General features: G+C 72.1%; 50 protein-coding genes and 8 pseudogenes (1 of these 58 cut by a window edge). 19 read left to right on the top strand and 39 right to left on the bottom strand.

Features of this window, described 5'->3' with window-relative positions; genetic code table 11:
- Window positions 1-122: 122 nt before the first annotated feature.
- The 9 genes and pseudogenes from ACFWTC_RS20500 to ACFWTC_RS20540 all read right to left on the bottom strand — a co-directional run bounded on the left by ACFWTC_RS20500 (window position 123) and on the right by ACFWTC_RS20540 (window position 8,313).
- Window positions 123-845 (bottom strand): SDR family NAD(P)-dependent oxidoreductase, encoded by a 723-nt coding sequence (locus ACFWTC_RS20500; protein WP_384074286.1) that lies wholly within the window; start codon window positions 843-845, stop codon window positions 123-125.
- A gap of 140 nt (window positions 846-985) precedes the next feature.
- The gene (locus ACFWTC_RS20505) at window positions 986-1,207 is read right to left on the bottom strand and encodes a DUF6479 family protein (RefSeq protein ID WP_383924936.1); all 222 of its coding nucleotides are present in this window, start codon (window positions 1,205-1,207) and stop codon (window positions 986-988) included.
- Between the two features lie 127 nt (window positions 1,208-1,334).
- Complete coding sequence (locus ACFWTC_RS20510) at window positions 1,335-2,843, bottom strand: glutamate synthase subunit beta (protein ID WP_383924933.1); 1,509 nt, start codon at window positions 2,841-2,843, stop codon at window positions 1,335-1,337.
- Window positions 2,844-3,194: 351 nt separating this feature from the next.
- Window positions 3,195-3,791, bottom strand: a complete 597-nt coding sequence (locus ACFWTC_RS20515) for a hypothetical protein (RefSeq protein ID WP_383924930.1) — start codon at window positions 3,789-3,791, stop codon at window positions 3,195-3,197.
- Window positions 3,792-4,010: 219 nt separating this feature from the next.
- Window positions 4,011-5,207 (bottom strand): serine hydrolase domain-containing protein, encoded by a 1,197-nt coding sequence (locus ACFWTC_RS20520; protein WP_384074289.1) that lies wholly within the window; start codon window positions 5,205-5,207, stop codon window positions 4,011-4,013.
- A gap of 148 nt (window positions 5,208-5,355) precedes the next feature.
- Window positions 5,356-6,258 (bottom strand): annotated as a pseudogene (locus ACFWTC_RS20525) (serine hydrolase domain-containing protein); the annotation flags it as partial.
- A 489-nt stretch (window positions 6,259-6,747) separates the two neighbouring features.
- Window positions 6,748-7,005: a hypothetical protein gene (locus ACFWTC_RS20530; protein ID WP_383924923.1), complete on the bottom strand. Its 258-nt coding sequence runs from the start codon at window positions 7,003-7,005 to the stop codon at window positions 6,748-6,750.
- Window positions 6,992-7,276 (bottom strand): DUF6400 family protein, encoded by a 285-nt coding sequence (locus tag ACFWTC_RS20535; RefSeq protein ID WP_383924920.1) that lies wholly within the window; start codon window positions 7,274-7,276, stop codon window positions 6,992-6,994. The genes ACFWTC_RS20530 and ACFWTC_RS20535 overlap by 14 nt, the downstream gene beginning before the upstream one ends.
- 365 nt (window positions 7,277-7,641) lie before the next feature.
- Window positions 7,642-8,313, bottom strand: a complete 672-nt coding sequence (locus ACFWTC_RS20540) for a ScbR family autoregulator-binding transcription factor (protein WP_383924917.1) — start codon at window positions 8,311-8,313, stop codon at window positions 7,642-7,644.
- A gap of 391 nt (window positions 8,314-8,704) precedes the next feature.
- Between ACFWTC_RS20540 and ACFWTC_RS20545 the strand changes: the two genes are divergently transcribed.
- Window positions 8,705-9,211 (top strand): hypothetical protein, encoded by a 507-nt coding sequence (locus tag ACFWTC_RS20545; RefSeq protein WP_384074292.1) that lies wholly within the window; start codon window positions 8,705-8,707, stop codon window positions 9,209-9,211.
- Window positions 9,208-14,322, top strand: a complete 5,115-nt coding sequence (locus ACFWTC_RS20550) for a tetratricopeptide repeat protein (protein ID WP_384074295.1) — start codon at window positions 9,208-9,210, stop codon at window positions 14,320-14,322. Before ACFWTC_RS20545 ends, ACFWTC_RS20550 begins: the two co-directional genes overlap by 4 nt.
- A 46-nt stretch (window positions 14,323-14,368) precedes the next feature.
- Here ACFWTC_RS20550 and ACFWTC_RS20555 read toward each other — a convergent pair whose 3' ends face one another.
- The 8 genes from ACFWTC_RS20555 to ACFWTC_RS20590 form a co-directional block, all read right to left on the bottom strand.
- The gene (locus ACFWTC_RS20555; RefSeq protein ID WP_384074297.1) at window positions 14,369-15,655 is read right to left on the bottom strand and encodes a YhgE/Pip domain-containing protein; all 1,287 of its coding nucleotides are present in this window, start codon (window positions 15,653-15,655) and stop codon (window positions 14,369-14,371) included.
- A gap of 66 nt (window positions 15,656-15,721) precedes the next feature.
- Complete coding sequence (locus ACFWTC_RS20560) at window positions 15,722-16,057, bottom strand: hypothetical protein (RefSeq protein ID WP_384074300.1); 336 nt, start codon at window positions 16,055-16,057, stop codon at window positions 15,722-15,724.
- Between the two features lie 362 nt (window positions 16,058-16,419).
- The gene (locus ACFWTC_RS20565; protein WP_383924901.1) at window positions 16,420-17,319 is read right to left on the bottom strand and encodes an NAD-dependent protein deacetylase; all 900 of its coding nucleotides are present in this window, start codon (window positions 17,317-17,319) and stop codon (window positions 16,420-16,422) included.
- Between the two features lie 60 nt (window positions 17,320-17,379).
- Complete coding sequence (locus tag ACFWTC_RS20570; protein WP_384074301.1) at window positions 17,380-17,841, bottom strand: ATP-binding protein; 462 nt, start codon at window positions 17,839-17,841, stop codon at window positions 17,380-17,382.
- 173 nt (window positions 17,842-18,014) lie between these two features.
- Window positions 18,015-18,494 (bottom strand): ATP-binding protein, encoded by a 480-nt coding sequence (locus tag ACFWTC_RS20575; RefSeq protein ID WP_384074358.1) that lies wholly within the window; start codon window positions 18,492-18,494, stop codon window positions 18,015-18,017.
- Window positions 18,478-19,254, bottom strand: a complete 777-nt coding sequence (locus ACFWTC_RS20580; protein WP_384074303.1) for a PP2C family protein-serine/threonine phosphatase — start codon at window positions 19,252-19,254, stop codon at window positions 18,478-18,480. Before ACFWTC_RS20580 ends, ACFWTC_RS20575 begins: the two co-directional genes overlap by 17 nt.
- A gap of 369 nt (window positions 19,255-19,623) precedes the next feature.
- Window positions 19,624-19,980, bottom strand: a complete 357-nt coding sequence (locus ACFWTC_RS20585; RefSeq protein ID WP_383924946.1) for a VOC family protein — start codon at window positions 19,978-19,980, stop codon at window positions 19,624-19,626.
- Between the two features lie 76 nt (window positions 19,981-20,056).
- Complete coding sequence (locus tag ACFWTC_RS20590; RefSeq protein WP_384074306.1) at window positions 20,057-21,106, bottom strand: glycoside hydrolase family 26 protein; 1,050 nt, start codon at window positions 21,104-21,106, stop codon at window positions 20,057-20,059.
- 423 nt (window positions 21,107-21,529) lie between these two features.
- Between ACFWTC_RS20590 and ACFWTC_RS20595 the strand changes: the two genes are divergently transcribed.
- Window positions 21,530-21,895 carry a hypothetical protein gene (locus ACFWTC_RS20595; RefSeq protein ID WP_383924892.1) on the top strand — a complete coding sequence of 122 codons (366 nt, stop codon included), beginning with the start codon at window positions 21,530-21,532 and terminating at the stop codon, window positions 21,893-21,895.
- Between the two features lie 93 nt (window positions 21,896-21,988).
- Here the strand turns inward: ACFWTC_RS20595 and ACFWTC_RS20600 are convergent, their stop codons facing one another.
- Window positions 21,989-22,732 (bottom strand): class I SAM-dependent methyltransferase, encoded by a 744-nt coding sequence (locus tag ACFWTC_RS20600; RefSeq protein ID WP_383924889.1) that lies wholly within the window; start codon window positions 22,730-22,732, stop codon window positions 21,989-21,991.
- Window positions 22,733-22,899: 167 nt separating this feature from the next.
- Complete coding sequence (locus ACFWTC_RS20605) at window positions 22,900-23,400, bottom strand: GNAT family N-acetyltransferase (RefSeq protein ID WP_383924886.1); 501 nt, start codon at window positions 23,398-23,400, stop codon at window positions 22,900-22,902.
- A 209-nt stretch (window positions 23,401-23,609) separates the two neighbouring features.
- On the opposite strand from ACFWTC_RS20605, the gene ACFWTC_RS20610 reads away from it, so the two are divergent.
- From ACFWTC_RS20610 to ACFWTC_RS20630, 5 genes are all read left to right on the top strand, one after another.
- On the top strand, window positions 23,610-23,888 hold the full coding sequence (locus ACFWTC_RS20610) for a hypothetical protein (RefSeq protein ID WP_383924883.1): 279 nt from the start codon (window positions 23,610-23,612) through the stop codon (window positions 23,886-23,888).
- Window positions 23,889-24,188: 300 nt separating this feature from the next.
- A complete protein-coding gene (locus ACFWTC_RS20615) occupies window positions 24,189-25,544 on the top strand; it encodes an acyl-CoA synthetase (protein ID WP_384074308.1) in 1,356 nt (451 codons plus the stop codon).
- On the top strand, window positions 25,541-26,476 hold the full coding sequence (locus ACFWTC_RS20620) for a thioesterase II family protein (RefSeq protein WP_383924877.1): 936 nt from the start codon (window positions 25,541-25,543) through the stop codon (window positions 26,474-26,476). The genes ACFWTC_RS20615 and ACFWTC_RS20620 overlap by 4 nt, the downstream gene beginning before the upstream one ends.
- A 137-nt stretch (window positions 26,477-26,613) precedes the next feature.
- Complete coding sequence (locus tag ACFWTC_RS20625; RefSeq protein WP_384074311.1) at window positions 26,614-27,552, top strand: DMT family transporter; 939 nt, start codon at window positions 26,614-26,616, stop codon at window positions 27,550-27,552.
- A gap of 156 nt (window positions 27,553-27,708) precedes the next feature.
- Window positions 27,709-27,870, top strand: a complete 162-nt coding sequence (locus ACFWTC_RS20630) for a carbohydrate-binding protein (RefSeq protein WP_383924871.1) — start codon at window positions 27,709-27,711, stop codon at window positions 27,868-27,870.
- Window positions 27,871-28,008: 138 nt separating this feature from the next.
- Here the strand turns inward: ACFWTC_RS20630 and ACFWTC_RS20635 are convergent.
- Window positions 28,009-28,210 (bottom strand): annotated as a pseudogene (locus ACFWTC_RS20635) (hypothetical protein).
- Between the two features lie 486 nt (window positions 28,211-28,696).
- Between ACFWTC_RS20635 and ACFWTC_RS20640 the strand changes: the two are divergent.
- Entirely contained in the window at window positions 28,697-28,951 is a 255-nt protein-coding gene (locus ACFWTC_RS20640) for a hypothetical protein (RefSeq protein WP_383924869.1), read from the top strand.
- A 70-nt stretch (window positions 28,952-29,021) separates the two neighbouring features.
- On the opposite strand, the gene ACFWTC_RS20645 is transcribed toward ACFWTC_RS20640, so the two are convergent.
- Both ACFWTC_RS20645 and ACFWTC_RS20650 read right to left on the bottom strand, forming a co-directional pair.
- Window positions 29,022-29,411, bottom strand: a complete 390-nt coding sequence (locus ACFWTC_RS20645; protein ID WP_384074314.1) for a hypothetical protein — start codon at window positions 29,409-29,411, stop codon at window positions 29,022-29,024.
- Window positions 29,412-29,530: 119 nt separating this feature from the next.
- Window positions 29,531-29,713 carry a hypothetical protein gene (locus ACFWTC_RS20650; protein ID WP_383924863.1) on the bottom strand — a complete coding sequence of 61 codons (183 nt, stop codon included), beginning with the start codon at window positions 29,711-29,713 and terminating at the stop codon, window positions 29,531-29,533.
- A 127-nt stretch (window positions 29,714-29,840) separates the two neighbouring features.
- Between ACFWTC_RS20650 and ACFWTC_RS20655 the strand changes: the two are divergent.
- Both ACFWTC_RS20655 and ACFWTC_RS20660 read left to right on the top strand, forming a co-directional pair.
- Window positions 29,841-30,436 (top strand): annotated as a pseudogene (locus tag ACFWTC_RS20655) (transposase); the annotation flags it as partial.
- Between the two features lie 154 nt (window positions 30,437-30,590).
- Window positions 30,591-31,463, top strand: a complete 873-nt coding sequence (locus tag ACFWTC_RS20660) for an ISL3 family transposase (protein ID WP_384074361.1) — start codon at window positions 30,591-30,593, stop codon at window positions 31,461-31,463.
- Here the strand turns inward: ACFWTC_RS20660 and ACFWTC_RS20665 are convergent.
- The 8 genes and pseudogenes from ACFWTC_RS20665 to ACFWTC_RS20700 form a co-directional block, all read right to left on the bottom strand.
- Window positions 31,356-31,590: pseudogene (locus ACFWTC_RS20665) on the bottom strand (transposase); the annotation flags it as partial. The gene ACFWTC_RS20660 and the pseudogene ACFWTC_RS20665 overlap by 108 nt on opposite strands.
- A gap of 84 nt (window positions 31,591-31,674) precedes the next feature.
- Window positions 31,675-31,920, bottom strand: a complete 246-nt coding sequence (locus ACFWTC_RS20670) for a Trm112 family protein (protein WP_384074317.1) — start codon at window positions 31,918-31,920, stop codon at window positions 31,675-31,677.
- A complete protein-coding gene (locus ACFWTC_RS20675; protein ID WP_384074319.1) occupies window positions 31,904-32,839 on the bottom strand; it encodes a hypothetical protein in 936 nt (311 codons plus the stop codon). Before ACFWTC_RS20675 ends, ACFWTC_RS20670 begins: the two co-directional genes overlap by 17 nt.
- Complete coding sequence (locus tag ACFWTC_RS20680) at window positions 32,836-34,074, bottom strand: condensation protein (RefSeq protein ID WP_384074322.1); 1,239 nt, start codon at window positions 34,072-34,074, stop codon at window positions 32,836-32,838. The genes ACFWTC_RS20675 and ACFWTC_RS20680 overlap by 4 nt, the downstream gene beginning before the upstream one ends.
- Window positions 34,075-34,145: 71 nt before the next feature.
- Entirely contained in the window at window positions 34,146-38,264 is a 4,119-nt protein-coding gene (locus ACFWTC_RS20685; protein ID WP_384074324.1) for an alpha-(1->3)-arabinofuranosyltransferase family protein, read from the bottom strand.
- The gene (locus tag ACFWTC_RS20690) at window positions 38,261-38,992 is read right to left on the bottom strand and encodes a class I SAM-dependent methyltransferase (RefSeq protein ID WP_383924846.1); all 732 of its coding nucleotides are present in this window, start codon (window positions 38,990-38,992) and stop codon (window positions 38,261-38,263) included. Before ACFWTC_RS20690 ends, ACFWTC_RS20685 begins: the two co-directional genes overlap by 4 nt.
- The gene (locus ACFWTC_RS20695; protein WP_383924843.1) at window positions 38,989-40,188 is read right to left on the bottom strand and encodes a glycosyltransferase family 4 protein; all 1,200 of its coding nucleotides are present in this window, start codon (window positions 40,186-40,188) and stop codon (window positions 38,989-38,991) included. The genes ACFWTC_RS20690 and ACFWTC_RS20695 overlap by 4 nt, the downstream gene beginning before the upstream one ends.
- Before the next feature lie 255 nt (window positions 40,189-40,443).
- Window positions 40,444-41,439, bottom strand: coding sequence for a DUF3068 domain-containing protein (locus tag ACFWTC_RS20700; protein ID WP_383924841.1), 996 nt, complete (start codon window positions 41,437-41,439; stop codon window positions 40,444-40,446).
- A 260-nt stretch (window positions 41,440-41,699) separates the two neighbouring features.
- Between ACFWTC_RS20700 and ACFWTC_RS20705 the strand changes: the two genes are divergently transcribed.
- The 4 genes from ACFWTC_RS20705 (at window position 41,700) to ACFWTC_RS20720 (ending at window position 44,733) form a co-directional block, all read left to right on the top strand.
- Window positions 41,700-41,846, top strand: a complete 147-nt coding sequence (locus ACFWTC_RS20705) for a hypothetical protein (protein WP_383924838.1) — start codon at window positions 41,700-41,702, stop codon at window positions 41,844-41,846.
- A 30-nt stretch (window positions 41,847-41,876) separates the two neighbouring features.
- On the top strand, window positions 41,877-43,196 hold the full coding sequence (locus tag ACFWTC_RS20710; RefSeq protein WP_383924835.1) for a helix-turn-helix domain-containing protein: 1,320 nt from the start codon (window positions 41,877-41,879) through the stop codon (window positions 43,194-43,196).
- Window positions 43,197-43,403: 207 nt separating this feature from the next.
- Window positions 43,404-43,799, top strand: a complete 396-nt coding sequence (locus tag ACFWTC_RS20715; RefSeq protein WP_384074364.1) for a TniQ family protein — start codon at window positions 43,404-43,406, stop codon at window positions 43,797-43,799.
- Between the two features lie 742 nt (window positions 43,800-44,541).
- The gene (locus tag ACFWTC_RS20720) at window positions 44,542-44,733 is read left to right on the top strand and encodes a hypothetical protein (RefSeq protein WP_383924830.1); all 192 of its coding nucleotides are present in this window, start codon (window positions 44,542-44,544) and stop codon (window positions 44,731-44,733) included.
- 422 nt (window positions 44,734-45,155) lie between these two features.
- Here ACFWTC_RS20720 and ACFWTC_RS20725 read toward each other — a convergent pair.
- The 3 genes and pseudogenes from ACFWTC_RS20725 to ACFWTC_RS20735 form a co-directional block, all read right to left on the bottom strand.
- Window positions 45,156-45,803, bottom strand: a pseudogene (locus ACFWTC_RS20725) (NUDIX domain-containing protein); the annotation flags it as partial.
- Complete coding sequence (locus ACFWTC_RS20730; RefSeq protein ID WP_384074327.1) at window positions 45,800-46,177, bottom strand: DUF4406 domain-containing protein; 378 nt, start codon at window positions 46,175-46,177, stop codon at window positions 45,800-45,802. The pseudogene ACFWTC_RS20725 and the gene ACFWTC_RS20730, both read right to left, overlap by 4 nt.
- Window positions 46,178-46,242: 65 nt before the next feature.
- Window positions 46,243-47,028, bottom strand: coding sequence for a DeoR/GlpR family DNA-binding transcription regulator (locus tag ACFWTC_RS20735; RefSeq protein WP_383924824.1), 786 nt, complete (start codon window positions 47,026-47,028; stop codon window positions 46,243-46,245).
- A gap of 441 nt (window positions 47,029-47,469) precedes the next feature.
- Between ACFWTC_RS20735 and ACFWTC_RS20740 the strand changes: the two genes are divergently transcribed.
- Window positions 47,470-48,471, top strand: a complete 1,002-nt coding sequence (locus ACFWTC_RS20740; protein WP_384074367.1) for an IS630 family transposase — start codon at window positions 47,470-47,472, stop codon at window positions 48,469-48,471.
- 410 nt (window positions 48,472-48,881) lie between these two features.
- On the opposite strand, the pseudogene ACFWTC_RS20745 reads toward ACFWTC_RS20740, so the two are convergent.
- A pseudogene (locus ACFWTC_RS20745) lies at window positions 48,882-49,136 on the bottom strand (transposase); the annotation flags it as partial.
- 1,097 nt (window positions 49,137-50,233) lie between these two features.
- On the opposite strand from ACFWTC_RS20745, the gene ACFWTC_RS20750 reads away from it, so the two are divergent.
- Window positions 50,234-51,325, top strand: coding sequence for a GNAT family N-acetyltransferase (locus tag ACFWTC_RS20750; protein ID WP_384074329.1), 1,092 nt, complete (start codon window positions 50,234-50,236; stop codon window positions 51,323-51,325).
- A 252-nt stretch (window positions 51,326-51,577) separates the two neighbouring features.
- Here the strand turns inward: ACFWTC_RS20750 and ACFWTC_RS20755 are convergent.
- Window positions 51,578-51,942 (bottom strand): annotated as a pseudogene (locus ACFWTC_RS20755) (cation transporter dimerization domain-containing protein); the annotation flags it as partial.
- On the opposite strand from ACFWTC_RS20755, the gene ACFWTC_RS20760 reads away from it, so the two are divergent.
- Complete coding sequence (locus tag ACFWTC_RS20760) at window positions 51,929-52,123, top strand: hypothetical protein (RefSeq protein ID WP_384074332.1); 195 nt, start codon at window positions 51,929-51,931, stop codon at window positions 52,121-52,123. The pseudogene ACFWTC_RS20755 and the gene ACFWTC_RS20760 sit on opposite strands and share 14 nt — an antisense overlap.
- Before the next feature lie 249 nt (window positions 52,124-52,372).
- Here ACFWTC_RS20760 and ACFWTC_RS20765 read toward each other — a convergent pair whose 3' ends face one another.
- Window positions 52,373-52,771 (bottom strand): hypothetical protein, encoded by a 399-nt coding sequence (locus tag ACFWTC_RS20765; RefSeq protein ID WP_383924806.1) that lies wholly within the window; start codon window positions 52,769-52,771, stop codon window positions 52,373-52,375.
- A gap of 73 nt (window positions 52,772-52,844) precedes the next feature.
- The gene (locus ACFWTC_RS20770; RefSeq protein WP_384074335.1) at window positions 52,845-53,147 is read right to left on the bottom strand and encodes a hypothetical protein; all 303 of its coding nucleotides are present in this window, start codon (window positions 53,145-53,147) and stop codon (window positions 52,845-52,847) included.
- 603 nt (window positions 53,148-53,750) lie between these two features.
- Here ACFWTC_RS20770 and ACFWTC_RS20775 point away from each other — a divergent pair.
- A pseudogene (locus ACFWTC_RS20775) lies at window positions 53,751-54,373 on the top strand (IS5 family transposase); the annotation flags it as partial.
- A gap of 9 nt (window positions 54,374-54,382) precedes the next feature.
- Here the strand turns inward: ACFWTC_RS20775 and ACFWTC_RS20780 are convergent.
- Together ACFWTC_RS20780 and ACFWTC_RS20785 are read right to left on the bottom strand one after the other, a co-directional pair.
- Window positions 54,383-54,778, bottom strand: coding sequence for a hypothetical protein (locus ACFWTC_RS20780; protein WP_384074338.1), 396 nt, complete (start codon window positions 54,776-54,778; stop codon window positions 54,383-54,385).
- Window positions 54,779-54,958: 180 nt separating this feature from the next.
- Window positions 54,959-55,411: the 3' portion of a hypothetical protein gene (locus ACFWTC_RS20785; RefSeq protein ID WP_384074340.1), read on the bottom strand. Its footprint extends 189 nt past the window's final position; the window shows 453 of its 642 coding nt (coding positions 190-642); its start codon lies off the right edge, out of view; its stop codon occupies window positions 54,959-54,961.

The raw sequence follows: 55,411 nt of genomic DNA on the forward strand, positions 1-55,411 counted from the left end.
GGGGCGAGCCACGACCTGTGCGCGGTGGGCTGCTGCCCGGCGCGCGCGCCCCGGCCGGCGGCCGCGGGCGCCGACAGCCCGTACGCGTAGGACCCGTACGGCGTGCATTTCTCGCGGCCGGGCTACTGCGCGCCTTCGAGGCGGTCGACCATGGAGCGGGCCGCCTCGTACGGGTCTCCGCCCGGGGGCAGGGACGGTGCCCGGCCCGCCGCCGGCCGGTCGGCGAAGCCGGTGTCGAGATGGGGAGGCCGGAAGTCGAGGACGCGCAGGTGCCGACCGCGCGTCTCGCGCGCGAGTACCCCCAGCCAGCAGCCCAGCGCGGTCTTGGCCGCCGCGTAGTCGGCCATGCCCTGCATGGGCGTGTCCACGACGGCCCCGGTGACCGCCGCCAGGAAGCCACCCCGGGCCACCTGGGACGTGGCGCCGCGCAGTACGGCGGCCGGGCACAGGAAGTTCACCGCGCACAGGTGCTCCGCGACGGAGTCGGACAGCTCCTCGGCCCGGCCGAACGCCGCCACCCCCACCGTGACGAGGACGCCGTCGAGCCCGCCGAGTTCGGCGCGGGCCCACGGCGCCAGGGCGGCGCACCCGTCGAGGTCGTACGCGTCGATCCGGCGAACCGGCCGGTCGCCCAGCCCGGCCCCGCGCTCGGCGAGCGCCCGCGGTGTGTGACCGGCGAGCGCGAGGACGGCTCCCCGGTCGGCGAGCTCCCGCGCAGCCAGGCCGCCCAGGACCCCGGTCGCCCCGACCACCAGCACCCGGGCCCCAGACAAGGGCGAACCGGCCGTGGCAGGTGCCCGCGCCGGCGGTGTGTCCCGCGCCGGTGGTGTGTTCCGTATGTCCATGGCACTGCTCCTCGCACCGGTCGGCCCGCCCTGGTCCGCATCAGGCTCGCGCCGCCGGGACACCGTGTCACCTCGCGTCGTTCGTGCACGGAAACCGGCCGGTGCGGGTGGAGGCGGCGACGGGGAGCGGGCCTACCGCGTCAGGGGCGCGGGCGGGTCGAGTCCGGGTCCTCGTCGGGGGTCTGCCAGGAGTCCTGGCGGGCCTGCGCCTGGGGGCTCTGATCCGCCGGTCGCGCACCGGGGTCCTTGAGCTTGGCGGCGCGCCGACTGCCGTACCAGAACGCGCCGATCAGGAGGGCGGCCACTACGACACCGGCCGCGATGAGGAAGAGGGACGTCGAACCGTCGGCAGCGAGAGTCATGGAGGTGATCATGGGCTGCGTCTACCCGCTACGGCGCGTTCTGCACGCGGCGGCGTTTCACATGTTTCGCGCGTTCCGAACGGTACCCCGCCCCGCCCGGCCGAGGACACCCCCCGACCCGCCCCCGCTAGTAATCGCCGTAGCGCATGCGGCCCAGTGCCGTCATGGGCCGGTCGTGGGCGGCGACGGGGGCCGGGAGGCAGGTCGAACCCGTCAGGTACCGGTCCACCGCGGCGGCCGCCGCACGGCCCTCGGCGATCGCCCACACGACCAGGGACTGGCCGCGCCCCGCGTCCCCCGCCACGAACACGCCGGGAGCCCGCCCGCCGCCCGCCGCGAAGGCGGCGTCGCGGGCGAAGTTGCCGCGTGCGTCGCGCTCCAGCCCCAGCTGCTCGTCCAGACCGCTGCTGCGCTCCGGACCGGAGAACCCCAGGGCCAGCAGCACGAGCCCGGCCGGGATCACCCGGTCGGTGCCGGCCAGGGGCTTGCGTGCCGTCGGCTCGACGCCGGTCAGGTGCATCGCCCGTACCCGGCCCGAAGCGTCCCCCTCGAAGTGCAGGGTCGCGCAGGAGAAGGCCCGGGGGTCGCACCCCTCGCGCCCGCGCGCCTCCTCGTGGGCGTGGGAGACCCGGTACACCTTCGGGTACACCGGCCAGGGCTCGCCGTCGGCCCGGCCGGGCCCGGGCTCGGGGTTGATGTCGAGCTGGACCACGGACAGCGCACCCTGCCGCAAGGCCGTGCCGAGGCAGTCGGAACCGGTGTCGCCCCCGCCGACGATCACCACGTGCCGGCCCTCGGCGGTCACCGGCGACCGGGCGTGGTCGCCCTCCCGCACCCGGTTGGCGAGGGTCAGGTAGTCCATCGCCTGGTGGATTCCGCGCAACGCCCGTCCCGGAACCGGCAGCTCCCGCCGCTCACCGGCCCCGACCGCCACCACGACGGCGTCGCACCGGCTCCGCAGTTCGGCCGCGCCCGTCGCGCCCCCGACGTCCGCACCCGTCACGAACCCCGTGCCCTCCGCCCGCATCTGCTCGATCCGCCGGTCCAGGTGCGCCTTCTCCATCTTGAACTCGGGGATGCCGTAGCGCAGCAGACCGCCGATCCGGTCGGCTCGCTCGTGCACGACCACGGCGTGCCCGGCCCGCGTCAGCTGCTGCGCCGCGGCCAGTCCGGCCGGTCCGGACCCTATGACGGCGACGGTCTTGCCGCTGTGCCGCTCGGGCGGCCGCGGCGCCGCGTACCCGCGGCGCTCCCCCTCGTCCGCGATCGCCTGCTCGACGTTCTTGATGGTCACCGGATCCCCGTTGATCGCGATCACGCAGGCGTCCTCGCAGGGCGCCGGGCAGAGCCGGCCGGTGAACTCGGGGAAGTTGTTCGTCGCGTGCAGCCGCTCGTACGCGGCCTGCCAGTCGCCCCTGGCCGCGTACGCGTTCCACTCCGGTATGAGGTTTCCCAGCGGGCAGCCGGCGTGGCAGAACGGGATGCCGCAGTCCATGCAGCGGTCGGCCTGCCGGGAGACGAACGGGAGCAGCGCCTGGCCCGCGTACACCTCGTGCCAGTCGCCGAGCCGCTCCTCCGCGGGTCGGGCCGGGACCGGCTTGCGGGGGATCCTGAGGAAGCCGAACGGATCGGTCACGCGCCGCCTCCCTGGATCGTTCGCGGTGGGGGCGCGGTACCTGCGCGTACGGCGCGTTCCGTGTGTTTTCTGTGGCGGTTCGACCAGATTACGCCGCCTTCGGCGCTTGCTCCCAGGCGGAGCGGCAGCCAGTGCGGGCGGATGATGGTGGGACGCCGGAGACCCGGCTCTTCGTACTGACCGGGAACAGCACCTCGGGAAGTCCTCGGTCGCGGCCGGCCTCCGTGAGGGGCAAGCCGCGGGCTGGCCCATGGTCACCCAGGACAACCTCCGCCAGAGCGGCCAGGCGGCTTGAGGGTACGGACCGGCCAGGCGGCGTACGGTACGGAGCCGTGCGGCCGGCCGGCCGTCTCAGTCCTGCCCGGGCCGCCCGGCGGGCGCGGCGCCGGAAAACCGGCGCGGTCGGGTGTCCAGCAGGCTCCACACGCGGCGGCCGTCCTCGCCGGCGTCGCTGCCGCAGCTCGCCGTCCCGCTGACGGCGGCGATCCGGGTCAGGAACGCGTCGTCGTCCGGGGCCGGTCCGGCGCGGTGGCTGAGCACGACGATGAGGATCATGTCGTCCTGGTCGGCCGCGTGCACGCTGACCCGCTTGCCGCCGTCCGCGACGGCGGCGCCGACCAGCAGTTCCACGGACCGCCCGATCGACTCGTGCCCCGGGTGCTCGTAGCCCCAGCCGCGCACCGTCCCGATGACGCGGGTCGCCGCCTTGCCGGCGGCCCAGCGGTCCGCGGGGAGGGTCCAGCTGGCCGCGCGCCGGTTGCGCACGGTCATCCGTACGCGGTCCCGGGCCGCCGTCCGGCCGCTGTCCGGGCGGGCGAGCGCCGACGGGTCCGCCTTCGCATCCGCGCTCGGCTGCGGGGCCTCGACCGGCCGCTTCGGTGGCGGCGGGGTCTTCGGGGGGTGGTTCGGCGGGACCTTGGGGCCCTTCGCGCTCTGGGGTTCCGACACCCTGCCCTCCCTCGCTGCCGCGGAGGGGCGGTCCCCTCCGCCCGCCCATCATGGCAGGCGGCGGGGGCGGGGCAGCTGACTCCGGCATGCCCCGCGACGTGTCAACTCACCCTGCCCGAAAGGCCGGAGCTCCGGCAGGGCCCTGCGGGGTCGCCGGATCGCGGGGTCCGGGCATTCACGCCATCGGGTGAACCCGCGGGACCCGCACGGGTTCCGCGGTCACTTGCGCAGCAGGGCGCACACGAAGTCCTCCTGGACGGCGCGGACGCGCGCCAGCAGTTCGGGGGAGTTGGTGAGCGAGGTCTGCGTGGTGATCGAGAAGGTGAGGGAGCGGCTGCCGTCCGCGGTGGCCGCCGCCAGCTGCGTGTATCCGAGGGTGTTGCCCGTGTGCCCGTACACCACCCCGCAGCGCGTCGTGTAGCGGTAGATGGCCAGTCCCGCGTCGGTGCGGCCGGGGCCGGGGGGCTGGGAGAGGGCGCCGGGAATGAACCTGAACTGCTGCTCACGGGTCCGGTTCGAGACGAGCGCGCCGCCCGCGTAGCCCCGGATGAACTTGGTCAGGTCCTTGGGCGTCGAGACGATGCCGCCGGCGGCCCAGGCCCCGGAGGCGCTCACGGCCTCGCTGACGTCAACGGGTTCGGCCGGCGGGGCGACCTGGTAGCCGTGGAGGAAGGGAACGGGCAGCCGGTACCCCTGGGGCAGGCTCGTCCGCTCCATGCCGAGCGGCTCGTAGACGAGCTCGCGCAGCAGTCCCTCGTACCGGCGTCCCGTGACCGCCTCGGCCATGAGCGCGACGGCGATGTTGTCGGAGTTGGAGTACCGGTACTGGCTTCCGGGGCGGAACTCGAGGTCCTCGTCGGCCACGAAGCCCAGCAGTCGCCGGGAGTCGAAGCGGTGGCGCGGATCGGCGGAGATGATGTCGATGAAGCCCTGGGAGCCCGAGTAGTCGGGCAGTCCGCTGGTGTGGTTGAGGAGTTGTCGCAGCGTCACCCGGTGCCAGGCGGCCGGCTGGCCCGGCAGCACCTCCCCGATGGTGGAGTCCAGGCGCAGCCCGCCGCGGTCGACGAGCCGGAGCGCCACCGCCCCGCTGAAGGCCTTGGCGACGCTGGCGATCCGCATGTGGTCGCCCGCCTTCGGAGGCCGGTTGCTCTCCACGTCGGCCACGCCCGCTCGGTAGACCTCCGTACGGTCGCGGTCCTGCAGGACCGCGATGACACCGGGAGGACCACCCGGGGTGGCCACCAGGTCCCGCAGCTCCTGCCGCAGGGAGGCCGCGCCGGGAGGCGGATCGCGGTCCTCTCCGGCCTGCGCGGGCTGGGCGAGGCCGCCGAGTAGCGCGCCGCACACGGCGGTCGCCGCGACCAGGCGCAGCGACGGGCGGATCCGGCGGTCGTGGCCGTACGGGCGTGGGGACACGGAGGTACCTCCCGGGGAGACGGAGCGCGGTGGCCCACGATGGCAGGGACCTGACCATGGGCGAGGGCGACACGGCCGCCTGCGGCGGGCCGTGGCCCATCCGGCCCTGCCGGGGCCGCGTGCGCGTTCCTCCGCCTCGCAGTCAGATTCACGTCCCCGGCGTGATGATCTTCGCGAGCTGTAGGAAGAGCTCGGTGGCGTGGTCCTCGTCGAGCGTCGCGAACGACCGGTTCATCTCCACGATCACGGTGGCGCGGCTCTTGGGGTCGTAGAACATCGCCGTGTTGTAGCCGAGGATCGTCCCGTTGTGCCCGATCCACCCGTCGAACGACCCGATGCCCAGGCCGTACGACACCTGCACCGGTGTGGTGGCGATCGGGACGAACCGGAGCCGCTGCCGCTGGAGCTCGGGGGTGAGCAGCTTGTCGCCGGTCGCGACCTCGCGGGCCCAGGCCCGAAGGTCCACGAGGTTCGAGAGCATCGCTCCCGCGCCCGCCGCGTAGGAGGGGTTGGAGCGCGTGGTGTCGACCATGGCGCCGTCCGGCCCCGCCGTGTACCCCGACGCGAAGGGCTCCAGGATGTCGGAGTCCGTCGGGTAGCTCGTGGCGGTCAGGCCCAGGGGCCGTGCGATGTCGGCCCGCATCCACTCGGCCAGCGGCTTCCCGCCGACCTTCTCCACGATGTCGCCGAGCAGTACGTAGTTCGTGTCCGAGTACCGGATGCCCTTGCCCGGCGCGAAGTGCGGCGCGTGGCGGCGCGCGATGTCAAGGGCGTCCTGCGTGCGGAACGGGGCGTCAGGATGCTCGGTGTACCGCTTCAGCCAGGCCGGATCGTCGGTGTAGCTGTAGATGCCCGCGGTCATGTTCAGCAGCTGGCGGATGGTGATGTTGCCGCCGTTCGGCCAGCTGACGTACGTGTCCATGGGGTCGTCGAGGCGCAGCTTGCCGGCGCGCACGAGCTGGAGCACGGCCGTGCCGGTGAAGGTCTTGGTGATGCTGGCGATGCGCACTCTGTCGTCGAGGCCGATCGGCTGCTTCGTCTCGAGGTCGGCCGCCCCGACGGAATAGCCCCACTCGCCCTTGCCCGGGTACGTTCACGTCCGCGCGCACCCCGGGCACCTTGTTCGTCCGCCAGGCGGCGTCGACCGCCTCCCGCAGCTTCCGCTCGACGTCGGCCGGGAGCGGTCGCCGGGCCACTGCGGTGCCGGTGGGCTCCCCCGAGCCGGTGGGCGCGGCGCTGCCGGTGCCGGCGGAGGGTCCCAGGGCCTTCGGCTCGCTCTGTGGCGCACACGCCGCGGTGAGGCCCGCCAGACCGGCCAGCGCCACCGCCGCGACCGTGGCCATCCTGAATCCCTGCCGTCCCAAACGCTTCACCGCGCCGCCTCCCGTGACCGTTATGTCTCATTCGTCACGCGACCATACGTCTGAGGCCCGCCGGAAAGGGCCGTGCCACGAGCGCGGAGGGATGAGAGGGCGGGGCGGGAAGGGGGCCGTGTCGGGCGCGCCGGGTTCCAGTGGCACCGGCGGGGCGGCTGCGCCCGTCAGAACCGGGGCAGGCCGCTCGTGATGCGGCTCCACACGGACCGTGTGGCCCCGAAGCCGCTCTCGTGCACCCACACGTGGGTGCAGCCGGGGCACTGCAGGTGCAGCAGGCTGCCGGTGTTGGAGAGCAGGTAGCGCCAGTGCGCGGAGCACGCCCGCCGCTCCTCGCACGGTGCGCACCCACGGGTGTCGAGGCAGTTCGGGCAGGCCACCCAGGCGCGGCGTCCGATGTCGGCCTGCGGGTCAAGCGGCAGCATGGCCGCCCCCGCGCCGCGGGAGGACCCCGGCCGCGACCAGGTCGTCGTACAGCCGCTGCTGCTCCGCGTCGAGGCCCGAGTACAGCAGGTCGTACGCGGCCTCCTCGCCGCGCAGCACCTCGATCGGGTCCCAGTCGGGTCCGAGCGCGGCCATCACCTGGGCCCGGCGCAGTACCTCCTGGGACGTGAGGTCGACGGTGAAGTCGACCGTTCCGGAGCTGGCGGATCCGGGTGACGGGTCGGCGGGAGGCGTGGGGCGGTGCGGGCTCATGCCCTCGAACTTAGGTAACCCTTCGTTCCGCGGTCAAGGGAGGGTGGGCGGAGTCACAGCAGGTCGGAGCGGAGTGGCGTACGGCCTGGGGCGAGTGGGGCGCGTGCGTCGACGCCGTGCGCGGAGCGATCGACCGTGGGCGCAGGACAGCGGGCAGCGGCCGATCGACGTCGACGCCAGGCTCGAGGGCCTGGCGCGCGGTGGGAAGCCCCTCGGCTCTGGCCCGGGGCCGGAGAGGTGACGCGCGCGCCGATCCGGACGTGCGCCCCGGGGCGTTCAGGGTGGGACAGGGCGGCCTCTCTCACGCTGTGGTGAGCACCCCCGTGGTTCGCCGCGGCGTGGGTGAGGCCGCCCTGGATCTGGGGTCAGCCGGCTGCGGCTGACGAGGGGGCGGCGGGGAGACCGAGCCGGGCCCGGCAATCGGGTGAGCCCTCCGGATCGAGGAGGGGGACGCGGTCGGCGGGAGTGATGCCGGGGAGGAGGTAGTTCCACAGGTCGACCACGCGCGCGTGGAGGTCGCCGCGTGCGGTGCGGACGTGTGAGGTGACCTGGATCCCGGTGAACGACCCGACGAGGAACGTGGAGAGGTCGTGGGTGTCGAGCGCGGGGTGGATGTCGCCCCGTTCCTGGGCCGGTTCCAGGCAGCGGTGGCAGGTGTCGATCCAGGAGTTGTAGGGGGAGGGGTCGGGGTCGGTGAAGGAGCCGAACTCGACGAGCAGGCGGATTCCGGCGCGGACACGGGCATTGGTGCGCAGGGCGTGAGCCATCTGGTGCGTGAGGTCGATGACGGTCTGCAACCCCGGGTCCTCGATGGCGCCGACGCCTTCGGAGACCTGGAACTGCTCGTCCATCAGGGCCCGGGCGAGAGCGTCCTTGGACTGGAAGTGGAAGTAGAGGGCGCCCTTGGTGACCCCGGCGTGCCGGACGACGTCGCTCAGGCTCGTGCCGTCGAATCCGGAGTGGTCGAAAGCCACGGCGGCGCCATCGAGGATGGCCTGCCGGGTGATCTCGGCCCGCTCCTGCCTGACCCTGGCCACGTTCTTCTCCCCGTCGACGGCTGCTTGTCCGGGGTCAATGTAGTGGAACCCAGGGGAAGTAAACCAGTCAACCAGTTTGTTCCTGCGTCAAGACGGTTTTGTTTTATGGGTAATTGGAAGTCTTTGCTCTATTGCTCTTTGGTCGCCACCCGGTGCACCGGGGTATGAAGAGCCTCACGAAGACCGGTGGGTTGGGTCTTCCCGGAGGGGCGGACGGGGCCGGGCGCCGCGGTGCGCAGCCCCCGGCCGGGGTCCGTGCCGGGGCGGCGAAGGGGCTCGTACGGCCGCCGCGTGAGCCAGAACGGCTTGAAGTGATCCAAGCCATGAGGGGAGGCCCGATGGCAGACTTGTGGCCTCGGACCAGCCGAGTGCCTCTGGAGGGGGAAGCGCCGTGGATCCTGCTGTCGCGGCCGTGGCCGCCACCGCCGCCACCACGCTCGTCACCGCGATGACGACGGAAGCGTGGACGCACACCAAGCGCGGTTTCGTTCGCCTGATCGGACTCGGCCGGGCCGACGAAGCCGCTGCTGCCGAAGCGGAGTTGGAGCAGGCGCGGCAGACCGTCCTCGCCGCCTGCGAGCAGGGCGACGAGTCGGCCCTGAGCGCCGCGCACGAGGCGTGGGCAGCCCGGCTCGGGGCGGCCATGGAGGCCGGCGCCGACCGCTCGGCCGAGTACGAGCTCCTGCTGCGCGAACTGATCGCCGGGCGGCCCGGCGCCGACGGCGAGATCCGCGCCCTCGGCGCGGCACTGCGCAGGACGGGAAGCGGCGGCTTCTACAGCCAGGTGATCCACGACGGCGGCGCGGGCGCCCAGGGACCGGGGGCCAGCGTGACCGTCCACCACCACCGTTACGCGCCCGGTGGTCCGGCGGGCCCGGCACCCCTCGGTGAGTCTTGAGCGAGCCGCGCTACGTACAGCACGTCGCCCCCGGAGCGGCCGCGGCCCAGGGCCCGTACGCGACGGCGACCGTCCACCACCACTACGGGTCGCGGCTGCCCACCATCGAGCCGTTACCCCCTCCGGCCACCCCGGACACCGCATGGCTGATGGCGCAGCCCAGCCGCCTCCTCGACGCGCGCAGCCACGTCGTCCCCTTCACCGGCCGGACGGCCGAACTGGAGCGGCTGCGGCAGTGGCGGGACGCACGGGACGCGCGGCTCTCCGTACTGCTGCTCCACGCCCCCGGCGGCGAGGGCAAGACCCGGCTCGCCACCGAGTTCGCGGAACACTCCCGCAGCCCGGACCTGCCGGCGACCGGGCGGTGGCAGGTCCTGCAGGCGGGCTTCCGGGACGCAGCCCCCACCCCGGGACCCACGGCCGCCACGCCCGAGGAGGGGGCCGGCGTACTGCTCGTCGTCGACTACGCCGACCGCTGGGCCCACAGCGAGCTGCAACGCCTGCTGTCCGAGCCCGAACTGCACCGGCAGCGGCCCACGCGGATCCTCCTGATCGGCCGCACCGTCCGCTGGTTCGCCGCCCTGCGCGGCGAGCTCGCCGAACGCCGCGCCGCAGGCGCCGACCTGCTCCTCCCCTCCCTGGACACGGACCGGCTGCGGATGTTCACCGCCGCCCGCGACCGCTACGCCGCGAGCGACCTGTACGACCTCCCCGGCGCCGCGAGCGCCGCACCGCCCGCCTCCCTGGACCGCAGCCCCTTCGGCCTGACGCTGAACCTGCACATGGCCGCCCTGGTCTCCGTCGACGCGCACGCCCGCGGCGAGCGGCCCTCCCTGGCGGAGCCGCACGACCTGTCGGCGTACCTCCTGGACCGCGAATACTGGTCGTGGCAAAAGCTGTTCGACGCCGGCAGCCTCGGGCAGGACTACCGGACCCGCCCCGCGGTCATGGCCAAGACGGTGTTCACCGCCGCCCTCACCGGAGCGGTCGGCCATGCCACCGGGGTACAGGCGCTGCGCACCCTCGACCTGCCGGGTCACCCGCTGGACCTCCTCCTCGACCACCGGTTCTGCTACCCGCCCGCCGACCGCGAACTCGTCCTGGAACCGCTCTACCCCGACCGGCTCGCCGAGGACTTCCTCGGCCTGCTCACCCCCGGGCACGACATCAGCGCGTACGACCCCGACCCCTGGGCGAGCGGTGTACCGGCCGCCCTGCTGGGCGGTGACCTGGGCCCCGCCGTGGCCCCGCGGGCCGTGACGTTCCTCGCGTCCGCCGCCGCCCGCTGGGGACACGTCGGCGAGCGGGTGCTCTACCCGCTGCTGCGCTCCGCACCCGCCCTCGCGATAGCCGCCGGCAGCCCCGCCCTGACCACGCTCGCCGCTCTCGCCGACGCGGGCGACGGCGCCGGAGGAGGCATCGACCCCGACCTGTTGACGGTCCTGGAAGCCGTCGAGTCCCACCTGCCCCCGGGCCGCCACGCGGACCTGGACGGCGGAATCCTCGCCGTGGTCGAAACCCTGATCGCCCACCGGCTGGCCGCCACCGCGGACCCCGGCCGACGCGCCGCGCTGTACGCCACGCTGGCGTGGCGCCGGGCCAACGCGGGCCGCCGGGAGCAGGCCGTCGCCCCCGCCGAGGAAGCCGTACGCCTGCACCGCGAGCTCGCCGCGGACGACCCCGGCCACCTGCCCCACCTGGCGAACTCCCTCGGCGCACTCGGTGACCGGCTGGCCGCCGCGGGCCGCTGGGAGGAGGCGCTGTTCGTGGCCGAGGAGGCCGCGGCGACCAGCCGCCGCCTGGCCGACGCCGACCCCGCCGCCCACCGGGAACGCCTGGCGGCTTCGCTGACCGGGCTCGGCAGCCGGCTGTCCCGGCACGGCCGGAGCGAGGAGGCCCTGGCCGCCACGCAGGAGGCGGCCGAGCTGTACCGGCGGCTGTCCGACGCCGACCCCGCGTACCGGCCCGACCGCGCCGGGCTGCTCACCAACCTGGGCCTGCGCCTGATCGACGCGGGCCGCACCGAGGAGGGCCTGGCCGCCAGCGAGGAAGCGGCCGAGCTGTACCGGCGCCTTGCCGACGCCGACCCCGACGCCCAGCGGCACCACTTCGCGATGTCCCTCGCCAACCTCGGGATCGCGCTGCGCGCAGCGGGCCGGTCCGAGGAGGGCCTGGAGGTCACGGAAGTGGCCACCGACCTGTACCGGCAGCTCGCGGACGCCAACCCGGACGCCCACCAGCCCGACCTGACGGCGGCACTGGTCAACCTGGGGGCCTTCCTCGCCGACCTCGGCCGCGGGGACGAGGCCCTCGCCCAGGCCGAGGAAGCCGTCGTCATCCAACGCCGGCTTGCCGACACCGACTTCGCCGCCCACTGCCTCGATCTGGCCAAGGTCCTGAACAACCTCGGCACCCTGCTCCTCGCCCTGGGCCACGAGGAGCGGGCCCTGGACGTCACGCGCGAGGCCGCCGAACTGTACGAGAGGCTGGCGCTCGCCCATCCCACCGTCGACCTCCCCGAGCACGCGGACGTACGCAGCCGGCTCGCGCAGGACCCGAGCGACGTCCGGGAAGAGGCCCTGGCCGCCACCCGCGAGGCCACCGAGCTGTACCGGCTGCTCGCCGAGACGACCTCCGGCGTCGAACTCGGCGAACACGCGGCGTCGTTGGGCCGGGTGAGCCAGACCCTGGCCCGCCTCGGGCGCTTCGAGGAAGCCGTCACCGCGGCGGAGCGGGCCGCGACCCACCACCTCGACGCCGGTGACCGCCGCCGCGCGGCCGAACTGCTCCTCATGTCCGCCCAGGCCATGTCCGGCTTGCGGAGCTCCGGGCACGCGGCCGCCCTCTTCGGCCGGGCCGCCCAGCACTTCCGCAGGACCGGAGACCGCGCCCTGGAAGGAACCGCGCTGACGAACCTCGGTACCGCCCTGGCCGCCGAGGGCCGCGGCGACGAGGCCGTCACCGCCTGCGAACGAGCCGTGGCCGTCTTCGGGAGCGGCGGGGGACGCGTCTTCGAAATCGCGGCGCTCACCAACCTGAGCAACGCGCTGACGGCCGCCAAGCGGTTCGACGAAGCAGCCGACGTCAGCCAGCGTGCCGCCGCCCTCTCCGAGGAGGGCGGCGAGGGCAACGGAGACGGCTCGCCCTTCCACAACCTGGGCAACGTCCTGCTCCGTCAGGAGCGGTACGAGGAGTCCATCCCCCCCACGCGCAGGGCGGCGGCCCTCTACCACGAGCGCGGTGACCGCGGCCGCGAAGCGGACTCGCTCAGCAATCTGGCGGACGCCCTGTACGAGACGGGCCGGCTCGACGAGGCGATCGCCGCCTCGCGGCGTGCGGTCGAGCTCTTCCAGGAGATCGGAGACCGCCGCAAGGAACACTGGGTGCTCGGCCGTCTCGGGCCCGCCCTGCTGCGCGCCGAGCGTCATGAGGAGGCGGTCGACGCCTTGCAGCGGGCCGCGGTCCTCGCCCGCGAGCTGGGCAACCGCAGGAGTGAGGCCTCGGCGCTGGTTAACCTCGGCAACGCCTGTACGCAGACGGGCCGGTACGCGGAAGCCGCCACCGCCTGCGGGAAAGCCGCCGCGCTCCTGCGGGAGAGCGGGGACCACGAGGAAGAGGCCCACGCACTGGCCAACCGCAGCGAGGCCCTGGTCGAGGCGGGGCGGTTCGAGGAGGCCGTCGCCGCCTGCGAACAGGCCCTCGCGGGCTACCGCAGGGTGGGCAACCTCGTCCGCGAGGGCGTCGTACTGGGCAACCTCGGCATCCATCTCGCCCGGGTGCACCGGTGCGCCGAAGCCGTCACCGTGATCGAACGGGAAATCGCGGTCCACCGGGAGACCGGCGAACGGGACAGCGAGCTCAAGGCGTTGCTCCGGCTCTCCCTGGTCCTCGAGTACGAGGGCCGGCACGCGGAGGTCGTGCCCGTGTGCGAGCAGGCCGCCGCCGGATTCCGGGCGGCCGGCGACCGGGACAGGGAGGGCGAACTGCTCAACCGGCTCGGATCCGCCCTGACGGAACTGGGCCGCGTCGAGGAGTCGGTTGCCGCCCGCGAACGGGCGGTGACCGCGTTCCGCGCCGCGGGCGACGTCCGGGCCGAAGGCTCCGCGTACGGCGAACTCGGCCTCTCCCTGCTCCAGCTGGGGCGGCCCGCGGACGCCGTGACCGCCGGCCGGCACGCCGCACAGATCTTCCGGAGGTCCGGCGACCGCCCACGGGAGGCCCGCGCCCTCACCCTCGTCGGCCGCGGCCTGGCGGGGCAGGGAAAACCGAAGAAGGCCATCCCCGTCTACACCGAGGCGGCGGAGATGCACCGCGCGAGCGGCGACGGCCGCGCCGAGGCCGACATCCTCCACCACCTCAGCAGTGCCTTCTCCGCGGCGGGCCGGGACGCGGATTCGTACACGGTCCTGCAGCGGGCCGCCGCCTGCTCCCGGGAGGCGGACGACCTGCGCGGCGAGGGCTCGGCCCTGTACCGCATGGGTGAGAAGTACCTGGATCAGAGCCGGTTCGAAGAGGCCATCGCCGCGTACCTGCGAGCGGTCACCGTGTTCCGGGAACTCGACCTTCCGGACCTGGAGGGCTCCGCGCTCCTCAACCTCTGCCGCGCCCTGCGGTCCGTGGACCGCGACGAGGAGGCCGTCACCGCCTACCGGCGGGCCGCCGTCGTCTACCCGCGGACCGACGACCGCGACCGGGAGTGCCAGCTCCACCTGCACCTGGGCCAGACGCTGGAGAAGACGGGCCGGCCCGCGGACGCCCTCCCGGCCTACCGGCGGGCCGCGGAGCTGTTCCGAGCCCGACAGGACCGTGCCGGCGAAGCCGGAGCGCTGTTCCGGCTCGGCGTCCTGGCCCTGGAACTCAGGCAGTACGAGGAATCGGTCCCCACCTTCGAGCGGTACCTGGAACTCTGCCGGGACACCGGGGACGGCCACGGCGTGGGCAACGCCCTGCTGATCCTCGGCGGCCTCCTGGTGGACCTGGGGCGGTACGAAGAGGCCGTGGCCGTCAACGAGCGGGCCGTGGACCACTTCCGTCACGCGGGCAGCACCGACTCGGTGAACCTGGCCCTGAGCCACCGTCGGAAGGCCCTGCGCGCGCTGGGGCGCGGCTGACGCGGTGGGTCCGGGTCCTCCGGACGCTCCGCTCCCCCCGGCGGGGTCAGGCGGGTTGTGGTGTGAGGCGCTTGTGGCCCTTGCGGTCGTAGTAGGCGGTCATGGCGAAGCCGAAGACCAGGGCGAGCACGGTACCGATCGCGATCATGACCCAGGCGCGGGAGAGCCCGGCATCGCCCCGGGCGTCGAAGTACAGGATCGCCCGGACCCCGTCGCCGAGCTGCCGCATGGGCTCGAAGTGGGACAGGAAGCGGTAGAACCCCGGAACGGCCTGCAGCGGGATGGTGGCGCCCGACGAGGGGAGGCCCAGCACGATGAACACGAACATGGACACCAGCTGGCCCAGCCCGCCGAACGCGGCGTTGATGGCCTGGACCCCCAGACCGACGGCGAGGGCCGCGCAGTAGGAGTAGACCCACAACAGCGGTACGTGGGAGGCGTCCATGCCCAGGACGACGACGCAGGACAGGAGCACCAGAGAGGTGCTGACGAGCGTGATGCCCGCGGTCATCAGCATCTTCAGCAGCAGGGTCTGCGTGCGGTTGATCGGTACGGTCGGGCGTCGGGTGTGCCAGGGACCGATCTCGTTGTCGGCGTAGCCCAGGGCGGTGTCGACCGCGTTGCTGATGACGTTGCCGCCCATGAAACCGGCCAGCACGAGCAGCAGCGTGTAGTAGAACGCGGTGAGGCCGAGCCCGCTGTGGGCGCCGATCGGATGGCCGACCCGGGTGACGACGTCGACCGGATCGGCGAGCAGCAGCCGCGCGGTGGCGTCCGCCTGCGCGCCGGCGTCCGCCTGCGCGCCGGCGGAGGCCGTGAGCTGTCGGCCGAGGGTGCCGGACGCGCGGTGGGCGGCCTGCGTGGTGATCTGGCTCGCCAGGGAGGAGCCCAGGCTGCCCTTTCCGGGGTTGGTGAGCACGGTGATCGTCGGCTGCCGGGTGGCCCGGGGCGTCGTGAGCGCGGTGACGGAGTCGGTGAAGCCGGCCGGTACCACCAGCGCGCCGTAGATCTTGCCCGAGTCGAGCTGGTCTTGGGCCTGCGCCCGGGTCAGCGTGCGCCAGTCGGCCTTGCCGCCCGCGCTGTCGGCGGCGATGGCGGCCGCGATCTGCGCACCCAGGTTCTCCCGCTGCCCGGGCGGCGGCGCGCCGCGGTCCTCGTTGACCACGGCGACGGGCAGTTCGCGGAGGTCCGCGTTGGGGTTGACGACGCCGCCCATGTAGAGCAGGGACAGGAGCAGGGCCAGCAGTCCCGTGAGGATCGTGGGCACCACCCACAGCCGGGGGTTGCGCAGCAGCGTGGTGGCAGTGGCTTCGGGGGCGGCGGACGTGGACATGAGTCTCCGTGGGTTCCCGGCGGCGCGGGGATCGAGCGGTGGCCGGGGCGGCCGGGCGGGGTGCCTCTACCGTGCGGGCGCGGTGCCGTCGGGCACGGTCGGCCCGGACGGGGTGGGCTCGGACGGGGTCGGCTCCGGCGCTGCGGCCGGGCCGGGTACGGCGGGCACGATGTCGTACTGGGGGCAGGGAGCGGTGAAGCACTGTGTGGGCGCCGGTACGCAGACGAGGCCCGAGGTCGGCTTCACGACGTCACAGGGGCCGTGGCCGGCTGTACCGGCGTACGGGGGCGGCGCCGGGTCCGCCTGCGCCGTGCCCACCGCTGTGAACAGGAACGGTGCGACGACCAGCGACAGGCCGCCGGCGAACCGGGCCGGGCTGAGGGACGTACGGAAGCGGGCCATACGAGGCAGCCAAGCACCCGCACGGCACGCCGCGGCGCAGCCTGCCCCGGAAGTCACCCGTAAGAAGCGCGAGGGCGGTCTCAGCCCCCGGGCCGGGCGGCCGCACCGGTGCGCCGCGTGGGGACGTGGTCCGGCGCCCGGCATCCGCCAGGGGGCCGTACCGGCCGGGCTCGCTCGGCGGAAGCCCGCCCCCACCGCGGATTCACACCCCCGCGCGGACCGTTACAGCTCCCATATGCGGCGGTGACGGCGTCCGTACCCGCCACCCCGTCGTCCTCCGCGCCGGGGCGCCCGTGCGAGGCCGGGGGCGACCCCACGGGCACCGACGGAAACTGCCCGACGAGTACCGCCCGGGCCGGGGATCAGGGGGTCGCCGCGTCGTCGACGGGGACGTCCAGCCGGTCGGCCAGGGCGGTCAGCGTCGTACCCAGGGGGAGTGCGACCCGGGTGACGGCGTGCTCGTCGCCCCGGGTCGGGTCCCGGTTCACGATCAGTACGGGCGTCCCCTCCCGGGCCGCCTGGCGGACGAACCGGAGCCCGGACATCACCGTCAGCGACGAGCCCAGGACGAGCAGCGAGGACGCCGCGGCGACCAGCTCGCGGCTGTGCTCGACCCGCCGGGGCGGAACGGATTCGCCGAAGAACACCACGTCCGGCTTGAGGACGCCGCCGCACGCCGAGCAGGGCACCACCGAGAAGTCGCCGACCTGCCCGTCGGTGAGGTCGGCGTCACCGTCCGGGTTCAGTCCGGCGGCCACCGGCGCGAAGCCCGCGTTGGCCTCCTCCAGGCGCAGGGCGACTTCACGGCGGGCGCTGAAGGCGCCGCAGGACAGGCAGACGACCCGGTCCAGGCTTCCGTGGAGTTCCACCACGCCCCCGCTGCCGGCTGCCTGGTGCAGGCCGTCGACGTTCTGGGTGATCACCCCCGCGAGGAGGCCGTGCCGCCCGAACGCCGCCACGGCCCGGTGCCCGGCATTGGGCCGGGCGCGGCCGAACGTCCGCCAGCCGAGATGGCTGCGCGCCCAGTACCGGCGCCGGGCCCGGGCGTCGGCGGTGAACTCCTGGTACGTCATCGGCGTGTGCCGCCGCAGGCTCCCGCCCTCACCCCGGTAGTCGGGGATGCCCGATTCCGTGGAGAGGCCGGCTCCGCTCAGCACCAGCACACCGCCCGCCCGCAGCGCGGCGGCGACCGGCTCCGGATCGGTGGTGCCGGGCCGGAGGTCCCCGGTCGGCGTCCAGCTCAGGGTGGGGCGCATGCGCATGCCGCCAGGGTACGGAACCCGCCCGGTGCGGGCGGGACGGTCCGGGCCGGAGGCACACCCCTAGCGGTCGGGACCGGCCGCGCCGTCGAGGCAGAACCACAGCCACTTGCCGAAGCCGTCCGTGCTGATGCCCCAGGCCGCGCTGAGGGCGTCGATGATTCCCAGGCCCCTGCCGGACTCGCGCGCGGCGCTGTCCATGGCCGCGCCCGCCGGACCCGCGCCCGAGCCCGCGGCCGAGCCCGCGCCCGGATCCCCGGCGGGGCCCGCGGCGGGGCCAGCCACCTCCGCGCTCGCGTCCCGTACGGTGCACATGAGTGCGCCCGTCGCCGTGTCGTGCCGGATGACCAGGCGCAGACGGTCGCTCTCCGTGTGCTCCACCGCGTTGGCCACCGCCTCCGAGAGCAACAGCGACCCCTCGTCGGCGACATCGCGGTCGCTCACGCACGTGCTCAGGGCGCGGCGGGCCTGGCCCGCGGCTTGCAGGGTGCTGGGCAGTGAGATGTCGATGATCTGGGGGGACACCACGTACTCCTGGCTGTGAGGACGGGACCGGGGCGCGGCGGAAGTCATTGCTCCGCGTCCTTCACGGTAGGTGCCGGGCGAAGGCCGCCACCACGGCCGAGAGGCCACCGCCGACCCGGCCGTACGGAGGATGCGCCCCACCCCGGGAGGCGCCGTCCGGCCACCCGCAGGGGTCAGGAGCCGAGGTTCTGCTCGGTCCAGATCGTCTTGCCGGAGGCGGTGTAGCGGGTGCCCCAGCGCTCGGCGAGCTGAGCGACGATGAACAGGCCCCGGCCGCCCTCGTCGGCGGTGCGGGCGTGGCGCAGGTGGGGGCTGGTGGTGCTCGCGTCGTGGACCTCGCAGGTGAGGGCGCGGTCCTTGATCAGGCGCAGGCGCAGGCGCAGGGGAGGGCTCCCGTAGCGGAGGGCGTTGGTGACCAGTTCGCTGACGATCAGCTCCGTGGCGGCCGCGGTGTCTTCGTCCACGTTCCAGCCCTTCAGCGTCCGGCGCGTGTGCCTGCGGGCGGTGGCGGCCTCGGTGAGGTCGTCGGCCAGCAGCCAGGTGGCCGCGGAACGGGCGGGGAAGGCGGCGGTACGAGCGAGCAGGAGGACCGCGTCACCGTCCCTCCTGCCGGTGCCGAGCGCGTACAGGACGTCGTCACACAGGTCCTGCAGCGAGCGGCCGGGACGTGCGAGGAGATCGCGGAGAGGGCCCGGGGCGTCCTCGGAACCGGTCCGGTCCGTGGACTGGGAACCGGTCCGGTCCGTGGACTGGGAACCGGTCCGGTCCGTGGAGAGGAACCGGGGGGGTGTGCAGGGCGACGACGCTGCCCTCGGCGAGCTCGACGGTCGTGGTGGCGAAGGGCGAGCCCTCTCCGCTGCCCAAGGGGGGCCCGTCGGCGAGATCCACGGTGTCGGTGGCGCCGTCCGGGTGGACGATCAGGGGCCGCGGAGGCTGGCCGGCTGACGCGAAGGTGCAGGTGCGCGGGAAGGGGTCGTACACGGCGTAGAGACAGCTCGCGGACAGTGGCTGCCGGTACGCCGGGTCATCGGCGGGCCGGACGGCCCGCTCCGCCGCCAGGAAACCGGCCGTGTCGTTGAGGCGGGCGAGGAGCTCGTCCGGCTCCAGGTCCAGGGCGGCCAGGGCGTGGACGACCGTGCGCAGCTGCCCCATCGTGGTCGCCGTGTGGATGCCGTGTCCGGCGACGTCGCCCACGACCAGGGCCGTGCGCGCGCCCGACAGGGGAATCACGTCGAACCAGCCGCCGCCCCCGCCGTCGCCGGGGACGTGCAGGTGGGCCGTCGCGACGGTGCTCTGCCCCGCGGGATCGCGCGGCAGCAGGTGCTGCTGGACCGTCGCCGCGATGGTGTGCTCGCGGGTGAACCGGCGGGCGTTGTCGACGCACAACGCGGTGTGGGCGCTCAGCTCGCGCACGAGACCCAGGATCTTCGTGCGTCACGGCGACCACCTCCGCCACCCAGCCTGCCCGACGGGCATCCCGAGGGGCATCCACGGAGCTGTGAAGTAGCTCGTTCAGCCTCCGGCGGTGCCCGAGGGCGACACCCCGGGCCGGGTCGAGGTCATGCGTACGGTGACGCCCCGCACGCATGTCTGGGGGCCGTGTCGTGGTGGATCGGGGGGCGACGGTCGGGGCAGGTGTCCGGCATCACCCGAGGTCCGGTGCCGGACGCGGAGCATCTGCCCCCGGCCCGAATTCGGTTGTCGCTCCGGTCGCAGCCGGGGCGGTCGCGGCCAAGGGCACCGTCGTGCGCCGGCACGTCGATCGTGACTGACCCCGGCGGCCTACGGGTAGTACTGGACCAGGCAGAACTCGTGCTCTTCGGGATCGACCATCACGACGACCACCCCCGCGTCGTAGTCGTGCCGCTCGCCGGTGAACCGCCCCCCGAGGGCTACGACCTGCGCGATGCCCTCGTCGATGTCGTCGACCGCGACGTCCAGATGCAGCCGCACCTTGCCGATCTGCCGCTCGGCCACCGGCTGGAAGACCAGACGGGGCTGCGGGTCGCCGGGTAGACCGAGATAGACCCAGCCCGGCCGGGACGGACCCGCCGGGCGGTCCAGCAGAATGCTCCAGAAGGCCGCCACCCGTTCCACGTCGACGCAGTCGACCGTCACCCCCACCCAGCGGTTCGCCATGGTGTCCTCGCCCCTCGTCGTAGCGTGCACGGTGCCAACCGTCTCACCTCCACGCCAAATTCCCCAGCAGACTGCGTCAACTGCCGCCGCCCGCACCGAAGTCGACGCGGTGCGGTCGGCCGCGACCCGGAGGGACGGTGGACAGGAGCTCCCGGAACACGCCTGAGGAGCGCGGGTTCTGCCCGCACTGCCACACGCCGTGAGGGCAGTAGTCGGTGATGCTGTGGTACAGCGGCTTGTGCTCGGCGATCCACGCCAGCATGCGGCGCACGTACTCGGGGTTGTCGCCGTTCCGGAACAGCCCCCACTCGGGGTACGAGATCCGCTTGCCGTGGGCCTTCGCGAAGTCGACCTGCTGCTGGAGCCCGTAGGGCTGGGTGACCTGCTCGTCGAAGGTACGGCCCGGCGCCTGGTCGTAGGTGTCCATGCCGATGACGTCGACCACGTCGTCACCCGGGTAGCACCGGGTCCAGGCGATGGCGTCGCCGCCGCGGTTCGGGGCGAAGTCGAAACGGAACCGCTGTCCCTTCACCGCGCGCATGGCCGTCACGATGCGCCGCCAGTACGCCTTCCAGTTCGCGGGGTCGGGCCGGCACCGGTGGGTGTAGTCGAAGCCGTTCATCTCCCACCCGAGCACGATCACCGTGTCCGGTACGCCCAGGCCGACCAGGCGCGTCGCCAGCCGCCTGAAGTGGTGGTCGTACCCGCCCTTCGCGCCGGTGCGGATCAGCTCGGCGACCCGGGCGTCGGGGACGCCGGCCTCGTTGCCCTCCAGCATGGGCACGTTCAGGACGAACAGCCGGTCCGCCCGGGCGTTGCGCCACCGCGCCCAGCTGCGCAGGGAGTCGGGTGCTCCCTCGATGTTCGACCAGGTGTCGCCGGGGAGGTAGGTGTGCCCGGCCCGCAGCTCGGTACCCCCGAGCCAGCGCGAGAATTCCTGCATCCGCTCGACGCCGGGCGAGCCGTAGTGGAGATAGGCGCCGACCGCGACCTCGGTCCCGGAGGCGGCGCCGCCGGAGGCTCCTCGCGGCGGTGTGGCGGGGTCACCGCCGGTGCAGAGCAGGAGGAGGCCGGCGGCGACGGTACTGGCGCAGATGCCGACCAGCCGGCGGCTCCGACGGGACATGATGCCTCCACGGGCTTCGCGAGCCGATGTGTCTGGCAGCGACCGTATGCACCTCGTCCACCGGTGGCCTGCCCGGTGTCCCCGTACTGGGCCGTTCGCGGCACCCTCCCGCCTTCGCTTGACCCGACCGGGCGAAGAACGCGTCCCGCAACCGCGCGGCGGCGGGGACCGGACGTCCGCGCCGCCGGCTGGCGACCGGTGCGGGCGGGCTTCGCTGCCAGGCCCGTTCCCGGGACTGAGGCGCCGGCGCGGGCGGGACACGGCCTCGGCCGGGCGCGGGACCGAACGGGCGGCGGCCTGAGTCGCACCCCCGCAGCCCCGGCCGTACGCCGCGCGGGCCGGGCGGGGCAAGGGGACACTGGTAGGGGGCCGGGGGACCCGGAGGATCTCGGGACAGCGGAAACGTACGGCCGTGGAGGAACCATGACGGCGACCACGCGCGACCAGACCCCCGTGGCCATCGAGGCCGACGGCGTCGAGTTGCGCATGAAGGAGATCGGCGGCGGCTTCTCCGTCGCCTTCATGCGGCTTTCCCGGGGCATGGAGATGGCCCCGGCGCTGAAAGGGCTGCCGGACGACCTGTGCCCGTGCCCGCACTGGGGCTATTTGCTCAAGGGCACGCTCAGGATGCACACGAAGGACGGGCCCCGGGACTACACGGCCGGTGAGGCGTTCTACTGGGCACCCGGCCACGCCCCGGAGGCGGTCGAGGACGTGGAGTACGTGGACTTCTCGCCGACCGAGGAATTTCGGACGGTGATCGACCACGTGACCTCGCAGGCCGCCTGAGCCCGCCGCGCGGCTCGCGACCCCGCGGCGGGCGTGCTCGGGGGCCGGGCGGGCGTTCTCGGAGGTCGGGCCGGCGTGCCGTCCAGCCGGACGTCAGGCTCGGCAGCGCAGCATCTCCAGCGGAGGGTTGGCGTGGAAGTCAGCCCAGAAGTCCGCACCGAACGCGCGCAGGCCGGCCTCCGACACGGTCAGCGGTACCCAGGTCAGCTCGCTGAAACCGGCAGCCTGCAGGCACTTCTCGTAGACCTCCCGGCGCGGACGGTTGGCGACGAAGGAGACCGGCGGGTCGAGCAGCGCCGTGGTCCGCACCCGGGGTCCCGTCTCGCCCTCCTCACCGGTGAGCTCGGTGCGGAAGCCGTACCGGTCCGGCGGCGGCCCGTCGAAGCGGAAGTCGGGCGACTGGTTGAGCAGGAAGAGCGCGGCGCCGGGCCGCAGGCTCCGGTGCACGTTGCGACACATCCGCTCCGTGGTGGCGAAGTCCGGCGCGTAGTTGAGCAGCTGGACTGCCAGGCCGATGTCGAAGGGCTGCTCGAAAGAGCGGAGTTCGGAGGCGTCACCGACCTCGTAGCGCACACCCAGTGGCTCGTGCTCCTCCAACTGCTGCGCGACGGCGACCATTTCGCCGGAGATGTCGATGCCGAGCACCTCCGCGGCGCCGCGCCGCATGAACTCCCTGCTGTAGAACCCGGTGCCGGACGCCAGGTCCAGCACCGACGCGCCGCTCACGTCCCCGACCATGGCCAGGAAGCTGGGAACCACCGCGTACTGCTCCAACGGCAGGGCCTTGAAGCCCTCGTACGCCTCGCCGATCTCGTCGTACTGCTCGTGCGCGCTCATGGTGATGTCCTCCCCGTTCAGACATGTACCTGGACACGGCCCCGTTCCCGGGGCCGTCCCGCGGCTCTTCTCCGGCAGTCTCCACGGGGACCGGTCGAGCCTCGTACTGGCGGAAGCCACAAAGATCCACGCGCCGTCCCGGCATCGAGCACGGGGCCCGGCGGGGCTCAGTGCGCGGGGGACCGGTCCAGGGCGAGCACGCCCACCCGCTGTCCGCCGCTGAGCTCGCCGGTGGGCGTGAAACCGAGCCCGAGGTAGAACGGCTCGGGAGTGTGCACACCGGTGTCCCAGCAGACGTACGCCCGGTCGGCGCCGCGGCGGCGGATCTCCTCGACGGCGGCGCCGACGGCGAAGCGGCCGTAGCCCTTGCCCTGGTGGCCGGCGTCGATGTTCAGCCGCCAGATGCCCGAGCGCCGGTCGTCGGGGTCTTCGGCCGGATTCCAGCCGATGTCGAGGAAGGCCATGACGAAGCCGACCACCACGCCGCCGTCGACCACGGCCCGCGGCCAGGCGACCTCGCCGTGCGCATAGGCCTCCGCCAGGGACTTCATGACGGGGGACACCAAGTGCCCCTGATCCGGACGTACCTGCACCGCCAGCACGGCGTCGACGTTCTGTGTGGTGACGGGTACGAGGCGAAGTGCGTTCGAGGACGGGGCTTCAGACATGACCACAGGGTAACTACGGCCCCGAGCGGCAGTGCTGAGAGGCCGCACCGTCGCACGGCCGCCCGTCGTGGCCGGGCCCGGTCGGGGCGGCTGCGGGGTTCGGCGGGGTCTCCCGTCCGGCGGGGTCTCCCGGGCAGGCCGCACGCGATGCCCGTGGCACGGAGCGGGAGCACAATGGGGAGAACGGCGACCGCGGGACGGAGGGCGACATGGCGCGCAGCGCACAGCACACGGGCGACACCCCGGCCGACCCGGCCGCGGTGCGGTGGCGGATCACCAGTGGCTCGCCCGAGCCCGAGGAGGTGGCCGCGGTCGCGGTGGCCCTGTCGGCGGCCATGGCCGCGCGGATCGCCGAGGCGATGGAAGAGGCCCGGGACGAGGCGGCGGCGGAGCGGGAGGCCGCCCGCTGGGCGCCCGCGGCGGCCCGTCGCAGGGCGGCCACCTCGTGGACCGCCGGCACGCGCCCGGGCTGGCGCGTCAGCCACTGAGCCGACCGAGCCCGCTGAGCCGACTGAGCCGACCGAGCCCGCTGAGCCGACCGAGCCGACCGAGCCCGCTGAGCCGACTGAGCCCGCTGAGCCGACTGAGCCGACCGAGCCCGCTGAGCCGACTGGGCCCGCTGAGCCGACTGAGCCGACTGGGCCCGCTGAGCCGACCGAGCCGACTGAGCCATTGAGCCCGCCGCGCCCGGGTGTGACGGGCGGGAGGGTGCCTGTCGGGGGTGGCCGTGTCGTCCCCGTAGGCTGTGACAGCAAACTTTTCGCTGTCTCGTCAGGGGAGTTGCCGCCATGCTGACCGCCCTCACCGGCGTCCACGGGGATCGCGCGGACGCCGTCACCGTCGCGGGCCGCGCGGCCTCGTACGAGGAACTGCTGGGCGCGGCCCAGGGGGTGGCAGCCGACATCGCGGGGGCCCGGGCCGTCGCGGTGAGCGCGACCCCGTCGCTGGAGACCGTGGCCGCCGTGGTGGGCGCCCTGCTGGCGGGGGTGCCCTGCGTACCGCTGGCGCCCGACTCCGGGCCGGCCGAGCGCGAACACATCCTCCGGGACTCGGGTGCGGTCATGGTCGGCGCGGACTTCGGCCGCCGCGCCGGGGGCCCGGCGAAGTCGTCCGTACCCGTGTCCGGGGAGCCCGCGCTGATCCTGTACACCTCGGGGACGACCGGCCCGCCCAAGGGCGTGGTGCTGAGCGGCGCGGCGATCGCCGCGGACCTCGACGCACTGGCCGACGCCTGGCAGTGGAGCGCCGGGGACACCCTCGTGCACGGTCTTCCGCTGTTCCACGTCCACGGGCTGGTCCTGGGCGTGCTCGGCGCCCTGCGCACCGGCAGTCGCCTCGTGCACACGGGCCGTCCCACCCCCGACGCGTACGCGCAGGCGGGCGGCAGCCTGTACTTCGGGGTGCCCACCGTGTGGTCGCGCATCGCCGACGACCCGCGTGCGGCGGCCGCCCTGACCGGAGCTCGCCTGCTGGTCTCGGGCAGCGCGGCCCTCCCCGCCCCCGTGTTCCGCAGCCTGGAGGCCCTGACCGGGCACCGGCCGGTCGAGCGGTACGGGATGACCGAGACGTTGATCACCGTCAGCGGCCGCGCCGGGGGCGAGGTACGGCCGGGCACGGTCGGCACCCCGCTCCCCGGCATCCGGACCCGTATCGCGGCCGAGCCGGGAGCGGAGATCGGGGAGCTCCAGCTGACGGGCCCCACCCTGTTCTCGGGCTACCTGGGCCGCCCCGAAGCGACCGCCGCCGCCTACACCGACGACGGCTGGTTCCGTACGGGTGACATCGCTGCCGTCGACGAGGCGGACGGCGTCCACCGGATCGTGGGCCGGGCCTCCGTCGACATGATCAAGTCCGGTGGGTACCGGATCGGAGCGGGCGAGGTGGAGAACGCCCTGCTGGACCACCCCCGGGTGAGCGAGGCGGCCGTGGTCGGCGCCCCGGACCCCGACCTGGGTCAGCGGATCGTGGCCTTCGTCGTAGCCGAAGGGGTCACGGGCGCCGAGCTCACCGACTTCGTCGCGGCGCATCTGTCGGTACACAAGCGGCCGCGCGAGGTCCGGTTCATCACCGCCGTGCCGCGCAACGCCATGGGCAAGCCGCAGAAGAAGCGGCTGCTGACGGACGAGTTCGAGGAGCGGACATGACCACCGTGCACACCGCCGCCGAGGGCGCCGGGCGCCCGGGCCCGGGGCCCGACCCGTGGCTCCGCCGGTTCCACCCCGCACCGCCGGGGCCCGCGCCCCGGCTGGTGCTGCTGCCGCACGCGGGCGGCAACGCCTCGTACTACTTCGCCTTCTCGCAGGCGCTGTCCGCGTACGCCGAGGTGCTGACGGTCCAGTACCCCGGCCGCCAGGACCGGTTCGCCGAGCCGGTTCCGGGCAGCATCGGGGCCATGGTGGACGGGGTGCACCAGGCCCTCCGGCCCTGGCTGGACGGCCCGCTGGTGCTGTTCGGGCACAGCATGGGCGCGCTGGTGGCATTCGAGCTGGCCCGCCGGCTGGAGGCCGAGTCGGGTCCGGGCTCGGGCTTGGGTTCGGGCTCGGGTTCGGGCTTGGGGTCCGGTACGGATGCCGGTGCCGCCCTCGGACCCTTGCGCGGACTGATCGTCTCCGGGAGGCGCTCCCCGCTCCTGCAGCGTGCCGAGGACGACCATCCGCAGGACGACGACGCCCTCCTCGCGCACGTCGGCTCGCTCGCGGGCACCGACCCCCGGCTCCTGGCCCACGAGGGGTTCAAGGAGCTGATCCTGCCGGTCCTGCGCGGGGACTACCGGGCGGTCAAGGAGTACCGCTGCGCACCGGGGCCGGCACTGCGTGTTCCGGTGAGCGTGCTGTGCGGCGAACAGGACCCGCGGGTGACCGTGCCCGAGGCGATGGCGTGGCGGGAGCTGGCGGCGGGGGCGTTCACGTTCCGCGGATTCCCCGGCGGGCACTTCTACCTCGCCGAGCGCCAGGACGCGGTGGTCCGGGCCGTCCGCGAGGACCTGGCCTCCTTCGGCGCCTCGGCCGCGAGCCCCGTCTCCGTTTCCGGGTTCTCCTCCGCCTCCGCTCAGGCCGGGCGCACGGGGCCCCGGTAGCCGACGGGCCGTGCGGCGGGGGCGGCGCCGTCGTCGTCGTCGCAGGCCGGCGGGTTCCGAGGGCGGAGTGGGCTCTGCGCCCACCGCCGTCTGAATGGTGTGGGCAACCTGTCGGTGGTGTGGGTACGTTGACCCGCATGGATCAAACGGCTGGCGACCCCAGAACCGATCACCGCGCTCTGCTCGCAGCCGGCATCACCGTCGTGCTGTGGGCTTCCGCGTTCGTCTCCATCCGTGCCGCCGCGGCCCACTACGACCCGGGCGCCCTCGCCCTGGGACGCCTGTTGACGGCCTCGCTCGCCCTCGCGCTCGTCCTTGCCGTCAAGCGGGTGCCCTTCCCGCCGCGGCAGGCGTGGCCCGGCATCCTCGCCTCCGGGGTCCTCTGGTTCGGCCTCTACATGGTGGCGCTGAACTGGGGCGAGCAGGAGGTCGACGCCGGCACCGCCGCCATGATCGTGAACATCGGCCCGATCGTGATCGCCCTGCTCGGCGGCTGGCTCCTCAAGGAGGGCTTCCCGCGCATGCTGCTCATGGGGATGGCCGTCTCCTTCGTCGGCGCGGTCGTCGTGGGCCTGTCGACCTCGCAGGGTGGCGCATCCTCCGTCGTCGGCGTCCTGCTCTGCCTGGTGGCGGCCCTCACGTACGGCGCCGGCGTCGTCTCCCAGAAGCCGGCGCTGAGGTACGCGAGCCCGGTCCAGGTGACCACCTACGGCTGCTTCGTCGGCACCGTGATCACCCTGCCCTTCGCCGGCCAGCTCCTGGCCCAGCTGCCCGAGGCCCCGCTGTCGGCCACGCTCAACATGGTCTACCTGGGCCTCTTCCCCACCGCCCTGGCCTTCACCACCTGGACCTACGCCCTCTCGCGGACCACTGCCGGGAAGATGGGCGCCACCACCTACGCCGTGCCCGCCGTCGTCGTCCTCATCGCCTGGATCGCCCTGGACGAGGTCCCCGGCTGGCTGACCCTGCTCGGCGGCGCGATCTGCCTGGCCGGAGTCGCGGTCTCCCGCCGCCGCCCCGCTCCTCCTGGCCCTCCCGCCCCGGCCGAGGCAGGGAAGGCACCCACCGCGACCTGACGGCCGCCGTAGGCACGGGCTCGGGCTCGGGCTCGGGGCGGGGCGGGGTCGGGCGGGGTCGGGCCGGGGCGGCAGGCCTTGGCCGGGGGGCCGCTCAGATGATGCGAAGATTTGAGGGGGACGGCAGCGAGCCGACCCGGCGAAAGGTGTCTCCACATGGCCGCAGGATTCTCGGACTGGAAAGTCAACCGGCAGTACGCGGAGAACGACCGCGTCGTCCACCTCGGCCAGCAGTACCGCTGCCTGGCGCCGCACAAGTCCAACTCCGCGAGCAACCCGAAGACGACCGTCAAACTGTGGCGGAAGTACACCGGCTGAACCGGCCGGGCTCCGGCCCGATCCAGCCGAACCGGTCGCGGCGCAGCCCGCGCCCGGAATGCCGTGCTGCGTACGCCGGGCTGGACCGAGAGGGCCTGATGGCGCCAAACGGGCTGACCGGATGACCGGCTCACTGGCTCACCGCTTCCGGGCCCGGTACCGCTTCAGCGGGCCGTGAGCCGCTCTCGGCCGGCTCCGCCGTTGAGCTCAATGAGCTCGGTGAGGAGATCGTCGGGGCACAGCTCGTAGTGGTCCCCCCCCCACCACCTGCACCCCTCCCGATGTCCCATATCCGATACCCGCCGGGCACACCCCTGGCGACGTACTGCCGTCTGCTCACCCCGTCGTCTCTTCCGCCGCCCTGTGCTGCCGCGAGTGCCAGGGGCCGGGGCCACGGCTCGGCCGCACAGGGCGGTCCGTGGGGCGCACGTACGGCGCCGCCGTTGTGTTCCCCGCGCGCAGGCCGGGGCGCGTCCGGGAACGTGCGCGACCTTCGGGGTCGACACACGATCCCGCCGACCAGGACCGACCCCCTTCGATCTGCGGGGGCCTGGCCTTGGTCCGCGAGGCTGGCACACCGGTCACGATGCGGGTTCCCACGTGCCGTGTGGCGTGTGGCGTGGACCTTCATCCGCTTGGCGGTGCCCGGGGTGCCGGGCGGTGAGGGGTGGGGGAGGATCCGGTGTGTGTTGTCGGTCTCGATGCCTTCTGGATGGATGGGGTCACTGTGACGGTGCTACGTCGGTGTGTGGGTGTGGTGTCGGGGATCGTGGTGACAGTGTCGCTCGTGGCGGGGTGCTCGGGTTTGGGGCGGAGCACGGTCGGCATGCTGAGTTTTCGTGGTGAGGACGAGCGGGTCGAGGTGTCGTACTCGAACACGCTGGTGAAGGGATGCCACCAGATCGGGGTTCCGGGCGGGGCGACACACGTGGTCAACAACACGCGGGTGGACGTCGTGCTCTACCGGACCGCGGACTGCCGGGAAGTCGCGGGAGGCCAGGGGATCTACACGGCGACGACACTGTCGAACGTGACGGCTCCGAACAGCCTGCCTTGGCGGAGTTTCAGCGTCATCCACTGACGGCGCAACCGCGGTTTCCGTATGGCGCCCCAGCTGCTCCCCTGATGATGCTGGGGTATCGCGCAGGGGCCTACTCGGCCGTCTCGCCGGTAAGTAGACGAGTGATCGACTTTCCCGCTTCGGTCTCGACCAGAGTCAAGGCGCCGATCCAGTCTCCGCCTTCGGGGTATTCCCAGACGGCCGGATCTTCGAGAATCGACGCAAGTCGATCCCGCGGCACGAGCTCGCCTGGCTGGAAGCCGCTGTGTCCGGAGGGGGAGGTCCAAGGTGCGAGCCGGCGGACCTCGATCCACCCGCGGTCGATGAGGGTAAGCAGGATCCTGGCGAGTTCGTCCACCGGTCGGGACTGGTCGCTTTCGTCGGGATCTCCCCAGACACCGGGCAGGATGTCGATCTCATAGGAATTGACCATGAAGGTTTCCTCAGCCTTGGTCAACGCGTCCCACGCTTGCCTACTCATCCCTCAATGGTCGCAGGCCGGGGGTGGGGATACGCGAGCGCAGGCGAACCCCCGGAGGTCGCTGCGGCTCGCGGATCCAGGGGAAAGCCCTGTGTAGCGGGGCCGGCCGGGCCGGGAGATCACACCCCGGCGGGGGAACCCTCGGCTTCCGGTACCACGACGAGGAACGCGTCCCGTTCCAGGTCCATCACCACGCTCGCCACCACACCCCGCGCACGATGCTGAGCCGCGAACTCCTCAGCCGGCCAACTTCCCCGCGGGCCACCAGCGGGAAAGCACTCCAGAACCTTCAGACCGGACATCACAGCCACCTCCAACACCCGTGCGCTCCATCAGCGTTTCACGCCTATACCCCGCGAACAACGCGGCATTCTCCCAGACCTGACCGGTCCCTGGGGGACTGTAAAACGTTCGGTGTAACTCCCGATCATGGAAGATGCATCGATGACCAGCAACAACGTGACCGAGACCGAGACCGTCGAGCCGTGTGAGGCGGTGGCGTCGAGGTCCATGGATGACCGGCTGATCGGCGAGCTCGTGGGTCGGGCTCAGGCCGAGGGCCTGCAGCTGACCGGTGAGGGCGGGCTGCTCCAGCAGCTGACGAAGCGGCTGCTGGAGTCCGCTCTCGAGGGCGAGATCACCGACCACCTCGGCTATGACAAGCACGATCCCGCCGGGAAGAACGTCGGTAACTCACGCAACGGCACCCGGGCCGAGACCGTGCTGACCGAGGTCGGCCCGGTGGAGATAGCCGTGCCCCGCGACCGCGAGGGTTCCTTCGAGCCGAAGATCGTCAAGAAGCGGCAGAAGCGTCCTTCCGGCGTGGACGAGATGGTCATCTCGCTTGCCGCGAAGGGTCTGACGACCGGCGAGGTCCAGGCTCACCTGGCCGAGGTCTATGGCGCCGAGGTGTCGCGCCAGACGATCTCCACGATCACCGACAAGGTCCTCGAGGGCATTGCCGAAGGCAGAACCGGCCCGTCTATCCGGTGATCTTAATCGACGCGATCCACGTGAAGGTCCGGGTTCTGTCGACGATCTTGTGATCCGGACGGTTGTGCGGGTTGTGCCAGCTGTTCGCGATCATGCATCACGTGCTCTCATGATGTGCTCTTGGAGCTGTTTCCGTACCTGTCCGCGCTGCTGGTCGAGGAGGTTGAGCGGCGGCCGGACAAGGTGGTGCTGAAGACGCGGGCGCGGGCGGCGACCGCGGTGTGCCGGTGCGGCTGGAGCTCGGCACGGGTGCACGGCCGGTATGTACGCCAACTGCGTGACGTCGCCGTGGGTGGGCTCGGTGTCGTGATCGAGTTATGCATACGCCGGTTCCGCTGCGAGAACCCTGCCTGCCCGGCGGTGACATTCGCTGAACAGATCGTGGGATTGACGACCCCGCACAGTCGGCAGACTCCGCTGTTGCGTGCGGTGCTGACGCGGATCGGGCTGGCCCTGGCTGGCCGGGCAGGAGCCCGCATGGCCTCCGCGGTCGGCATCACCGTGGGCAGGGACACGCTGTTGCGACTGGTCAGAGCCCTGCCCGAGCCAGAAGTCGGCCAGGTGGAGGTACTCGGCGTCGACGACTTCGCCTTCCGCAAGGGCCGTCACTACGGCACGGTGCTGATCGACATGTCCACCCATCGTCCACTGCATCTCTACGACGGGCGAGAGGGCGAGGGCCTGGCCGGCTGGCTCCGCGACCACCCCGAGGTGAAGGTGATCTGCCGGGACCGTTCCAGCGGATACGCGGAAGGCGCACGCATCGGAGCACCGCAGGCCGAGCAGGTCGCTGATCGCTATCACCTGTGGGCCAATCTCGGTCAGGCGGTCGAGAAGACGGTGAACAGCCATCGCTCACGTCTGGCCGAACAGCCTTCGGAACTCGCAGCCGCTGCAGACGAACCCCAGGTGGTCCAGCCGTCGATAGAGCTGAAAGTGGTGACTCGGCTCCGTCCGGGCCGACCTCGGTCAGCACGGTCTCGGCCCGGGTGCCGTTGCGTGAGTTGCCGCCGTTCTTCCCGGCGGGATCGTGCTTGTCATAGCCGAGGTGGTCGGTGATCTCGCCCTCGAGAGCGGACTCCAGCAGCCGCTTCGTCAGCTGCTGGAGCAGCCCGCCCTCACCGGTCAGCTGCAGGCCCTCGGCCTGAGCCCGACCCACGAGCTCGCCGATCAGCCGGTCATCCATGGACCTCGACGCCACCGCCTCACACGGCTCGACGGTCTCGGTCACGTTGTTGCTGGTCATCGATGCATCTTCCATGATCGGGAGTTACACCGAACGTTTTACAGTCCCGCGCGCCTCGATTCTGGAGAGGAGCTCTTGGTGCCGGACGTCGTCGAGGGTGAGGGCGTCGAGCGGGCGCAGGTAGGGGAGGTTGTCGTGGATCGGGTAGCCACGCCGTAGGCGGGGGTTGTAGAGGAGTTCCTCTTCGGGGACGTGGACGAGCGGTCCCTTGTCCACCGGGCAGGCGAGGAGGGGGAGGAGGCGAGGGTCGGGCTCAGCGGGGTGTTGCATGGTGGGGTTCTCCTTGGTGGGTCGGTGCGTGTGACGGTTCGTCGTGGCGCGGGAGGGTAAGCAGGACGACGACGGCGAGTGCGGTGCCGCCGAGGCGCAGCGCCAGCCGGAGTGGTTCGGTGGGGAGGTGTTCGTCGAACACCACTGTGCCCGCGATGACGGTGAAGATGCTGGACACGGTGGTGGTGACCGGGACGATCACGGATGCGCGGCAGCGTTGGAGCGCGGTCTGGGACAGGGCGAGGCCGGCTGCTCCGGTGGCGATGAGTAGCCAAGGGTGGGGTCCGCGCAGGAGCTCGGGCAGGGCTGCCGCCACCGACCGGTCGGCGAGTGTGGCCGACGTGCCCTTGATGGCGAGTGAGCTCACCCCGTACAGCAGCCCGAGGGCGACCCCGTACGGCACGCCGGAGCTGCGGCGGCGGTGCCGGCGGCCGGCTCGGCGCAGTGAGGTGACGAACAGCAGGAGTCCGAAGACAAGGCAAGGGAGGCAGACGGCGAGCAGGGGCAGGACGGGTGCCGCCGCTCCCACCCGGTTGCCGTCGGCATTGCCGTCGCCGAGTGAGCCGATGACGGCGAGCAGGGCGAGCAGGATGACGCCAGTGGCGAGGAGTTCACGGTGGCCCGGGCGTTCGCCCAGTGCGGCGGCGGAGAGGGCGATCAGGAGCACCGTTCCGGAGAGGAACACCCCCTGGGCGGCGGCGATCGGCAGCAGTTGGTAGACCTTCAGCTGGGCGGCGAAGCCCAGGCCCAGCACGGTGAAGCCCAACAGCCAGCCGGGGCTGGAGGCCAGCGTCCGGAGCAGGTGCAGCGGGCGGCGGGGGTCCAACGCGGGGAGGGCGGCCAGCGCGCGCTTCTCGAGGACGAAGCCCGCGGTGTAAAGGACGTTGGCGAGCAGTGCGACCGCGACTCCGAGGATCAACGGCGTCCTCCGTCCTTCGCCAGTGCGTCCAGGATCTCGGCGCAGCGCCGGGCGAGCTCGGCAGCGGCGGGTTCGGCAAGCAGCTGGTGGCAGTGGCGGACGGCGAGGTGGAGGCGGCCGCCGAGGGTGAGGGCGCTGACGGAGAGTCCGCGGGGCATCCGGACGGGTGCCGAGAACCACAGGGCGTCGGCCGGCCCGGCGGGGCCGAAGTCGAGCGGGTGGGTCACCCTGCCGAGGTTGCTGACCAGGGCGGTGGATGTCCAGGGTGCGGCGATGCGACGCAGTGCCCTGGTCAGCGGGGCCTTGGCCCCGATGGGCAGCCAGGGGGTGCTGACCAGTCCGGCGACAAGGCCGCCACCGGTGACGGGGGCGGCCTTGGCTGCGCGGGTCTGCGCGCTGATGCGCCCCGGCAGCGTGGCCGCACCGGCGTCGGGCGCGGGTGCCTCGGCGCGGATGGTGGCCAGGTGGTTGTGGTTGCCCATGGGGGCGCCGGGGGCGAGCGGGCCGTGTGGGCGGTCGTCGATGGGCATCGACAGGTGGATCGGGCCGGTGGGGTGGCCGTGCCGGTGGTTCCATTCGGCCAGGGTCAGCTGGACCGCCGTCAGGAGCAGGTCGTTGACGGTGGGCTGGGGCGGCTTGGCGCCGGTTCGGGCGAGTCGGAGCACGCTGAGGTGGACACCGGTGCCGGGAGAGGGACTCGCGGCAGGCGCGATGCGGGCCGGGCGGCCGCCCCGGGCGGTGACCGTGGCCGGGGTATCGGCCGCACCGCTGGAGCGCTGCCCGGCCCGGCCGCCGGAGTGGTGCCCTGCCGGGGCGCCGGAATAGTGATCGGCGACGTCGCAGAGCAGTCGCAGGCAGGTGCCGGCGTCAGCGAGGGTGTGCGCTGCCGTCAGCAGCAGGGCGGTGCCGCCGCTGGGTGCGGGTGCGGTCTCCAGCCGCAATGGGGGGCCGGCCGCCAGCGGGGGCGGTTCGGTGAGGGCACGGTGGCGGGTGAGGCCGAGGTCGGCGGTGGCCGCCACGGCGGTGGGGCCGATCGGCGCCGGCTCCCAGTGGTAACGGCGGTGCCACCAGCGGGAGTCGGCCTGCCGTACCTGCAGCGTCGGGTGGGCGGCCAGGACACGGGTGAAGGCCGCCCGGAGCCGCTCGACGTCAACGGTGCCGGGGAGGTGGGCCTCCAGGTGGACGGTGTCCGCGTCCAGGTGCTCCTGGAGCAGGTGGCGTGAGTACTCGTCCATCGCCGGGAAGGGAACGCGCCCCTGCCGCCCGGACGGGGTCCGGGCGGCAGGGGCGGCGAGGGACGGGCGGGTCACGGGGCCTCGGCCCGGTGCCGGGACCCCGTGGCCTGGCGGTCCGCCGTGACCAGCGTGGCGGCGAGTGCCAGCAGCGCGAGCACCTCGGCGGCCGGGCTGAACGCCCCGCTCGGGGGCATGAGGGCCGCCAGCAGGCCGGCGCCGATCATCGCCGCCCCGGCGACGTACGGCATCAGGCTCGGCCACCGGAACGCGATCAGGACCAGCGGCATCGCCAGCAGTGCGAGCGGACCGCCGACTACGCCGAGGACCAGCAGCGGGAAGACCACGCCCAGCAGCCATCGGGGCGCGTCGGATGCGTCCCAGTCCTGCGGGCCGGGCTGGTCGTGCGGCCGGCCGGCCCGGCGCCGCAGCGCCGGCACCGCGACCAGCCCGGCGAACACCAGGAGGGCGAGGCCGCCGAGGACGAGCCCGAGGTCGTACGTGGTGGCGGGGGCGTAGGAGAGCAGTACGGTTCCCCCCGTGCCCGCCGGGACCACGTAGCCCTGCTGCCAGCCGTCGAGTCGGACGGACTGCAGCGGCTTGCCGTTCAGGGTTGCGCGCCAGCCGGGGTTGGCGTTCTCGTGCACCTGCAGGTAGGAGGCCTCGCCCCCACCGATCTTCATGCTGCGCTCGTCCCCGGACCAGGACACGACCTTCACCGTCCGGCGCGAGCCGGGATCGGCAGCCGGGCCGGCGTCCCGGGCAGAGAGGGTGAGGTCGGTGACGGCCAGTGCGCCGTCGTCGGAGGCGGACACCCGGTGCTTGCCCTGGCCGAGCGGCAGGGTGGACCCGGTGGCCGGGCACAGGGTCACGGTGACGGGATGCCGCTTCTGTAGGGCCGTGACCGTGCCGGACACGGAGGTCTGATGGGCGGTTCCGTCGACGGTGAGGACCGGGCCCTTGCCGCACGGCAGGGTGAAGGCGGTGTCCTTCGTGTCCTGGGTGTCCTGGGCATCTTGACGGGTCACCAGATCGGCCAGGGCCGGGATGTGCACCTCGCTCAGGCCCGCCGGCAGCTGGAGATTCTGCCCGGCGAGCGGGTTGTGGACGACGACAGGGGCGGTCGCGGTGACGGTGATCGTCAGCTGGTCGGTCGTCAGCGGCGCGAACCGGACCAGGCCGTTGGCATCCACCGCCGCGCTGACGGCGTCGGTCGGGGTGCTGAGCTGCACCTGGGTCGGCCGGGAGGAGAGACCGCCCGCGGCACCGAGCACCAGGTGGTCGATGCTGCGGCTGCCCTGCCAGGCGAGCCGGACGGAGGACTTGCCGCCCGCGATCCAGGCGGTGGTGAAGTCCCCGTCGAGCAGGTTGCGGGGGCTGCCGGAGCTGGTGGAGTCGGCCTCGATACCGATCTTTCCGGTGGCCCGGCCGGGGGCGACCTGGTCCAGCAGGGCGTCCAGGGCGGGACCGGGCAGGGCGACGGCGCTGCCGGTCACCTTGAAGTCGGCAGCATCAGTTGTGAGTTGACGGTTGAGCCCGGTCTCGACGGTGCCCGACTGGGAGCCGCCGAGGTCGAGGGTGCGGTGCAGCGAGTAGGAGTCGGCCGTGGCGGCCGGGAGCGACAGCACACGGGTGGCCTTGACCCCGGGGATCGATATCTCCGAGAACCCGGCCCCGCCCACGCCGGTGGAGGAGGCGACGGCGCCCTCGATGGTGATCTTCACCCAGGCGGCGGGTCCCGCCGGAGCGTTGACGTTCTGCGCCACGGCCTGCGGCTGCAGCACGCTCACCTGCGAGCCCCGGTCCGTGTTGATCCGCACTTTGGTGATGGTGGGCCGCAGCGAACCCCCAGCGAGCGGGGTGACCTTGAGGGTGGCGGGGAGGTCCACCGACCCGTTGAGGTCGATCCGCAGCCACTGGCCCACCGGGTCCGCGCTGCTGCCCTCGGTCCACGCCGTGCCGGTATTCCCGTCGAAGGCCCCGACCGGGTCGTACTGCGGCAGGGCGAACAGCCAGGAACCGTAGGAGGAGGCGGTGACCGACTTGGCGCCCTCGATCACCGAGGTGGTCTGCTCGGCGGCGGAACCGGCCCGGCCCGAGGGCAGGATCTGCCGCGGTGGGCCGCCCGGGTCCTGGCCGGCGTCCTTCGGGTTGGTCTCGGTGGCCGTGTAGGTGTACGAGCTGTTGCCGTCGACCAGGCCGAAGAGCGTGTCGCTCCGGCGCTGCCCGTCGGCGGTGGCCCGTAGTGCGGCGTCCGTGCCGGCCGGCAGGGGGTCGCCGGAGAGGATCACGGGGCGGTCGGTCACCGTACCGCTCGCGGAGAGCGGGAGCAGCGACTCGGGGCCGCCACTGACCACCGTGGTGTCGGCGACCGGGCGGGTGGTAACCCGGCCGGGTGCGGCTTCACCACCGGTGGGGGCGAAGATCTCCACTGCGGCATGCTGCCGGCTCAGGCCCTGGACCTGGACGGGGGTGTCGGGCGTGAGCTGCCCGGAGGTCATCGGGGAGCCGAAGCCGGTCACCGGCTCGTAGCCCGAGGCCAGCAGGGTGGCGCGTACCGTCTGGGGCGGGATGTAGCCGGCCTGCGTGGGGTCGAGGTCGTTGCGCACCACTAGGTGGTGCACGCCGGACCGCTCGAGGAAGGCGCCGAGCCCCGGCACCTTGGTGCCGGTCGCCAGCGCCTCCTGGATCGCCTCCAGGTAGCGGCGCTCGCCGGCCTGGCCGAAGGGCACGAAGTTGTACTGGGCCCACGGGGAGTCCGCCAGCACGTCGAGCGGCTCGTCGATGGTCGAGCCCCAGGTGTAGAGGCCGTGCGCGTCGGCGGGAACCACCAGGGCCCGGCTGTCGGGCGCTTCGGCGGACAGGTAGGCCGCGGTCTGCTTCCAGTGGGAGGGCAGCGCCTTGAAGGAGCCCGGCTGGAGGATGTTTCCGTTCAGGTAGGGCAGCGCGAGGCCGGGCAGTACCGCCAGTGCGACCAGTGCCGGGACCAGCCGGGGCCGCGCGGCCGTGCGGCGCAGTGGCCGCCCGCACAGGTGCGCCAGGCCCAGGGCCAGCGCCAGTGCGAGGCCGGTCTGGAACTTGTAGATGTTGCGCAGCGGCGCCAGCGCGCCGTCGAGCAGCTGCTGCACCGCGCCGTGGAAGGGCGCCCCGAGGGAGCCGCCGTACCCGGCGAGGGTGATCAGCGCCACTGTGCCGACGACCAGCAGCAGCCAGCGCCGCTCGGGCAGGTCACGGCGGGCGAGCCCGGCCAGGCCGAGGGCTGCGGCGAGCGCGGAGCAGGCGATGACCAGGATGTTCGCCGCCACGTCCCAGCCGGCGGGCAGCCAGGCCGAGCCGAAGTGCAGGTAGGCCACCCAGTTCCCGGCCCCGCGCAGCAGCTCGGTGGCGGACATGGTGGCGGTGGTGGTGGACGCCTGCTCGATGTAGCGCAGGAAGTCGGCGCCGTAGGAGTTGAGCAGGAGCAGCGGTACGGACCACCAGGCGGTGACGAGGAGCACGCCGGGCACCCACCAGGCGATCAGGCGCCATTTGCGGCTGCCGCCGGGCCGGCTGAGCAGGTAGAGCCCGACCGGGAGCAGTGAGGCCGCGACCGAGGTCGCGTTGACGCCGCCCATCAGCGGGATCACCAGTGCGGAGCGGAGTGCGGCGGCGCGTGCCGAGACGAACCGGGTGAGCGGCAGCAGGACCCAGGGCAGGACCGCGCCGGGGAGCGCGGCGGCGGAGGTGGAGCCGACCACGATGGTGAACACCGGCCACAGCGCATAGCAGGCCGCGCCGAGCAGCCGGCTCGCCCGGGTGCCGTACCCGAGGCGTTCGGCGAGCCGCAGCGCGCCCCAGAAGGCGGCGGTCACCACGAGCGACAGCCACAGCCGCTCCGCCAGCCAGATCGGCAGCTGGAGCAGGTCGGTGATCAGGTAGTACGGCAGCATCGGGAAGGCGTAGCCGACGTACTGGTTGGACAGGGCGCCGAAGCTGCCCTCGCTCTGCCAGAGCGTTCCGAGTGTGCCGAGGAAGCCCACCGGGTCGAGCGCGACGGCGAGTTTGGTGTCGAAGGCGATCCTCCCGGGCGCGGCGGCCAGGAAGGCGGACAGGATCAGCAGCCAGAAGGCGGCGAGCCAGCGGCGGCCGGTACGCGGCTCGGGGCGCGGCCTCGAGGGCGGCGCGTCGGGGAGCTGCAGCGTGGTGGCGCTCATTCGGAGGTTCTCCGCATCACCAGGAGAAGATTCCAGGACGCGATCTCGCGCAGGCCTGGAATACGGACGAGGGTCTCGGCCAGGAACGGCCAGTAGCGCGATCGTGCGGAGAGGACCTCGACGTCGCCGCGCGCGCGCACGTGACGAAGCACCGGGCCGATGTGCACCCGGTGGAGGTTTTCGCCGAGGGTGTGTTTGGGGCTGTGCCCGGTGCGCCGCTGGTAGCGGCGCCTGGCCCGGTCGGCGCCGAGCAGGTGCCAGGGCGAGGTCTCGTGGCCGCCCCAGGGGGAGAGCCAGTTGGTGTAGGAGACGTACACCAGGCCGCCGGGGCGGGTGACCCGCACCATTTCGCTGATGAATGTCTCCGGGTCCGGCACGTGCTCCAGCACGTTGGAGGAGAAGCAGACATCGGCGGCGCCGTCGGTGAGCGGTAGCCAGTAACCGTCCGCGACGACCGCGTGGTCGGGTGTGCGTCCGCCGCGCGAGTGGAGCTCGGCGAGGTCCGGTTCGAAGAGGAAGGCGTGCGCGCCGCGGGCCCGGAACGCCTCGGTGAAGTGGCCGGCGGCGCCGCCGACGTCGGCCACCACCGCCCCGGCCAGGGGCGCGTACCGCTCGACCTGGTCGGCGGCGTCCTCGGCCAGCAGTGTGTAGAACCTCTCCGGGTCGCTCTGCTCGCTGCGAAAGGCGCGAAACAGCGCGAGGGAGCGGCGCAGAGAGGGGTCTTTCACGAGCGCTCCGCCGTGGTCGGGGCCGGGGGCTCGGCCATGGTGCGACCGGACCTGGCCCGCCCGGAGGAATGCAGGGCCACGGCCTTGGCCGCAGCGGCCTGGAAGCGGTCGACGCTGTGCTCCCAGGAGAACTGCTCCGCGTGGAGGCGGGCCGCCGCACCCATCGCGGCGCGGCGGTCGGCGGACAGGGCCAGAGCGCACCAGGCCGCGGCGAACCCGCTCTCCCCCTGGGCGAGCAGGCCGGTGCTGCCGTGGACGACGGAGTCCCGCAAGCCGGGGATCTCGAATCCCACCGTGGGCGTGCCGCGGACGGCGGCCTCGGTGACCACCAGGCCCCAGCCCTCCAGCGAGGAGGGGTGCAGCAGCAGCCAGCTCCGGCAGAGCATCCGGTGCTTCTCGGCTTCGTCGACCCGCCCGGCGAAGACCACGTCGGGCCCGGCCTGTGCCTCTAGGCGGGTCCGCTCCGGGCCGTCGCCGATGATGACCAGCTTGCCGCCGGTGATCGGGCGGACCCGCTCCCACAAGCGCAGCAGCAGGTCGATGCGCTTGTACTCCACCAGCCTGCCGACGGCGGCGAACAACGGTTCGTCGGATTCGGGGAGCAATGGCGCGGGCGCCTCGACCCCGTTGGGAACGAGGTGGATGCGGTCGGGCGGTACGCCCATGCGCGCCATCGCCTCGGCCGTGGAAGGGGATACCGCGACCATCAGGCTACGGGAGTGGGTACGGGTCAGTGCACGGTGCTCCAGCATCCTGCCGACCCGGGCGACCGGGCCGGGCAGGCGCTGGTCCCAGAGATCGGTGTGAACGTGGTTGACCAGGCACATCACCGGTCCCCTGTGCCACAGCGGCGCCAGGTACGGGACGCCGTTGCAGACCTCGACCAGCAGGTCGGTCTCACCGACGCTGCGACCGAACGCGCCTGGGGTGCGCAAGAAGTGGTCATAGGTGCCGCCGGAGGAGACCACGCGGTAGCTGCGGTCGACGGACGGTTCCGGGCCCCCACAGAGCAGGGTGACCTCGTGCCCGCGATCGGCCAGTCCGGAGGCCAGCCGGTCGACGAGCAGCTCCGAACCGCCGGCGGCGGGGTTGGCCAGGTCGCGCCAGGCCAGGACGGTGATCCGGTGGGGGACCTCCGGCGACGGCCTGACGGCCGTGACGGCCGGAGGCGGATGCGGGGATATCTGATGTGCCATGGGAGCTCCTGGGAGGGGCGGTGCTCAAGGCAGTGAGGCAGTGAGGGCAGGGACGGGTAAGGATCAGAGGACCGGGGGTGACCGGTGGGGCAGTCGCACGGGAGGGACCGGGGGATGCGGCTGGCGGCGCGCGGATGGCGCGCGCCGCCAGTCTGGGCTGTTGCTACCGCCTGGTACTACTCACCAAATTGATAAATTCCGGTCGGGTTCACGCGGAATAGATGTTTCCTCTGTCACTTCGGCGAGCGACGGGTGTCACCGCGAGGCGCGGCGGCGCAGCAGCACGCCCGCCGCCAGCAGGCAGGCGAGGCCCGCGGTGCTGGCGGCGACCGGGGCGGTGGTGCCCACCAGGCCGAGCTTGCGGGCGGCGGCCTCCGCGGTCCGCACCTGGCCGTCCCGGCTCTCCGCCGTCATGGTGAGGTCCGCCCGCAGCAGGGCCAGCAGGTCAGGGCCGTCTTCAGAGGTCCGCAGGGTCACCAGCGGCTGCGTACGGGCGTCCATCACGGTGCCGGTGACCGGGTCCACGACCACGCTGAAGCCGCCGTTCGCGTAGTACCGGTCGGCGACGACCTGGCTGCGGTCAGCCAGTCCGAGCAGCTTGCCGGGGACCTGCTGGGTCCCGACCTTGGTCGCGCCGAGCACGGCGCCGTAGCGGTAGCCGGTCCGGCCGTTCACGGTCGTAGTGCCCTGGAAGTCGAGGGTGACGGTGCTGCCCAGCGTGGAGTCCCAGTAGGCGTACGGGCGCTTGGCCAGGCCGAACGGGAACTTCAGGTACGCCTCGCCGGAGAAGGCCGGGGTCTCGCCGTGCGAGTGCAGCGGCAGGTTGGTGCGGCGGTCGGTCACCCAGCGTTCCACCGTCCACTGGACGGACTTCCGCGGGTCACGGAGCTCAAGCGTGGCAGCGGTGTCGATCTGGGTTGAAATGTCCATCACCGCGCGGGCCTCGCTGCTCTGCGCGACGTTGCCCACCACCCGCCGGGTGAGGGTGAGGTCCTGGACCGGGCTGACGGCGACGGCCTTGGTGTCGAAGACGGTGCCGCTGCCGGTGAAGACGGTGGTGGTGTTGGTGTCGATCGGCGTCTTGCGCAGGTTCGGCAGCGCGTACCAGTGCAGGAGCGGCGCCAGCACCAGGAGGAAGGCTGCGACGGCGGTCAGTACCAGACCGGTGCGGGACAGGCGGCGGGGCGCCGGGGCGGGTTCGGGGAATTCACCGGCGGGCGGGTCAAGAATCTGACCGGTGGAGACGGACATGATTACGCTCCGTAAGGGATTGGGGTCGGCACAGACCGTGCGGTGGTGAAGGCGGTGGTGCGACGAAAGGTCCCCAACGGCTGCCGAGAGTGCGGCAGGTCCCGTGTATATCCCCTGAGCGCGGAACCGTAGGTCCCCCCTTGACGAATTGTCAACGCCAGGGCAAAACTGTGCGGGCACGGGACCGGGCCGGTGCGAATGGTGTCGCCTGTCGTTCCGCCCCACTCGCTCGGGGCCTACGGAAGGGAAAGTCCGCAACCATGCGTACCCAACGCCCCGTTCTTGCCGTCGTCCTCACTGCCGCGACGGGGGCACTCCTCGCCGTCGCCGCCGTACTCGGCCTGATCGCCCTCACGACCGGCGCTCCCGCCCAACCCGACGTGCCGCTTGTGTCCTTCACCGGCTGACCTCGGAGCACTCCCAGGGAGGCTGCCCGCATGAGCGTACGAACCGATCCCGCTCCGGCCGCCGCCCTGCGGTCGGCCTCCGTATGGAGCACCGTCAGCGCCGCCGACACCGAGCGGTTCATCCGCCTTGCCTCCAGCGAGATCCCCACGCTCTCGCTCGAGGTGATGCAGCAGATCCACGCCCAGTTCCCGCAAGTCGTGGAGATCTTCGACGACCACGGCGTCTCGGGGGTCCTCACCCGAATCAGGCTGGCCCTAGGCCCCTTCGTCGAGAGTGTCCGGGCGGCCGGCGGCCCGAAGATCGCGGGGGACGGCGCCGTACGCTTCCGCGAGGTCGCCGCCTCCCTCGACCGGTGCGAGACCCTGCCCGGGCCGGCGCTCGACTTCATGCGCGCGGTCTACCGCTTCGGAGCCCGGGTGTCCTGGCGCCGGCTCACCGAGATCGCGGACGGAGTGGGGATACCGCCCGCCGCGATGTACGAGCTGGCCGAGGCCGGCTTCGACTACATCGAAGCCCTGGTCGGTGAGGCGACCCGGGAGCAGCTCGGCAACGAGTCCCTGGCCGCCGGCGAACGGCTCCGCCGCCAGTGCCGCCTGGTCGGGCTGCTGCTCGCAGACCAGCCCGCCGACCTTGAGGCGACGGCCCAGTACGCCGCCAACATCGGCTGGCGGCTCCCGGAAACGGTCGCGATCGCTGTCCTCAACCGCAACGAGAACGTGCTCCTGCCACCAGCCCTCGGCACCGGCATCCTGCTCGACTGGGAGAGCGAGCAGCCCCGGCTGGTCGTCCCAGGCTCCACCCAAGCCGGCCGGGCTGACGCGCTGCGCCAGGCGCTCCCGGGCTGGATCGGCGCGCTGGGGCCGACCGTACCGCTGGCCCAGGCGGCGCGGTCGCTGCACTGGGCGCAGACTGCGGTCGGGCTCATCCAGGCCGGGGCCCTGCCGTCCCGTGGTGTGCTCGACTGCACCGAGCACACCACGGCGCTGCTCCTGCTGCCTCCCGCCGAACTGATTGACGACCTGGCTGCCGGCTGCCTCGCCCCACTCGCCGCCTGCAGGCCGGGCCAGGCGGAGCGGCTTGCGGACACCCTGCTGGCCTGGCTCCAGACCCGGGGTGGCGCGGCGGAGGTGGCGGCGCGGGTCGGCGTCCACCCCCAGACGGTTCGTTACCGGATGCGCCAGCTAAGGGAGTTGTGGGGCGACGCGCTGGACGACCATGATCAGCGCTTCGCCCTGGAGCTGGTGCTCCGTGCCCGGAAGCTGCGCTCGCCGCCCTCGCCAGTTGGGCCGTTGCGCGATCCGGTGACGGGGCGTCAGACGGGACCAGAGCAGGGCCCACAGGGCTGGTAGCTGCCGTCGGGCTTGCTGGACCCCGGTCGGGGTGTCGGGCCTGGCGGACCAGCGCCACCCGCCCGTCTGAGCGCAGCGCGAGCAACACCACCGTCGTCAGCGGCCGATAGCCGGGCCCGGCATGTTCGATTAGGGCAGCAGTCGTACGGGGGTGGTGCGTTACCTGCACTGGTCCTCCCTGGATTGCCGCCCGCGATCCAGGCGGTGGTGAAGTCCCCGTCGAGCAGGTTGCGGGGGCGGCACCGGCATCACAGCCGGCCAGCTGAGGTCGATGACCCTGGAGCGGTTCGACGGCTCCCTCGTGCGGATCGCCCCCCAGACCCGCCGTCTGACGGCCATGCCCATTGGCGGTTCTACGGCACTACCTCGCGCTACTGCCCCGCCTGCCTGGCGCAGAGCCGGGGACGGTGGCAGTTGCGCTGGCGACTGGGCTGGACCTTCGCGTGCCCACGTCACCTGCTCCTGCTGCTCGAACGCTGCCCGGTGTGCGGCAAGCATCCGCCGGTGGCCAGCGGCGGCAACCACCGCATGCTGCCCCGGCCGGAAGCCTGCCGGGCCCTGACCGGCCGTACCGGCCACGGGTGCGGTGCGGCTTCCCCCTGAGCGAGGCCGTCGCGGTGAAGTTCGACGCGGACGGACCGGTCCTACGCGCCCAGGCGGACGTGAAAGCCCGCGTCATCGCAGACCACCACACCTGACGGCGCGAGGCGGGCCGGCGAGCTGTCCCATCTGGGACGACGGGCTCTGCGCGGCATCCGCACCCGCCCCGGGGCATCCTTGCCATCGCTCGGGGACATCATCGACGCCTGCGGCCGGACCCTTGGTACCGAGGAAGCGTCGTGGGAGATCCATGACACGCGAAACGTCGCCATCGGTACCACCCTGGCTGCCATGGCCACCGACCCCGACCATCTGCTCAGGGAGGAAGTTTTCGCATGGATGTGCCTATCATCCGAACAGGAGGACGGCGAACTGCGCGAGCACCCGACCCGCTATCTGCCCAACTGGAAGTCCGCAGGCCCCCGCGTAGTCAAGCGCGTCCTGGCGGCGTCCGACCCACAGCTCACCCTCAAGGCGCGCCTGCGCTACGGCACAGCCACCGCCGAACCCGCCGTACCCCATCTGAGCGAGGCCGACATCACCGCGCGAGCGGCCAAGACGCCCGGCATGCTCTGGCCGTCCTGGACGCTGCGGCTGCTGCCGCCCAAGAGCCCGCACCAGCCGCGGATCGCGGGCAGCGTGGCCATGTGTCTGTGTTCCTTCCTGTGGCCGTGGACGGGGCGTGGTGGAGTGGGCAGGGGCGGGAGCTCTCGGCATGTGAGCTCTCGCCGGGCGTGGCACTCAGGTGTGCAGGCAGCCGGGCTCTCAGTCGGGCAACGGACCCGACGAGGCGGCGGAACACAATCGGGCAGGCCAGAACCTGGCGGGGCGCCCCCAGCAGCCGGAAAAGTCCTCCCACCACCTGGACGAGGAGACCAAGCGCCGCCGCGAGGAAGACCATGTGAACGAGGGAGACGTCGAAGGCGACGAGCTGTAACACTCCCGCAAGCCAGGGCCCGGCCAGGACGGCAGCCACCCTGGCCGGGCCCTGAGGGGATCATGCGTAAGCCCTCGCAGGGGGCCGGGACTGGTTGGGGCCACGGCCGGTCCGGCATGCCTTCCCGCGGACGTGCAGGGAGATCGAGCAGATCGCGTGGGTGGTCCGGGGCGAAGGCTGCCGGGTTCCCCCGACTGAGCTCAGTACGCTGTTCCGGGCTGTTCTCCGGACTCACGTTCGTAGGTGGCGGCAAGTTCGGTGACCAGGTGCTCCTGGCCGGAGGCGACCGCGGCATTGATCTTTGCCACATACGCGTCGTGCAGGAGCCTCGCCCGCGCCTGCGGCTCCCCGGTTGTACGGGCTGGGCTTCGCGCTGGTTCACTGCGCACTCTTGTGGGTTCCTGGTGCGCGGGCGCCGGCCGGAACGGGCCCTCCAGGGCGGCCCACTGCAGCAGCATGATGGTTTTCGCGTCGACAATCGACCCGTCGCGGATCATCGCGAGCGCTTCGGTGAACGGCAGTTCGACGACGGTGATCTCCTCGCCTTCCGCGGCGATCCCACCGCCGCGGGTGGCGGAACTGGCCGGGCCGTAGGGGGCGGCGAAGAAGTGCAGCCGTTCAGTGACCGAGCCGGGGCTCATGTAGACGTCGAAGACATGGCTGGCTTCGCCGATGACCCGTCCGGTCTCCTCCTGCGCCTCCCGGCGCACTGCCTCGATCGGGCTGTCGCCGTCCAGCAGGCCAGCCGCGGCTTCCACCAGCATTCCGTCCCGGTGACCGTTGGCGTAGGCGGGAAAGCGGAACTGCCGGGTCAGCAGTACGGTGCGGCGGTCGGGGTCGTAGAGCAGGAGCGTGGCGCCGTCGCCCCGGTCGTAGGTCTCGCGCTGCTGGCGACTCCAGTGGCCATCGGCGTGCTGGAAGTCGAAGGTCGTCTTGCGCAGCACGTACCAGTCGCAGGACAGCACTTCGACCTCGCGCACCCGCACCCGCGGGTTCCCGCTCGGGTCGCGGCCTTGGCGGTCCAGGCCGGTGCGGCCCCGGCGGTCGGGAGTGTCGATGCCCGCGGTCATCGTGCCACCGGGATCTCGGTGAGGGCCGTGTAGACGTCCTTGCCCGCGGCGCGGGCCTGCTCCACCATCATGTCCGCCCCCGCCGAGGGGCCGCCGATCCGCAGCACCCCGTCACAGCGCTCCAGCAGCCGCTCGGCAACGGGGTGGAAGATCTCCTTGAAGGGGCCGTCTCCCGGGCGGGCGCTGCCTGCGACCTCCAGCAGGGGCAGGGCCAGGGCCTCACCGGTCACGGGCAGGTGTCCGGCACGGAAGAGGTCGAGGGCGGTTTCGTTCATCGCCCGCGCATGCGCGGCGAGTTTGACGGGATCGTCCCCGGTGCCCGACCGGTAGGGGCCGGCGACCAGGATCATCAGCGGATGCGGGGAAGCAGGCACAACATCACTCCGTACACAGTCGGGGTCCCGGGCCGAGGGGGCCAGGACGGGGGAGCGGGGGGGCGTCAGGCCAGGACGATGTCGACGCCCGCGTCGCGCAGGGCCGACAGCGTCTCGGGCCCCTTGGGGTGAGTGGCGGCGTCATCGGCGGCGGTATCGGTGACGAAGGTGTCCACCGCGCCTGCGGCGGCGACCTGGCTGAAGGCGCGCACGCCGAGCTTGGTGGCATCGGCCACCGCGATCGTCCGCGAAGCCTGGGCGAGTCCGGCCTGTTTCACGGCGGCGTCGTCAAGGGAGAACTCCGACCACCCGTGCTGGGCCTGCACACCCCCGATCGACATCACGAACACGTCGAACGCCATCGCCGTCAGGGCGCGCAGTGCGAGCGGACCGACCAGAGACCACTCACCCGGACGGGACTGGCCACCGATCACCAGTAGCCGGATACCCGGCCGGTCCGCAAGCCGCACCGCGGCCTGCAGACTGAGCACCGCCACCGTCAACGGCGCCCGGGCGACCAGGTGTTCAGCGACATGCACGGTCGTCGTACCCGCGTCGAGCAGCACCGTGGAGCCCGGCTCCACCAGCTCCGCCACCGAGCGCCCCAGACGATCCTTCGTCGCCGCCTGCCACCCCTCCCGTGCGGCGAACCCGGCCTCCTCCTCGCGCGAGCGGGTGGCAACCGCACCGCCACGCACCCGTTTCACCAGCCCCTGACGCTCCAGTTCGTCCAGATCGCGCCGCACCGTCATCTCCGAGACGCCCAGACGTTGCGCCAGCTCCGCGACGGAAACCCGGCCCGCGCCCTGCACCAGCCGCAACGTTAGATCCAAACGATTCGCTACTCCCATACCCACTTTCTAACACAGTTAAGTTCGAATGAACACTGCCATGTGAGATTGGTGCGGTGGTCAGCCGCACCGGCGCAGCACCCCGAGCCCGCAGGTGCGTGAGCCGGGCAAGGTCTGGAGTTCGGCCGGTAGCCCTTGACGGACGACGGTGGTCGTCAGGGGTGGTCAGCGAGCAATGCGTCGGTGCGCCAGCCTTGTCGTCGTGCCCGATCGTGATCACGAGGTCGGGGCTGCGTCAGCACCGAGGCCACAGGCTCCGGTGGCGTCGCCGCGAACTCTTCCTGTACCGGGTCACCGAGCATCGGCTAGCTTCGGCAGATGGTTTTCGGACTCTCCATCTATTGATCAGAAACGGTTTGGGTTCTGGGTCGTTGGAGGGGTGTGAGTGATCTGGTGGGGGACGCGCGGCATCTGTCGCCGTCGGCGCAGGAGGCCCTGCGGCTGCGGGCGGTGGCCGCGTTGGTGGCGGGGCGGGGCCGTGAGGACGTGGCGGCGGTGTTCGGGGTGTCGCTGAAGGCGGTCGACATCTGGTGGGCGAAGTGGCAGGCCGGCGGCCGGGAGGCGCTGGTCATGCGCCCGCGCGGTAAGCCGGTCGGGGTGCACCAGGTGCTCGGGGAGGCCGAGCAGGGTGCGGTGCGGCAGGCGGTCCTCGATCACCGGCCCTGTGACGTGGGGCTGAGCGGGCAGCTGTGGACGCGGCGGCTGATCGGTGACCTGATCGCGAAGCTGTACCGGGTGCGGCTGATCGAGGTGGGGGTGGGCAAGTACCTGAAGCGGTGGGGGCTGTCCTTCCAGCGCCCGGACAAACGGGCCGTCGAGCAGGACCCCGAAGCTGTCCGGCGCTGGCACGAGGAGACCTGGCCGGCGATCCGCGCGCAGGCGAAGGCCGACGGAGGCGAGGTCCTGTTCGCCGACCAGGTCGGTATCCGATCCGACCAGGTCACCGGCCGCACCTGGGGAGAGAAGGGCAGGACGCCTGTGGTGCGGCGGAGCGGGAACCGGTTCTCGGTGAACGCGATGTCGGCGATCAGCACCAAGGGCCGGATACACTTCATGGTCTTCACCGAGAGCTTCACCGCCGAGGTGATGTGCCGCTTCCTCGACCGGCTCGCCAGCCACTTCGACCACAAGGTCCACCTCGTCGTCGACGGGCACTCCGCCCACCGGTCCAAGAGGGTCCGCGACTGGCTCGCCGCCCACTCCGACGACGTCGAGCTGCACTTCCTGCCGCCGTACTCGCCCGAGCTGAACCCCGACGAACTCGTCAACGCCGACCTCAAGCACAGCCTGCCCCGGCAGCACCGAGCCCGGAATCAGGCCGAACTCGCCGCCGAGACCCGCCGCTTCTTCCGCCGACGCCAGCGCCAGCCGCACATCGTCCGCGGTTACTTCGGCGGCCCACACGTCCGCTACGTCATGGACGAGAACCCCATGAGTTTCTGATCAATACCTGCACAGCCTTCAACCCGACATCGAAGTACAGGTCACCATCAGGATCTGGGACACCCCCCAGAAGCCCCCGGAAGACGCTGAGGGCACGGTCCCTGTCTCCCTGGAATCAGAGACGGGCCAACTCGTCGTCAACCAGCTCACCTTCGGGCCGGCGGGCATGACGGACCTGCCCCGACCCGGCGTCTACGACGGGCACGCGGCATGGAGCGGACGAGACGCCACGGCCGCCTACTACGACACATGCCTCCAGCGCGCTGTCGATAAGCAATGGGACGCGGAACAGATCGGAGCAGCCTGGAAACAGTGCTCCACGGCTGAGCAGTACACCCTCGACCTCTGGTTCGTAAGAGAATCCGAACCCGAGGACGAGGACGACGAATAGCCCTGGGGACTACTCCCCTCTACTTCGTCTTGTGGTTCGCGAAGAAGGCGGTCGCTTTTCCCAGCACCTCGATCGTCTGTTCCATCTCGCGGACCTTGCGGCGCAGTCGCACCAGCTCCTCGCGCTCGGCCGTGGTCAGCGCGCCCGCCGGCCCCTGCCCGCAGTCGGTCTTGTCCTGGTTGACCCAGTTTCGCAGCCCCTCGGGGCTCACGCCGATGTCCCGGGCCACCTCGGTGACCGTCCTGCCCGACGAGTACACCAGGGCCACCGCGTCGCGCTTGACTCGGGCGTGTACCGCTTGCTCGTGTTGCTCTTCTTGCTCTACCTGGAACTGCTTCCTCCGGGACCGTCCGTCCCAGTATCAGGCTGTCCAGGCCGCAGGGGGAACTTCAGCAACAGACTGCCCCGTACTTCAGGAGGAAGCACGACCAGTGAACGCACCACGGCGTTCCCGGTTCCCGTTCCACTGCCTGCATCTGGGGACCCTTTCGGGCGCGGCACAGAGCGCATGTTCGGGTACGTCGGCCGTCTCATTCCCCGGCGCGGCACGTAGCCGCTCGCCGAGTATGAGTGCTGATGACGCATTGCTCGTTCCTGTTCTCCTCACCTCTCTTTTCTCCTCTCGCTTCGGCGTGCGGAAGAGGAGCGACGCGGGCTGCCTCCTTTGCCGTCGTGGCGACAGTGCTGGCAGCCGTAGGGCACCACCTGATCTTTGGCGGCACTGCGTCGGCAAACGCATGTCTGACTGCCGTACTGGGACTGTTCGCCGCGGCCTTGCCTGGAGCCGGAAGGCCGGGCTCGCTGAGCACCGGCCTGGGCGCCATGGCCGTTGCTCAAGCGGCTACCTGCTGGTGGTTTGCTCAATTCGGCGATGATCCTGCGTCTGGGCTGGCCTCTTCTCGCGACGGCTTGTGGGGCATGTCTTACCTCGCCCTGACTCTGGCCGTCGGCTGGGCACTGCACGCTGCGGACAGCTCCTGCTCGGGGCTTGTGAGCACGGTGCATGAGACGTTGGGTTCGGTGGCCGTATGCCTGCGCGTGTTGTTCGCCCCCTGGATCACCTCAGCAGACGTGCAGGACCGGCGGGCGTTCGTTGTTCGGAGCTGCCAGAGGGGTGCACGCGCTCACGAAACTCTCCTGGCCGATTCGGTGGTGCGCCGGGGCCCCCCTCGGTGCCGTCGCTCATGGCTGCTGAGACTTCGGCAGCCGTGAGTGCGGCCGTAGGCGCCCACGCATCCAGGCTCCGCTTCCCTGTCGAACGAGGAGCAGGGGCCATGCCTGTGCGCCGGTTGTTCTCGGCCTGACCGGAAGCCACTACTCGGGTGGCGATCGGTCACGGCCCCGTGAGTAGTCCGAGCAGCAGGAGCCGAAGTGACCACCCAACGCATCAACGTGATTCACCCTGACGACCTGAGCCCGACCGACGTAGACCTGTGGGACGAGGTGCGGGTGAGGACGGCGCCCGTGGCCAATCCCTTTATGAGCTCACAGTTCTGCCAGGCGGTCGGCCGTGTCCGGCCGGGTGCCAGGGTTGCGGTGGTACGCCAGGACGGCGAGCCCGCTGGCTTCTTCCCCTTTGAGCGTGGCCGATGGGGTCGTGGTCGCGCAATCGGCCTGGGCGTCTCCGACTGCCAAGGCGCTGTTCTGCGATCCGACCTGCACGTGGATCCGCGCGAGCTGCTGCGGGCCAGTGCCCTGGCCGTCTGGGAGTTCAACCATCTCGAAAGCGGTCAGGAGTTGTTCCTTCCCTTCGCAACCGGGCGATTCGCCTCGCCCGTCGTCGACCTCAGCGGCGGCTACGGCCAGTACGAAATGCTGCTTCGAACACGGTCCCGCAAGTTCCTCAAATCGACGCTGGCGCAGGATCGCCGTCTGGCTCGGCACGTCGGCCCGCTGAAGTTCGTGTTCGACGAACGAAGCCCGGCGGCTTTGCGGACGCTGATGGCGTGGAAGTCGGCCCAGTACCGCCGAACAGGCCGGCGAGACCGGTTCGCTCAGACCTGGATCACCAACCTGGTGCGCATGCTCGCGGGCACCACCGCACCAGCCTGTTCGGGCGTGCTGTCGGTGCTTTACGCAGGTGACAGGCCTGTCGCCGCGCACTTCGGACTGCGCTCACGCACCGTCCTTTCGTGCTGGTTCCCCGCGTACGACCGGAACTTCGCGAAGTTCTCCCCCGGTCTCGTTCTCCATCTCCGGATGATCGAGGCTGCCGCTGCCGCCGGCATCGAAATGCTCGACCTCGGCAGGGGGGATGCCGCCTACAAGGATTCCCTCAAAACACGAGAACTCATGGTGCACGAAGGCGCCCTCCTGCGGCCCGGGCCCGGCGCGGTTCTCCACCGGCTCAGCCGCGAACCGTCGCGTGCTATCCGCCGCTTCGTGCGAGAGCGGCCCCAGCTCAAGACCGCAGCCGTACACACCCTGGAATCAGTCGGCAAAATGCGTGACCGGCGCTCCTGAGGAGCAGCTCGAGGTCGCATGCGCTGGAATCAATCCTCCGCTGGGCCCCGCCCGGTGGAAGGGTCTTTCCCATCCCGCTCTCGTGGTTCGTGACCGTGTCGCGTTCCTTCCGTCCGGCGAACACCGGCGCCCCGCGGCCGAAGTCGGCGCGGCCCCACCGCCGCCGGGCGAGGCGGTGAGGTGACCTCGGTCCACGGCGGCCCGGCGACTGTTATGGGTTGCCGGGCCGGTCCGTCCAGGGGTCTGAGTAGGTCAGCGGACGCCGTGATGTGTGAGCACCGCGTGCTGGTCGGCGTCGTCGGTGTGGTCGGTGTGGACGGTGGCGGCGGTCAGCCGGGGTACCGCGTGGATCAGGGCGTGTTCGGCGGCGACGGCGAGTTCGTGGGCCTGGACGACGGTCAGCTGGGGGTCGACGACGATGTCGGCCTCGGCGCGCAGGGCGTGGCCGATCCACCGCATCCGCACCTGTCCGAGGTCGCGTACGCCGGCCACGCCGCGAAGGGCGTGTTCGGCTTGGTCGACGAGGGCGGGATCGACGGAGCCATGAGCCGCCGGTAGACCTCGCGGGCCGCGCTGCGGAGTACGGCGAGGATGGCGAGGGTGATGAGGAGGTCCACGAAGCCGACATCGACGACGAACGTTTCCACGCCCCCCGAAGCCCCCGGCCTCGACGTCGTCCTGCGCGGCCTGTCCATGACCGGCAACGACACCCACACCATGGCCATCGCCAACCCCGTCTTCGAGGGCCTGTACGAGTACTACCGGCGCGCCGCGGATCTGGGCCACGAACCCGCCTGACTTCCCGGAGCGATCCAATGGCAGCAGCAGCCCACCCCGCACCCGTACGCGGGGCCAGGCAGGGGAAATCAGCGGGGGCGGTATGGATTGCTGTTGAGCTGGTTCACACAACTCGCGGTTGGTGGCCCGAGCGGCCGCCAGGTCCTCGTCGCGTTCACTGAGCTGCGCGGCGAGATCGGCGACCTGCTGTTGGAGATGGCCCGCCCGGCTCAGCCGGAACTCTGCCGTGCGCCGGTGCGGACGCGCGCCTCACCATCGGAACTCACCGTCGTAGAGGCGTCGGTGCCACCATGCGCCAGGCCACCGCAGGCGCCGGCAGGCGTGCGGGTCGGGCAGGGTCCGGCGGCGAAGCTCCGCGTCCAGTTGCGCCACCACCCGCCCGAGTTCGGCGCGGGACGGCTGCGGAAGCGAACACAACGCCTCTTGCAGGATGTCCCGGGCTTTCGCCACGTCGACAAGCGCGGACCCCGGATGGGGAGAGGCCGGGAAGCACAGGTCCAGGTATCGGCCGGGCTGTCGCAGGAACGCCCGGTAGTGCCTGAGCGCGGCTTCCACCGCCCCCTCCCACAAGCCGTCCCAGAGCCCGGCCCAGGAGTCACCGTGTTCCCGCTCTGCGCGCTGGATCTCGGCGCAGGTGCGCTCGGACAATCCGGGAATGCGACAGGTCCAGGGGCTCCAGACAGGCGGGACCGGATCTTCGGCGCGAAGCGCGCCGGGCCGTCTACGCGGCATGGGCCTTTCGGTTGGTCATCATGCCCGCGATCATGCCGGACGGCCCGACAGCCCCACAAGGCCCCCACCCCGCTCTGTCGGGGTCCTCCGCCGTCAGCGACGCGGCGCGGAGGACCTCGGCGCCGTCGCGCGGACCGCAGTGGGCGCCGCGCGGCCAACCGGGCACCTGGAAGCTGAAACTCTCCGCGAGTATGCCCGCACCGACGCCGAACTGATCCGCACCAGCGCGGAGGCAGAAGCCGCCCGCGTACGCGCCCGAGCCCGGCACGAAGCCGATCAACTCCTGCACCACGCCCGCCGGACAACCGACCACAACAGACCGTCGATCGCCGACGGAGCAGGCCCTGAAGACCCCTCAAACGCCACAGGCCACGGCGGACCGCGTTGGTGGCGGCAGGGCCGTACCCTGCGCCCCGCGATACGTCCTCTGGGCGCGGCGAGTGCGGTGGCCGCTCTGGCGCTGGCCGCGATCCTGGCCGGCGACTCCCTCACCGGGACGCCTGGCGCCTGTCCGCCGGGTCAGAGCCAGGCCGACGGCCGGCGCATCCCCCGCGCCGGCCGCGCAGGCGACGGAGCCGTGCAGCAGGCAGTATTTGCCCGCCAGCCGGCGGCCATCATCATCAACTTCCGGGCGCCACAAGGGTGGCCACAACCGACCTTCACCCCGTGGACGGGCTCCCTTCTCTCACCGAGCCCGACCCCCAGCCCTACCCCCACGCCGAGCCCCACGCCGAGCCCCACCCCGACACCAAGCCTCACGCCGACGGTCGCTCCCTGCGCCCCACAGGCTCGCGACCGCTAGGCCGTGTCCGATGGGTCGTGTGACGCTCCTGCTGGGAACTCGTTCCGTGGGACATGGGGCGGGGAGATCTTTCGGATGGCTGGAGCCGCACTTGCCGACGAATCGCGGGCGGGGCGGAGCATGGTCAGCGTCGATTCCATGACCTGCCGCGCTCATCAGCACGCGGCTGGCGCCTCCACTCGTGCCCCGAAGATCCCGGTCGGCGCAGGAGCCCGGCGCGTCACCGCTCCGATGAGGCCCTGGGACGCTCGCGAGGCGGACTCACAAGCAAGATCCACCTCGCCGGGGAAGGTGGGTGCCGCCCGCTCGGGTTTGTCATCACGCCTGGCCAGTGGGGGGACGCACCGCAGATGCTTCCCGTCTTGGAAGAGATCCGCGTGCCCCGGCAGGCTGGTGGACGACCGCGCACCCGGCCCGACCACGTCGGGAAGGCGTACTCGTCACGCCGCAACCGGCGTCACCTGCGCAGACGTCAGATCAAGCACACGATCCCCGAGCCGAGAGACCAGCGGGCCAACCGCCGGCGCCGCGGCGGCCAAGGCGGCCGGCCCACAGGGTTCGACAAGACGATCTACCGGCGCCGCAACGAAGTCGAGCGGACCATCAACCGGCTCAAGAACTTCCGAGCCATCGCCACGCGCTTCGACAAGCGGGCGTACGTCTTCTACGGGACGGTCACCGTAGCCGCGATCCGCCTATGGCTCCGTCCGCAGTGAAGCGCCCGTTCAGAGGTCCTTGGCACCCGGGTAGTGGCGGCGAAGTTCGCTGAGTACGCGCTCGTCGACAGCCCTGACATCCCACGAGGAGCTGCCGCATTCGGTCAGGACGAGTACCAGCTTGTCCCCGGCGAACCCACGTGCTTCGGCGTCGATCAACTGGAGGAAGGGGGTCGTCAACGACAACAGTGTCAACGTGTCCATGCCGGCGTCCGCGGACCTACTCTCCATCTCGGCACAGCGAGGATCGACGATCTCGTCGAATTCGACGCGCCACGTCAGGTTCAGGCCGAGGCTGCCGAGGCGAACCAGTAGCTCAGCCAGGGTCACGTAGTGCTTTCCGTGCCAGGCGGGAAACGTGATCCCCTTCATCCCTGCCTCTGCTTCGGCTGTATCGCGTGACATGAGCCCCCCCTTCGTTCAGCGAACACTAGGCCACGGCCCTGATCAGCTCACACGACCCATCGGATAGCCCCTAGCGACCCCTGTTGCTGGGCCTGTCCGGCGGATCTTTGACCACGTCACGGCAGACGTGAGTCGTGTTCTACGCGGTGGGTCCAGCTCCTTCGGAGCGCAAGGCGGCATTCACTGTGGGCCGGCACCGGGGCCCGGACTGGCGTGCGCGGGGTTGCCCCCACCGGAGCCTTGGCGTTCGGCGAGCAGCTGCTTGCGACGGCGGCTGCGGCGGAAGGCGGTGATGAGGACGATGACGGCGCAGATGGTGATTCCGAGGATGGGGAGAGCGATGGCCAGTACCAGCCAGCCCGCAAGCGCGAAAAAGCCTCCGGAGTCCCCGATGGCGTACTTGGAGGATGCGTGGGACGAACAGGTGACCTGATAGTCGCCTGCTCGTGGCACGTCGATGGTGTAGAGCGGATTCCAGGTCTCGTCACCGGTGAGGAACACGTCGACTCCCGGATCGGTGAGACCGGGGTGGCCCGGCCCGGTGATGCTGCACTTCGGGGCGGCGGACGGGCCGAATTCCTCGTCCCTGATCCACATGGTCTTCTCACTCCCCGGCTCGAGCCGAAGGGTGAC

Source organism: Streptomyces sp. NPDC058619, assembly GCF_042717785.1.
In the GTDB taxonomy this organism is placed as follows: Bacteria; Actinomycetota; Actinomycetes; order Streptomycetales; family Streptomycetaceae; genus Streptomyces.

Bases quoted from the DNA above. Each gene is read 5' to 3' on its own strand.
- ACFWTC_RS20500 (WP_384074286.1), bottom strand. From the start codon at position 845: ATGGACATACGGAACACACCACCGGCGCGGGACACACCGCCGGCGCGG.
- ACFWTC_RS20505 (WP_383924936.1), bottom strand. From the start codon at position 1,207: ATGACTCTCGCTGCCGACGGTTCGACGTCCCTCTTCCTCATCGCGGCC.
- ACFWTC_RS20530 (WP_383924923.1), bottom strand. From the start codon at position 7,005: ATGCTGCCGCTTGACCCGCAGGCCGACATCGGACGCCGCGCCTGGGTG.
- ACFWTC_RS20535 (WP_383924920.1), bottom strand. From the start codon at position 7,276: ATGAGCCCGCACCGCCCCACGCCTCCCGCCGACCCGTCACCCGGATCC.
- ACFWTC_RS20555 (WP_384074297.1), bottom strand. From the start codon at position 15,655: ATGTCCACGTCCGCCGCCCCCGAAGCCACTGCCACCACGCTGCTGCGC.
- ACFWTC_RS20560 (WP_384074300.1), bottom strand. From the start codon at position 16,057: ATGGCCCGCTTCCGTACGTCCCTCAGCCCGGCCCGGTTCGCCGGCGGC.
- ACFWTC_RS20565 (WP_383924901.1), bottom strand. From the start codon at position 17,319: ATGCGCATGCGCCCCACCCTGAGCTGGACGCCGACCGGGGACCTCCGG.
- ACFWTC_RS20585 (WP_383924946.1), bottom strand. From the start codon at position 19,980: ATGGCGAACCGCTGGGTGGGGGTGACGGTCGACTGCGTCGACGTGGAA.
- ACFWTC_RS20590 (WP_384074306.1), bottom strand. From the start codon at position 21,106: ATGTCCCGTCGGAGCCGCCGGCTGGTCGGCATCTGCGCCAGTACCGTC.
- ACFWTC_RS20595 (WP_383924892.1), top strand. From the start codon at position 21,530: ATGACGGCGACCACGCGCGACCAGACCCCCGTGGCCATCGAGGCCGAC.
- ACFWTC_RS20600 (WP_383924889.1), bottom strand. From the start codon at position 22,732: ATGAGCGCGCACGAGCAGTACGACGAGATCGGCGAGGCGTACGAGGGC.
- ACFWTC_RS20605 (WP_383924886.1), bottom strand. From the start codon at position 23,400: ATGTCTGAAGCCCCGTCCTCGAACGCACTTCGCCTCGTACCCGTCACC.
- ACFWTC_RS20610 (WP_383924883.1), top strand. From the start codon at position 23,610: ATGGCGCGCAGCGCACAGCACACGGGCGACACCCCGGCCGACCCGGCC.
- ACFWTC_RS20615 (WP_384074308.1), top strand. From the start codon at position 24,189: ATGCTGACCGCCCTCACCGGCGTCCACGGGGATCGCGCGGACGCCGTC.
- ACFWTC_RS20620 (WP_383924877.1), top strand. From the start codon at position 25,541: ATGACCACCGTGCACACCGCCGCCGAGGGCGCCGGGCGCCCGGGCCCG.
- ACFWTC_RS20625 (WP_384074311.1), top strand. From the start codon at position 26,614: ATGGATCAAACGGCTGGCGACCCCAGAACCGATCACCGCGCTCTGCTC.
- ACFWTC_RS20630 (WP_383924871.1), top strand. From the start codon at position 27,709: ATGGCCGCAGGATTCTCGGACTGGAAAGTCAACCGGCAGTACGCGGAG.
- ACFWTC_RS20640 (WP_383924869.1), top strand. From the start codon at position 28,697: ATGCTGAGTTTTCGTGGTGAGGACGAGCGGGTCGAGGTGTCGTACTCG.
- ACFWTC_RS20645 (WP_384074314.1), bottom strand. From the start codon at position 29,411: ATGAGTAGGCAAGCGTGGGACGCGTTGACCAAGGCTGAGGAAACCTTC.
- ACFWTC_RS20650 (WP_383924863.1), bottom strand. From the start codon at position 29,713: ATGTCCGGTCTGAAGGTTCTGGAGTGCTTTCCCGCTGGTGGCCCGCGG.
- ACFWTC_RS20670 (WP_384074317.1), bottom strand. From the start codon at position 31,920: ATGCAACACCCCGCTGAGCCCGACCCTCGCCTCCTCCCCCTCCTCGCC.
- ACFWTC_RS20680 (WP_384074322.1), bottom strand. From the start codon at position 34,074: ATGGACGAGTACTCACGCCACCTGCTCCAGGAGCACCTGGACGCGGAC.
- ACFWTC_RS20685 (WP_384074324.1), bottom strand. From the start codon at position 38,264: ATGAGCGCCACCACGCTGCAGCTCCCCGACGCGCCGCCCTCGAGGCCG.
- ACFWTC_RS20695 (WP_383924843.1), bottom strand. From the start codon at position 40,188: ATGGCACATCAGATATCCCCGCATCCGCCTCCGGCCGTCACGGCCGTC.
- ACFWTC_RS20700 (WP_383924841.1), bottom strand. From the start codon at position 41,439: ATGTCCGTCTCCACCGGTCAGATTCTTGACCCGCCCGCCGGTGAATTC.
- ACFWTC_RS20705 (WP_383924838.1), top strand. From the start codon at position 41,700: ATGCGTACCCAACGCCCCGTTCTTGCCGTCGTCCTCACTGCCGCGACG.
- ACFWTC_RS20710 (WP_383924835.1), top strand. From the start codon at position 41,877: ATGAGCGTACGAACCGATCCCGCTCCGGCCGCCGCCCTGCGGTCGGCC.
- ACFWTC_RS20735 (WP_383924824.1), bottom strand. From the start codon at position 47,028: ATGGGAGTAGCGAATCGTTTGGATCTAACGTTGCGGCTGGTGCAGGGC.
- ACFWTC_RS20760 (WP_384074332.1), top strand. From the start codon at position 51,929: ATGAGGAGGTCCACGAAGCCGACATCGACGACGAACGTTTCCACGCCC.
- ACFWTC_RS20780 (WP_384074338.1), bottom strand. From the start codon at position 54,778: ATGTCACGCGATACAGCCGAAGCAGAGGCAGGGATGAAGGGGATCACG.